A 55188-nucleotide genomic window follows, 5' to 3' on the forward strand; every position below is an offset into this window, starting at 1 on the left:
TCGGCAATCGCTGGGCCAACCGCCACACCGGTTCGATCGAGACCTACACCAAGGGGCGCACCTTCGTGCATGTCGATATCGAGCCGACGCAGATCGGGCGGGTCTTCAATCCCGATCTCGGCATCGTGTCGGATGCCAAGGCGGCGCTGGAATTGTTCGTCACCGTCGCGAAGGAATGGCGCAAGGCCGGCAGACTGAAGGAGCGGCAGGCGTGGCCGGCGGCGTGCCAGGACCGCAAACGCACTATGCTGCGCAAGAGCCATTACGATGACATGCCGATCAAGCCGCAGCGCGTCTATGAGGAGATGACCAAGGCGTTCGGTCGTGACACCTGCTATGTCAGCGTGATCGGCCTGTCGCAGATCGCCGGCGCGCAGTTTTTGGGCGTCTACAGCCCGCGCAACTGGATCAATGCAGGGCAGGCGGGTCCGCTGGGCTGGACGCTGCCGGCGGCGCTCGGGGTCCGCGCGGCCGATCCGAACCGCCAGATCGTCGCGCTGTCGGGCGACTACGACTTCCAGTTCCTGATCGAGGAGCTCGCGGTCGGCGCGCAGTTCAAGCTGCCCTACATCCACGTCGTCGTGAACAATTCCTATCTCGGGTTGATCCGCCAGGCGCAGCGCGGCTTCGACATGGACTACCATGTCCAGCTTTCCTTCGAGAACATCAACGCGCCGGAGATCGGGGTCTACGGCGTCGACCATGTCACGGTCGCCGAGGGGCTCGGCTGCAAGGCAATCCGCGTCACCGATCCGAACCTCACGCAGGCGGCGTTCGCCACCGCGCGCGAATGGATGGAAGAGTTCAAGGTGCCCGTCGTTGTCGAGTTCATTCTGGAGCGGGTCACCAACATCTCGATGGGGACCGAGATCGACAACATCATCGAATTCGAGGAGGTGCTCGATCTGCCGCTCGACGATACGCCGGTGCGGCCGAGCGTGCCGCAACACGGCAAGCTGCTGCCGGCCTGACGCTTAAGGAGAGTAATCGTGCCGAAATTTGCCGCCAATCTCACCATGCTGTTCGGCGAGGTGCCGTTCCTCGATCGCTTCGCCGCTGCCAAGGCCGCCGGATTCAACGGGGTCGAATATCTATTCCCCTATGATTTCGACAAGGCCGAGCTGCGCGAGCAGTTGCACCAGCATGGCCTGACCCAGGTATTGCACAATCTTCCCGCCGGGAATTGGGGCGCCGGCGATCGCGGCATCGCCATCCTGCCCGACCGGGTGGCGGAGTTTCGCGACGGCGTCGCGCGCGCGATCGATTACGCCAGGGCACTCGATTGCCGGCAGCTCAACTGCCTGGTCGGGATCGCCCCTGACGGCGCCGATCCGGCCGATCTCAATGAGACCCTGATCGGCAATCTGCGTTTCGCGACGGATGCGCTCGGCAAGGAGGGGATCAAGCTGCTGATCGAGCCGATCAACACGATCGACATTCCCGGCTTCTTCCTGAACAAGACCGCGCAGGCGCTGCAGCTGATCGCGGATGTGCGCTCGAGCAATCTGTTTGTGCAGTACGATATCTACCATATGCAGATCATGGAGGGCGACCTCGCGCGGACGCTGCAAAAACAGCTCTCCCGCATCGCCCATGTCCAGCTCGCCGACAACCCCGGCCGCAACGAGCCCGGCACCGGCGAGATCAACTATCCCTTCCTGTTCAGGCATCTCGACGCTATTGGTTATCGTGGCTGGATCGGGTGCGAGTACAAACCGCGGACGACGACGGTCGACGGTCTCGGCTGGCACGCCGCGCTGACGCTCGATACCTGACCAACAACCAAGAAACGAAAAGGGAGTCTGACAATGATCGATATCGGCTTTATCGGCTTGGGTACCATGGGACGCCCGATGGCGGGCCATCTGCAGGCCGCCGGCCACCGCCTGCTCCTGAACGATGTCGTGCCTATCGCACCGGAACTGGTCTCGGCCGGCGGGGTGGTCTGCAAGTCGGGCAAGGAGGTCGCTGAACAGGCCGATGTCGTCATCATCATGGTGCCGGATACGCCGCATGTCGAAGCTGTCCTGTTCGGGCCTGATGGCGTCGCGGAGGGGATATCGAAGGGCAAGATCGTCGTAGACATGAGCTCGATCTCGCCGCTCGCTACCAAGGAATTCGCCAGGAAGATCGAGGCCCGCGGCGCCGACTATCTCGATGCGCCGGTCTCCGGCGGTGAGGTCGGCGCCAAGGCGGCGAGCCTGACCATCATGGTCGGCGGGCCGGAGCGCGCCTTCAACACCATGAAGCCGGTGTTCGACAGGATGGGCAAGAACGTCACGCTCGTCGGCAACAATGGCGACGGGCAGACCACGAAGGTCGCCAACCAGATCATCGTGGCGCTGACGATCGAGGCGGTCGGCGAGGCGCTGCTTTTTGCCTCAAAGGCCGGCGCGGATCCGGCGCTGGTGCGCAAGGCGCTGATGGGCGGCTTTGCGTCGTCGCGCATTCTCGAGGTGCACGGCGAGCGCATGGTGAAGCGCAATTTCGAGCCGGGCTTCCGCATCGAGCTGCATCAGAAGGATCTCAATCTGGCGCTGGAGGGCGCGCGTGCGCTCGGCCTGTCGCTGCCGAGCACGGCACTTGCCCAGCAGTTGTTCTCATCCTGCGCCGCCCATGGCGGCAGGGCATGGGACCATTCGGGCATGGTGCGCGCGCTTGAAATGATGGCGAACCACGAGGTCGCAAAAGCCTAGCAACGATTTTGACTGCAACTCCCCGTGACTGGAACCCGCGTCGCAACACCGACGCGGGCTTTTTCCGTGGCAAGGCAACCGGAACCTCCCGCGCCTCCCGAAGTTGAGATGCATCATCAATTTACTGGAGGATGCAATGAACAAACGTTTGGCCGTTTCCGTGATTGCCGGCTCGCTGCTGATGTCGGGCGCGGCATTTGCGCAATCGACCACTGCTCAGGGGGCGGCGGAAGGCGCTGCGAGGGGCGGTGAGGCTGCGGGTCCGGTCGGCGCGATCGTCGGTGGCACGGTGGGTGCCGCGGTGGGCGCAGCCGTGGAAATTCCGAACGCGGTCATCAATGCGGTCCCGCGCGAACGTTCCGTTGTGGTTCGTGAGCGGATCGTCGTCGGCGAACCGTTGCCGCCGGCTGTCGAATTGCGCACCGTGCCCCGGCACACGGAATACCGCTACGCGGTCGTCAATGATCGTCGCGTGATCGTGGAGCCCAGCACGCGCAGGGTCATCCGGATTCTCGACTGACGCGATTTGGAGGTGGACTGATATTTCCTCGCGGGCGATCCCCGCGAGGATTTTTTTATTACGACGGCGATCGCTGCGCCCGCCTGACCATCCAGTCGAGCGCGGCGGCGGCTACAAGGCCGAGCGATGCCGCCAGCGCGTCGACCACGAAATCCGACAGCCGCGCGTGCCGGCCCGGCGCCGCGAACTGCAGGACTTCGATCAGGCCGGTGAAGGCGATGACGAGGGCGGCCGCAAGCGAACGGCCGCGCGTGTAGGCCAGCCCGAAGGCGAGCCCCAGCAGGACGAAGGCCAGCGCGTGCTCGCCGTTCTGTCCGATGTTTATGTGGGGCCGCCGTTGCGCGGGGCCGAGGGTTGCGAAGGCAATGGCCGCGGCAAGACCCCAGGCGACAATTCGAAGGAAGATCGTCATCGGAACGGCATAGCACACATTCCGTGCAACAAGTCCATGCGCGCGAACGACGCAATGTCTGTGGTTAAAATCGCCGTGGTTAATTGGAGCCCGCCATATCGGAGGCCCGGCGAGCGAGCCCGGTTGCCCGCTGTCAGAGCAGCTCCCTTACCCCCATACCGTGCATGAAGCGCTCCCGGATCTGCACGGGATCGCGGCGCGTGGTGCCGGTACCCGGCTTGTCATCGATGCGCACGCCGATCAGCGTTGGCCCCGCCGCCGACAGGGACTGCTCGATCAGGCGCTCAAAGTCCTCTTCGTCCGCCGCCCAGCTGCTGTTGGTCAGTCCGCTCGCGACAGAAATGGCGACGATGTCGGCCACGAACGCTGCCGGCGTCGGCTGCGCGCCGGTGATCTGGTAGATGCCATTGTCCATCACCACCATGGTGAGGTTCTTGGGCGCCAGCGTCGCGATCGTCGCGAGCGAGCCCAGTTGCATCAGCAGCGAGCCGTCACCCTCGAGCGCAAACACCCGCCGGTCGGGTTGCGCCAGCGCCACGCCGAGTGCGATCGGGAAGGCGAGGCCCATGCTGCCGAGCATGTAGAAATTCTGCGGCCGGTGGCCGGCGGCCCACAGGTCGAAATTGGTGTTGCCGATGCCGCCGATCACGGCTTCCTCGTTCTTCAACTTCGCGACCAGCCGCGAGGTGAGATCGAAACGATTCATGACCTTGGTGTTGCGGGCCGTATTGTCGTTGCTCATGAGATCGCTCACTTGTCGAAGGTCTTGCCGCCGGTCAAAAGCGGCGAGAGGATCAGTGCCACCGGCGCCTGCGTGGTGACGGCCTGCTTGATCGAGCGGTCGGCGATGAATTCGAGTTCGTCGAACCGGGTGATGGTGTGATGCTCCATCGCGAGCGAATCCAGCACCGGGCGCATGGTGCGGCAGACCAGCGACTGGCCGTAGTTGAATTCGCCGAGCGTGCCGCGCTCGGAGACGAACATGATGAGCGGGATCTGATAAGGGATCGCCAGCGACGCCAGCACGTTCGCGAGCGTGGCAAATCCCGATGTCTGCATCAGCACTGCGCTCCGCATGCCGCCCATCCAGGCGCCGGAGACGATGCCGACCGCTTCCTCCTCGCGCGCCGTGGCGAAGGTAGTGAAAAACGGGTCGGCGTGCAGATTCTTGATCAGCGGCGTCAGGACGCGGTCGGGCACATAGGGGACCAGGCGAATGTCGTTACGCTTGAGTGTCTGCAGCACCACGCCGTGCCAGCTCTTTTCGGAAACCCCTGGCGAGGTTTTCTCTTCTGCAACCGCCATTTCGGTCCCCTTTAACCCGCGACGATCTTTCGTTCGCGTTCATCGCTGGAGCGGCGAAACTTGACGTCATCGGTGGGATTGTCAACATGTCCCGACCGTATCCGGCTCTGCGTCTCGCGGCGCTACAATCGGCATGCGACGATGTGAGATAACAACAAAAACATCGGGAGGGGATGCCATGGGCAGGTGGTTCCGGATCGCTGCTGCAACTGTGTCCACGCTTGCGATGTGTGGCAGCGCCTTCGCCCAGGCGAATTTCCCGTCCAGGCCCGTGCATATTCTCGTACCCTATCCCGCCGGTGGTGGCGTCGATGTCCTGACGCGGACGCTCGGCGATGTCGTTTCCAGGAAATGGGGACAGTCGGTCGTGGTGGAGAACCGGCCGGGCGCCGGTGGCGTCATCGCCTCGCAGGCGGTCGCGACCGCTGCGCCAGACGGCTACACGCTGATCATGGTGGCGAGCGGCCATGCCACCAATCCGTTCCTGTATTCCAAGATCCCCTATGACACGTTCAAGGATTTCACGCCGGTGTCGCTGCTGGCGTCGTCACCCAACATCCTGCTGGTGCGAGCCGATTCTCCGTTCAGGACGGTGGCCGAGGTAATATCGGCGGCAAAGGCGAAGCCGGGAGGCCTGTCCTTTGCCCATGCCGGCAACGGAACGTCGACGCATCTTGCCGGCGAGTTGTTGAAGAACCTTGCGAAGATCGATCTCATCGCCATCCCATACAAAGGCGGCGCGCCCGCGATCAACGATCTGCTCGGCGGACAGGTGCCGATGTCGTTCAACAACGGCCCGGAATCGGTCGGGCAGTTGCAGGCCGGCACGCTTCGCGCGCTTGCGGTCACCACGGCCGAGCGCGCGCCATTCCTGCCCGATGTACCGAGCCTGTCGGAGACGGTGCCGGGCTATGACACCGGCGTCTGGTGGGGCCTGCTCGGACCGGCCGGCTTGCCATCCGATGTGCTGGCCAGGCTCTCGCAGGATTTTGTCGCGGCTTTGAATACAGACTCCGTCAAGGAGCGGCTGGCCAGGCTCGGCGCCAAGCCGATCGGCAGCACGCCGCAGCAGTTCGACGCCCAAATTCGTGCCGACTACGAGAAATGGGGGCCGATCATCAAGGCCGCCGGAATGAAAGCGGAATAACCGGGGTGACGTCTCCCATGATTCCTGCCTGCCTGCCGCCCCGCGAGGTCAGCCGCCCGCGCGTGCCGTTGCCATCCGGCGCCTGCGATACCCATGCGCATGTGTTCGGACCGGCGGATCGTTTTCCCTATGCCGACGATCGCAGCTATACGCCGCCGGATGGGCCGCTGGAAAAATATCTCGGCATGCTCGATGCGATCGGCTTTGCGCGCGGCGTGCTGGTGCAGGGCAGCGCGCATGGCCGCGACAACTCGGCGATGCTCGATGCATTGAGGCGCCAGCCGGACGTCGCGGTGGCTGATGCCAATGTGTCGCCACGCGACCTGCGGGCGTGGCATGCGCTCGGCGTCCGCGGCTTGCGCTTCAACCACTTCTTTCGCGGCGGACAGTTGCATTATCGCGGCGGCGTTCCGCTGAGCGAGGCCGAGAGACTAGCGCCTCTGATGGCCGAACTCGGCTGGCATCTGCAATTGTGGATCGACGTCAAGGATCTGCCGCAGACGATCCCGCAATTGAAATCGCTGCGGCTGCCGATCGTGATCGACCATATGGGCCGCACCGATGCCCGTGCCGGCACCGGCACCGAAGGCTTCCAGAGTCTGCTGCGCTGTGTCGGCGAAGGCTGGTGCTGGGCCAAGCTGTCGGGCGCGCATCGCCTTAGTCAGGCCGCGCCTGATTATCCCGACGCGCAGCCGTTTCACGAGGCGCTGGTGAAGGCCAATCCGGAGCGGCTGGTTTGGGGCGGTGACTGGCCGCATCCCCGCGTCGAGGGCGAAATGCCCGACGCCGGGCATCTGCTCGAGTTGTTTCAGGCGTGGACGCCTGATAAGGCGACGCAGCAGCGCATCCTCGTCGCCAACCCCGCCAGGCTTTACGATTTCCCGAACTGAGAGTTGCCAGGAAAAATGACCGTCAACAACAAGCGCGTGTTCTACGTCAAATATCTCGCCCACGATATCTATCTCGATATCATCAGGAAGCGCGCCGACGTGCGGCTCGACCGGCTTGAGAACGATAGCCCTGACGCCGTCGCGGCACCGATCCTGTCGGCGGCGCACGCCTACCAGGTAGGTGCTGCGCGCGACGAGATCGCGTCGCACTTCCATGTCCATCAGGACCTGTTGCGGCGGGCGCCGAACCTCCTGATCGTCTCCTCGAACGGCGCGGGCTTTGACCCCGTCGACGTCGATGCCTGCACGGCGGCCGGCGTGCTCGTCGTCAACCAGACCGGCGGCAACGCCAACTCCGTGGCCGAGCATGCGCTCGGGATGATGCTGACGCTGTCGAAGCGCATCCTCGAAGCCGACCGTGCGCTGCGGCGCGAGGCCAATGTCAACCGCAATGCGCTGATCGGCAACGAGCTCCAGGGCAAGACCGTCGGCATCGTCGGGATCGGCAATGTCGGCCGCCGCATCGCCGAGCTCTGCAAGGGGCTGTTGCGCATGAACGTCATTGCCTACGATCCCTATCTGACCGCGGAAGAAATCGCCGCCCGCGGTGGTGAGAAAGTAGAGCTGCACGATCTGATGCGCCGTGCGGACTTCGTCTCGATTTCCTGTCCGCTGACCAAGGACAATCGCCGCATGATCGGCGCGCGCGAATTCGCGCTGATGCCGCCGCATGCCTTCTTTGTCACTACCGCGCGCGGCTTCATTCACGACGAGGAGGCGCTGTATGAGGTGCTGCGCGACAAGCGCATTGCCGGCGCCGGGCTCGACGTCTGGGACAAGGAGCCGCCGCCGCCTGAGCATCCGCTGCTGCAGTTCGACAGCGTGCTGGCAAGCCCGCATACGGCCGGCGTCACCAAGGAAGCGCGGATCAACATGGGCAGGATCGCCGCCGAGCAGATTCTCGATGCGCTCGACGGCAAGCGCCCGCCGCGCATCGTCAATCCCGAGGTGTGGCCGGAATATGTGAAGCGTTTCGAACGCACCTTCGGTTTCGCGCCGAAATAGGCCGTCGGCAGCCGCGAGAGACGAATGGCGATGGCAGAGCCGGCAGACCGCTTTTACGAGTCGCAGGGGCTGCGGCTGCACTATGTCGACTGGGGCAATGTATCGGCGCCGCCCTTATCCTGGTGCACGGCGGGCTCGACCATTGCCGCAACTGGGATGCGATTGCGCGCGAGTTGCAGCCGCATTTCCACGTCATCGCGCCGGATCTGCGCGGCCATGGCGATTCCGAATGGGCGAAGGGCAGCAGCTACAGCCTGACCGACAATGTCTACGATCTCATCCGCCTGATGCGCCTTGCCGAGTTGCCGGACGTAGCGATAGTCGGCCACTCCATGGGCGGCATGGTCGCATTGGCTTGTGCGGGCACCTATCCGGAAAAAGCGTCGCGCCTTGTCGTGCTGGATGGCGCGTTTCTCTCCAGCTCGGAGCCCGCGCCGATCGCCGAGCAGATGACGCGCTGGATCGACCAGCTCGACCGCATCTCGGAACATCGGGAGAGCACGTTCGGGACGATCGAGGAGGCGGCAAAGCGGCTCGCCACGCGCAACAAGCGCCTGACCGAGGCGCAGGCGCTTCATCTTGCCAGCCATGGCATCCGCAAAGGCGACGACGGCCTCTATCGCTGGAAGTTCGACCATTACCAGCGGGCGAGGGCGCCATACCGGCTGTCGCCGCAGGATTATGCCGGCCTGTGGTCGCGCATCACTTGTCCAACGCTGCTGATGTGGGGCGACGAAAGCTTTCTGCCCGATCCGGAGGCCGCCGGCCTGCTCGCGTATTTCAAGGGAGCGCAGATCGAGAAGATCGCAGGCGCCGGCCACTGGCTGCATCATGACCGGCTCGACCTGGTACTGGCGTCGCTGCGACGGTTTCTCGATGTGACGCCATCAGCTCAAAACGCGGTGAGGTGAAAATGTCCGACAAGATACAATATGTCCGCCAGCTCAGCCCGGAGTCCGCCGGCGAAGCGCCGGGGCGCGGCCGCCTGCAGGGCCGCAGGATACTGGTGGTCGGCGGCGGGCAGCAGACGTTCGATGCCGCCACCGATCCGGTCGGCAACGGCCGCGCCATGTCGCTGCTGTTCGCGCGGGAAGGCGCCCATGTCGCGGTTGCCGACAGGAACCTGATGAGCGCCGATGACACCATGCAGCGCATCGTCGGCGAGGGCGGCAAGGCGTTTTCGATCCAGGCCGACATCGCGCGTGAGCAAGACGTACGCCGCATGGTCGGCGAGGCGGTCGAGGGCCTTGGCGGCATCGACGGCATGGTGCTCAATGTCGGCATCGGGCTTGGCAAGCTCGGCCTCGGCAGCGTCGACCTGAAGGAATGGAACGACACGTTCGCGGTCAACCTGACCGGACCGATGCTGTGCTGCCGCGAGGCGCTCAAGCACATAGCCGACGGCGGCTCGGTCGTGTTCATCTCGTCGATCGCAGCGCTCCGCACCGGTTCGCGGCTGATCGCCTATGATGCCTCGAAGGCCGCGCTATCGGGCCTGATGCGCAATGTCGCCAAGGAAGGCGCAAGGCGCGGCATCCGCGCCAACACCATCTGTCCGGGCCTGGTCGATACGCCGCTCGGCCGCCATGCCAGCGCCGGCCGCCCGTCACGTACCGCCTCCGGCATCCCGTTCGGGCGGATGGCGACAGGCTGGGAAGTCGCCTACGCGGCGCTGTTTTTCATTTCCGACGAGAGCGTCTACGTTAACGCCCAGACGCTCGCGGTCGACAGCGGGATTACCGGGCTTTGAGGACAGGAACCGGCGGAGAAAATCTCATTCGCGGCCGACCTGACCGAGGCAATAAATCCACTGCCGGTTGGCCTCAGGACGAAGCGCGCATTGCTATTTTTGCTGATATCTCGACTAGTTAGCGGCTAGGGACCATTTTCCCTGTGCGCCCTTGCCCCCGGCGCACATGGAAGACGAAGAAATGCGACAGGTTCGTTCCTTGCTGAGCAACGCGTCCTCCCGGATCGGACGCCGGCTGTCCCAAATCGTGGCCATCGCGGCCGCCAGCCTGCCGTCCGCCGGGGCGTAGTTAATCCTTCCCGACTGAGGTGTGAATGTCGTCGCGCCGCGCGATTGATCGGCGTTCGTCAGGCATCTTGTGACAGGTTGCGTTTGAACAGGCGGACGAGTTCCGTCGCCATCGCGTCGTCGTCGCCCGGTGGGTATCGGCCGGTCGGCTGCGGGTGAAACACCATTCGTTGCTGAAGTAGCGCATAGGCTGCCCGCGTACCCAGATCGATCCGTTTGTCGAGGTCGGCAGGTCCGCCCTTCGTCTTCTGGCGAACGATCGCGGCGATACGATCCGACGCATGGCGGATCGTTGCTGCACCCCGCTCGTAGATTTCGTTGTCGCCGAGCAGGTAGGCCGGACGTATCAGGTTCCGATAACGCGTGTAGTACCTCGCCAGGTTGCGAAAGATCATGAAGATCGAGTCGTCGAGCGACAGATCCGCATGACGCTCGACGCGCATGGTCTCGTCGATCTGCGCCAACTGCCGATTATGAATTGATTCATGCAGGGCGACCAGAATGCTGGTCTTGTCCTTGAAGCGCGCATAGATCGAGGCGGGGACACAACCGGCCCGCGCGGCGATGTCGGGGATCGTAATCTCCTCATATGCGCGTCCGTCGAGCAGCGTTTCAAGCGCCTGGATGATGTCCTGCAGCCGCTTTTCGCTCCGCGCCTGCTTCGGCGCATTGACGCGCTCCAGCTTCACGATTCCCACGAGATCATGCGCTTTGGGTGACGCCTTCGCTTTGCCGGCGCGTGGTGGGGGCACGAATCGATCCTCTGTATCCCGCTGAAGCGACATCCATATCCCATCCGCACGATACAGGGAATCAACAGCCTTGACAAAAAGTAGAATATGATTCTAATTCATAAATAACAAGATCAATCAGGGAGGAGACGAGCGATGGCGCGTGGAGGCGCAGAGGTACAGCCTGTCGTAATCGTGGGCGCAGGGCCGGTCGGCCTGGGTGCCGCGCTTGAACTCGCTCGCTGCGGGCTGCGATCGATCCTGATCGAGCGAAACGAGCGGACGAGCTGGCACCCGAAGACGCGAAACTTCAACACCCGCACGATGGAGATCGCGCGCGGGTGGGGGCGCGAGATTTACGACGAACTGCGCCAGCTTGATTTGCCGCCGAACTGGAAGACTCCGATCCGTTTCATGGAGTCGGTGGTCGGCAAGCAGACCGGCCACATCGACTCGCGGGGCTTCGCCGGGGCGGGGCCTGATCTCAGCCCGGTAAGCTCGGTGCTGTCATCGCAGGATATGATCGAGCCGGTGATGCTGCGGGAGATCAAGCGCACCGGCATGGTCGATTTGCGCTTCGGTCACGAACTTGTCGAGATTATCAGCGGTCACGAAGACGATGCCCGTTCGGTCGAGATCAAGGCCCGCAACAAGGCCAGTGGCGAACTATACGATCTCGTTACGCCCGCGCTGGTCGCTGCCGATGGCGCGGCGAGCTTCGTACGCGACTTCCTGCAGGTGCCGCTCGACGGTCCGAAGAAGGTCGCCCATTTCATCAACTGCTACTTTCGCGCAGATATCGAGAAGCATGTCGGCGATCACACGGGCATCCTGCTGTTCTTCTCGAACAAGAATGCCACCGGCGTGTTTCAGCCGCTGGATGCCAAGGGACGCTGGCTCACCCAGCTTCAGGTGCCGGAAGAGGAGTGGTCGACCGAGATCTACACGGCGGAGCGCTGCGCCGAGCGGATCAGGGCCGGCGCGGGTGTACCGGACCTGAAGGTCGAAGTGCTCTCGATCGGGAAGTGGCAGATGAACGCGGTCGTCGGCCGTAGCCTGATCGCCGGACGCATTCTGCTGACGGGCGACGCCGCGCATATGTTTCCGCCGACCGGAGGGCTTGGGGCCAATACCGGCGTGCAAGGCATGCACAACGCCATCTGGAAGCTCGCACTGTTCTTGAAAGGCAAGGCCGGGCGCAGATTGCTGCAGACCTACGAGACCGAGCGGCGACCGGTCGCGCGCTGGGTCGCCGATCAGTCCTATCACAACCGGCAACAGGTCAATAAGCTCGGCGTTATTTCCCGCGGCGAAGCGCCGGCGGATGGAATGGGATCAAAGGAGATTCTGCAGGCAACCCGGCGCTACGGCAATCACATCGGCCTGGAGCTCGGAACCATCTACGCCTCCGAGGCGGTGATCCCGGACGGCAGCGCGCCACCGGAAGTCGAAGACGCCTACACGGATTATGTTCCATCAGGTCATCCCGGCGCGCGCGCCCCGCACGTCTGGCTCGATCGAGACGGAGAACGGCTGTCAACCATCGACCTCGTCGGCCCCGAATTCTCGCTGATCGTGGGATCGAAGGGCCGCGATTGGCAACGGATCGTCTCTGATGTCGGCGAGACGACGGGGCTTGCCCTGCAATGCCATGTCATCGGCGAGAAGCTGGTCGACGTCGAGGGGACATTCAGCAGCCGGTTTGGTGTCGGCGACACCGGCGCCGTTCTGGTGCGGCCCGACGGCTTCATTGCTTGGCGTGCGCAGCAGCTTGCGCCGGGCGCGGCGACCGATCTCCGGAATGCGCTCGCCAGCATTCTTTCGTGAAGCATCGAATAGGGGCTGTCCGTGGTTCGCACACTTGTTACCGCTCTGATCATGCTTTTCGGAATTTTGCCGTTTCAAACCGGCAATGCCGCCTATCCCGAACGATCGATCCGGCTGGTCGTGGCGTTTCCGCCCGGTGGCTCGATCGACGTGGTTGCGCGGATTCTTGCAGAAAAATTGCGCGCCAGCATGGGGCAGCCGATCGTGGTCGAGAACCGTGCAGGGGCTGCAGGCAATATCGGCGCGCAATCGGTCGCAACCGCCGCGCCTGACGGATACACGGTGCTGATGACGACGTCGGCGATGGCGATCAATCCGTGGATGTCGCCGACCAGCCTTGATCCGGCCAAGGATCTCCTTAGCGTCACGCGGGTCGCGCTTTCGCCTTACGTACTGGTGGTGCGGTCCACATTGCCGGTCAAGTCGCTCGAAGAATTCGTCGCCCTTGCGAAAGCTGAACCAGGCAAACTCACCTGTTCGACCTACGGCGTCGGATCACCGCCGCATCTGGCGATTGAACTGTTCAAGCGGGCGGCGGGGATCGACTTCGTCCATGCGCCATATCGCGGCTTCGGCCAGGCGCTTCCCGACCTGATGGCGGGGCTTCTATCCTGCGCGATGGAGACGCCGGCGAACATCGAGCAACATGTCCGGGCGGGCACGGTGAGGCCGATTGCGGTCACGAGCCCTGCCGCGCTTGACATGTTTCCAGGCGCGAAGCCCTTGGCCTCCATCTATCCCGACGTGGCGGTCGAGGGCTGGCAGGGCGTCTTCGTGCCGGCCGGAACGCCTCAGCCGATTGTCGACCGCATCAATGCGGATTTCGTCAAGGCCATCAGGGATCCCGAGGTTGTCAAGCGGCTGCGCGAAATCGGCTTCGACCCGGTGGGCGATAGCAGCGAGCAGGCGACAAGCGTCTTCCGGCGTGACTACGAGCGTTTCGGGACGATCATTCGCGAACTGAAATTGAAGGCCGAGTAGACAATACGCTTGCCATTGTTGGCGTTTCCGAGCATGCCAATGGTCAGGATTGCTCGTTCCAGCGCCGGGTGCCCGCGTGAAGGCCGTCTACACCGAACTGCATCGCAGCCACGATCCGCAATTCTTCCTGGTGCGCGGCGTGATCAAGCGCACCACCGAGCAGCCCGAACGCGCTGACCGCTTGCTGGCGGGACTGAAGGCCGGCCATCACGGGCTTATCGAGCCCACCATGTTCGGCCAGGGTCCGCGGGCGCGCGTCCACAGCGCCGAGTATCTGCGTTTCATGGAGGAAGCCTGGGTCGCCTGGATCGCGCTCGGCGATTCCGGTGCGGAGATGATCGCCAACATCCATCCCGTTCGCTACGGCGCGACCTATCCAACCCATATTGTCGGCCGCCTCGGCTGGCACACGGCGGATACCGCGGCGCCGATCAGTGAGGGCACTTACGCGGCCGCCTGTGCCGCCACCGATGTCGCGACGACGGCGGCGCAACTCGTCATGGACGGCGAAGACGCGGCCTATGCGCTGTGCCGGCCGCCCGGCCATCATGCTTTTGCCGACATGTCGGGCGGCTTTTGCTTCTTCAACAACAGCGCGGTCGCAGCCGCGCACCTGCGGCTGAGGCATGAGCGCGTGGCCATTCTCGATGTCGACGTGCATCACGGCAACGGCACGCAGGGCATCTTCTACGAACGGCCGGACGTTCTCACGGTGTCGATCCACGCCGATCCGGTCTTCTTCTATCCCTACGTCTGGGGATATGCGCATGAACGCGGCGCGGGCCCAGGCCTCGGCGCCAACCTCAACATCCCGCTGCCGAAGGGCACCGGAGACAACGACTACATCAAGGCGATGGCGGACGCCGAGAAAACAATCCGCGCCTTTGCGCCCGGCGCGCTGGTGGTGGCGCTCGGTCTCGATGCCTCCGGGCACGACCCGCTCGCCGGCCTTGCCGTGACCACGGCCGGCTTCCGGCGCATCGGCGCGGCGATCGCGCGGCTCGGCCTTCCGACCGTCTTCGTGCAGGAGGGGGGATATCTCTCCGATATACTCGGCGCCAATCTCACCGCTGTGCTCGGCGGCTTCGAGGAGGCGCGCTGATTGGCGCGCGTGCCGTGCCTGCTTTCAGGTGTGGCACGATGTCCTCTCGGTCCGATCCTGGGTTTGATGTACGCTGGCGCAACACGATGCAGAGGAGAGATCGCAATGCTCCATGCTTTGCTGGCTCTCATATCGCCGCTCTGGAATCACACCGCTGCGCAAGACGGAGCCGCAGATACATCCGTCGCGCGGCTTCTCGTGGTCCTCGCCGCAACCCTGTGCGCCGTACTGGCAATCCTCCTCGTCGATCTGCACCAGGATGAATTGCGAGCGCTCGGCCTTGTCGGCGGCACCGAGCCGATCAACCCTAACTTGATGAGCCCTTGAGCAGGGCTTTGCTTTACTCGATAACGATGCGCGGCGGCGGCCGATGCACAGCGCCGGTGATGATCGAAGTCCAGATTTCACGGGCGATGTGGAGATATCGCTTTGCGTGGATGCCATCTGGCTCGACCGCGACGATCGGACGGCCATCATCGGAGGCTTTCCGGATCTGCAGATCGAGCGGGATTTCGCCGAGATAGGGAATGCTGCGGCGTTCGGCCTCGGTCCGCGCGCCGCCATGGCCGAAGATCGGGGTGATGTGGTTGCAGGTCGGGCAGCAGAAGCTCGACATGTTTTCGATCAGGCCAAGTATCGGAATGCTCACCTTCTGGAACATCGCGATGCCGCGCCGCGCGTCGATCAGCGCGATATCCTGCGGCGTCGAGACGATGATCGCGCCGGCCAACGGCACCTGTTGCGCCATGGTGAGCTGCGCATCGCCGGTGCCGGGCGGCAGGTCGACGACGAGGATATCGAGATCGCCCCAGGCGACTTCGCGCAGCATCTGCGTGATTGCCGAGATCACCATCGCGCCGCGCCAGATCATGGCGCTGTCCTCCTCGACCAGAAAGCCGATCGACATCACCTTGACGCCGAAACGCTCCATCGGCTCCAGCATGCGCGGCCCGACCTGCCGCGGCTTGCCGCGCAGCCCGAACAACCTTGGTTGCGAGGGGCCGTAGATGTCGGCATCGAGAAGGCCGGTCTTCAGCCCGAGCGCGGCGAAGCCGAGCGCGAGGTTGCAGGACGTGGTGGATTTGCCGACGCCGCCTTTGCCGGAGGCTATCGCGATGATGTGCTTGACGCCGGGAATGCCAACGGCTCTCGACGTCGCACGGGCCTGGAGATCGGGAGGGGTGGTGGACACGGAGGATTTACGATCCCAGCGGATCGTCCTTTTTCACATTGCGCGCGCGTAAGTAATCTTCCGTCGACATCACGGGCGGGCGTTGCGGCGCCGCGTGCGGATCGAAACTCTCGTTGACCACGGCCTCGACGCGGCAATCCGCGCACATCTTGATGACATCGAGCCGCCGGGCGTTTGCGCCCTGGAACATCCAGTGCTTCTCGCCGAGTTTTGCCAGCACGCGATCGATCGAACTTTTGGTGCCGAACGGCTTGCCGCAGGCGATGCAGTTGAACGGCTCTTCTTCCTTCAAGACGCGCTGTGGCGAATTCCAGGCCTGGAAGTCGAGGCGAGGCTCCGTCGTGATGACCTTCTCGGGACAGGTCGCTTCGCAAAGCCCGCACTGCACGCAGAGACTTTCGGTGAAGCGCAGCATGGCGCGATCAGGGTTGTCGGATAGCGCGCCGGTCGGGCAGGCGGTGACGCAGGCATGGCACAGCGTGCATCCCTCGACATCCAGCTTCACGGTACCGAAGGGCGCGCCCGGCGCCAGCGGTATCACATCAACGGGCGCGGGGGCGGCGATGTGGAGTTCGCGAAACGTCGTCTCCAGCACGCCGCGCTTTGCACCGCGCGGTGCGAAGCCGGCCGGCTTCTGCGTTGCAACGCCGCGCGGGGCGGTGTCCAGCAGGGCGCGCAACTGGTCGGGATCGTCGGTCTCGACGATCCGGATCAGGCTTCCACCGAAGCCGAGCGCCGAGACGACCTGATCCGAGGTTTCGACCGCGCGGCGAAGCGCTGCGATATCGTGACGCGGCCTGGCGCGGGTCAGCACTGCGACGCCGCTGCCGCCATAGGCGAAGACGGATGCAATGATCTCCGGCCCGAGCTGCGTCACTTCGTTGACGCGGAGCGGCAGCACGTTCGCCGGCAGGCCGTCGCCGAACCGCGCCAGAGCGTCGATGATTTCCTCGCCGTGCTCGCCGTCGTGAAACAGCACCACGGCGTCGCTTCCGCCGGCCTTGCGGTAGGTCTGCAGCAGCGTCCGCAAGCGCCGCATCAGCGCGTCCACGCTCGGCAGCGCATAGGACGCCGCGCCGGTCGGGCAGACCGACGCACAGGAGCCGCAGCCGGCACAGACATTGGCATCGATCGTAACAGCATCGCCGTCGGGCGTGATCGCGCCGGTCGGGCACAGATCGAGACAGCGCGTGCAGCCGGTGATGGCAGAGCGCGAATGCGCGCAGAGCGACGGTTCGAAATTGACGAAACGCGGCTTGTCGAAGGTGCCTACCAGCGCGCCGGCATCGGCAATCGCGCGTTCGACAGCGGCCCTGTCCCGCGGATCGGCGCGCAGATAGCCGGGCCGCAATTCATGTGCGGGAAATAGCGGCATGCCGCCCGAAAGATCGAGGATCAGATCGCAGGTGGACCTTGCGCCATTTTTCGACGGCCCGAACGCGAGCTTCGCGCGCGAGGAGGGCGAGGGCAGCGCATAGTCGTCAATCGCAAGCTCGAACGCTCCGAGATGTCCGCGGGCGTTGCGGATAGTGCCCTTGAGAACGGGGAATTCGTTGGCGCGGCGCGGCGTGACGTCGCCGGGTCTGCTCAGCAGCACGGTGATATCGAGACGATCGGAGAGTCGCTGGGCCGCTTCGATTGCGATTTCGTCGCGGCCGTAGATCAGCGCGACGCCGGAACTCTCCAGCGTCACCAGCGAGATCGGGGGCATCTCTTCGCCGGCCGCGGCAATCAGCGCGGCGGCTTTTGGACCCGCTGCCGCGGCATCCTTCGACCAGCCGCCGGTCTCGCGGATGTTGACAAAGGTAAGCTGCACCTCCTGGGAATTTTCGGCAACTTCCCGAAACAGCGGCGCTTCCTGGGTGCAGGCGACCGTGATCGGATCGCCGGCGGCAAGCGCCTCCTTGAAGCGATCGAGGTCGAGGCCGCAAAGCTGGTTGGCCTGCGTGACCTTGGCCGTGCAGCCACGGCCGATCGCGTCCGCATCGAGCGGCATGGTCTTCTCGCAACTGCAAATCAGAAGGCGAGACGTCGCCGCACTCATTTCAAAATACCTTGAACCCGATGCACCCAGCGGGGTGGTTGCTTCATCCTATGGTTCTGCGGTAACCGCTCCGGCGGCTATCCGCAAGATCATTAAGACTGCTCGCGCCGCCAGCCTGTGCGGGATAGCATACACAAGCGGCCTTTGAAGCAATGAGGAAATAGCTCTTCGTGATCGCTCGCCTCGGGGATACGGAACAGACGCTCGACCTGCCGCCCGGCTATACCTTGGTCGCGCTGCGCGAGCTCGGCGACGCGTTCGCCCATGCCTGCGAGATCGCGGCGGAGGCGGGCGCGGGCACGCTGGTCTGGGTGCGGCGTTACGACCTCGTCGAGTTCGCGGTGGTGCTGGAACCGGACGAGCCGCTGAAATCAGCGCGCCGGGCGTTGTTTGCCGGAATGAACGCGCTGGCGGATGCGATTGCCGCCCATTGTCCCCCGGAGCGGGAGGTGACTTTCGACTGGCCTGATGCTGTCAGGTTCGACGCCGGCTTGCTCGGCGGCGGACGGCTCGCCTGGCCCAGGGATTGCGCCGAAGACGAAGTGCCGGCATGGCTCGTTTTCGGCGTGATCCTGCGCGCCGCCGCCATGGCGCATGTCCCGGAAGTGCAGGCGGCCGCCGGCGTGTCGTTGCTCAGCGAAGGTTTCGAGATGGTCGAGACCGATGCGATCATCGAGAGCTTCAGCCGCCATCTGATGACCGCGTTCGATCGCTGGAAAGAGCGCGGTTTTGAGGCGATCGCGCGGGATTATCTGGAGCGGCTTCCCAAGAACAAGGCCGGCGAGCGCCGCGGCATCGACCTCAACGGCGATCTTCTGGTCAGCCTGCCAGCCGATCGAGGAACGCCTGATAGGGCCAGCCTCGTGGATGCGCTTGGGCGCGCCAGTTGGTATGATCCGCAGGCGCGCGGTCCGAAACTCGGATGAGGCGGACATGCTGAAGTTTCCGCGAACCATCAGGCTGGACCCTTCGGATACGTTCGTGTTCGAACGGGCGGCGGAAGCGGGCGAATGGGCGGTTTCCGGCGCGTTCATGTTCTGGAACCGGGATTTGACGGCGCTCGGGCCGAAGCAGCGCGTCGCGCTGCGATCGGGCTTTCTCGGCATCGACAGCTTTGGATGGTCGACGCTTGCCATCGTCACCGAAGCAACGGAAGCGGAGCGGCAGACGATGATCGAGCGGCTTGCCGGCCAGTTGCTGGAGAAATTCGGCGCGCCCGATGCGAATGCCGCGCGACATGCCGCAGAGGAGGAGGTCGCGTTCGCCGCCTCGCTCTGCGATCATCCGACGCAGACGCTACTTGCCGTGCAGCGCAGCGTCGAAGACGGCGAAATCCGCGAGCGGTTTCGGACCCTGAAACCGCGCCCGGTTGCCGCAGACGCCGACCGGTTGCACGGTCATGCCAGCGCCTTTACCTTTCACGAGATAGAAGGCGATGTTGAACCTGCCGAAGAGGTCGATCTTCTCGGGTTGATCAGGACTGACGCCAGGACGAATCGTAGAGACGGATCGTAGATGAGAGAATTCTGGGTCGCCTCGGGCCATCACCTCACGCGCCGCGCCGACCATGGCGGTCTCGTGGCGACGCCCGAACTCATCATGGCGTATCTGGCGCGGCCAGAACTGATGCCGCCGGCGGATGCCTGCGACGCCGAGCGTCAATTGCATGCAAGCCTGATGGCCGATCCGCTGCGCCGGGTCACGGGCGCCGAGATCGCTGGTCTCGCCGACCCGGACGCGCGGGAAAACTGGTCGTTCATGATGAACTTCCGCGACCGGCTGATGGCGGCGCCGTCGCTGGAAGCGGTCTATGTCGCGCTTGCCCGCAAGGGGGCCGGCGACCTGCCGCCGATCTTCCTGTCGCAGCTCGCTCATTTGATCCTGCGCAATGCGCTCGAAGGCTGCGACGACCCCTATATATTGCGTGCGGCGGAGCTGTTCTATCGCAGTCAGCTCGCCGCGCGTCACGAGGGTACGCTGCTGCTGGCCGACGCCGAGGTGATCGAGGCCGAGCAGCACGCCCGGCATGACGTCCATTTGTCGCCGCTGACGGCCATGCTGCAGCAGCCGAAGTCGTTCGGCGAGATGGATGTCATGGACGACGACAATGCCTGGACCTACTGGTCGCGGTCGGACGCGCATGCGATGGTCATGAACATCGGCGGCAACGCCAAGGCGCGCACCGGATTGTGCCTGGCGATCGAGCGGTGGATCGCGCATCTGCTCGGGATCGCCGTCAGCGTCGAAAGCATCGCCACGATCGAGGATCGTGACTGGCGCTGGTTCGTCGGCCTCGACAGCGAGGCGACGCGGATCGGCAATGCGCTGTGGCGCGGCGAGCGGATGGACAATGGCGTTGCTGAGCGCATCGTCGCCCTGATGCGCCTGACTTTCGAGGATGCGCGGCTGGTGGACGAGCGGGTTGGCGACAAGCCGGTCTATCTCATCCTTGCCATGGGCGCCGACAAGGTGGTGAGATTGAAGCCGCAAAATCTGGTGGCCGGCCTGCCGCTTGCGGCGGCCGCGAGCGTCACATGATCCGCCGAAGGGAGGAAAAGCGATGACGGAAGCATCCCGCGAAGTCGGCGTGGTGGTGCGGCGCCGTTCGATCGACAATCCCTGGATCGAGGAGCTGTGGTCGCCGGCGCTGATCCTGGAACAGGTGCCGGCAACCGCGCCGTGGACGGTGCTATCAAGCGAAGCCGACGCGACGACCTATTACGCGGGCGCGGCGAGCATCGAACTCTTCAGCTCGGAGACCGCAAATTATCGCGACAATCTTGCCGACGGCACCCCGCGGATCTGGGTCGCGTTACGGCGCCAGGACGGCGGTGCTGAACTCGAATTGACCAGAGTCACCGCCGATCCGACCGAAGGGGAGGCGTTGTTCGAAAGCGGCTGCGAGGTGATCGGAACGGTGCCGATGCCGGCCGAGATCGCCGGATGGATCGCGGCCTTTGTCGATCGTTTCCATGTCGAGCGCGTGTTCCACAAGCGCAAGCGGGATCGCGCGCGGGGCGATCGGCCGCGCGTTCCAGGTGGTGAATCGGATGAGGGAGCAGGGCGCCCATGAGCGGTCCGGACGAAGCCGAAGGCGACAAGGGCTTTCTGGCGCGATGGTCGCAGCGCAAGCGCGAGGCGAAGCAGCCGGAGGCGAAGCCTGCCGCGCCCTCCGAAACTGAAACTGTCGAACCTTCCGGTTTCGAAGCGCCGCCAGGCGAAGACCCCGCACCCGAGTTCGATCTTTCGGCCCTGCCGAAGCTCGAAGAATTGACCGCCAGCACAGACATCACCGCCTTTCTTCGCAAGGGCGTGCCCGAACATCTGCGCAATGCGGCTTTGCGAAAATCCTGGGCGCTGGATCCCGCCATTCGCAATTACGTCAATCCCGCGCTCGAATATGCCTATGACTGGAACGCACCTGGCGGGGTGCCCGGTGGCGGCGAACTCGATGCCGGCCTCGATGTGGCGCGCATGGTGTCGCAGATCATGGGAGAGCCCGCGGCCGAATGTATAAAATCCGATGTAAATGCCGGTGATGTAAATGCCGGTAATGAGGCGGCTGGTTCCTTGCCGCATAGGCGCGACCCCTTGCCAACGCCAGAGCCGGAACTCCCTGTAGAGTCCGTAAGACTTGCCGAAGATGCGGCGGCGAAAACGGAAGATGCTTCAGAGGTCGAAAACGCGGCCAATGGAACCGCGTCGGTGGACGGATCTAAGTTCGCAAACAGTGTTGCGCCGCAGCAACCGGTGCGACGTCATGGCACTGCGAAACCGATTGTTTAGCCGAAAGTTTTTGCGGACATAGGCACGTCCTATGTTAGAAATTCCCTGCTTGGAATAATTCCAGTTCTAAGTTTGTTTGCCCGGGGACAACGGGTGGGCGGCGCGAGTCTGGGCAGGAGAATCGGTAGCACCATGCGTGATGCCGGACTGGAACTAGCTATCAAGGCGGCGGGTGGCGTCGGATCGCTGGCGCGGGGACTGGGTATTGCGCAGCCATCGGTTTCGGCATGGTCGCGCATTCCTGCGGAACGCGTGCTCGCCGTCGAGGCGCTGACACAGGTGGGCCGCTTTGTGCTGCGCCCCGATCTCTATGGATCGTCGGAAGATCAGGCTTCAGCGAAAGTGGAAATCGACGAGATCGACCGGCTGCGTGCCGCGGAATATGGACTGTTGTCGCTATTGCTCGGCAAGGCGCCCGACGCCGACACGCTCAAGCGCGTTGCGACGCTGAAGGGCGATTCGTCCGAACTCGGCATGGCCCATGTCGAGCTGGCGTCCGCGGCCGCAGCGACCAACGATCGCGCCGCGAGCAAGGAATTCTTCGATCTCTTCATCGGGCTCGGCCGCGGCGAAGTGCTGCCCTATGCCTCCTATTACCTGACCGGTTTTCTGCACGAGCGCCCGCTGGCGCGGGTGCGCGAGGACCTTCTCGCGCTCGGGATCGAGCGCGCCGGCAGTTCGCGCGAGCCGGAAGATCACATCGCGATTCTGCTCGAAGTCATGGCCGGCCTTGCGCGAGGCGACTTCGAGGCCGAGTTCGCCGAACAGGCGCGCTTCTTCGAACGTCATCTCAAGCCCTGGGCGGCGCGGATGTTCGCCGATCTCGAGATGCTGCCATCGGCGCGCTTCTACCGTGCGGTGGGGCGCGCCGGCCGTGTCTTCATGGAGTTGGAATCCGAGGCCTTCACGCTGTCCTGATAATGGCGTGAGGCAACGTGAACAGGAGAGACCGCAATGAGCAAGCCATCCGACAACAAAGGCAAGTCACGGGCCGCGGGCGTGGATCGGCGCAGCCTGTTTCTGATGGGCGGTTCGGCGGTCGCGGCAGCAGCCGTGGTGCCGCTGGCTGGCAGCGAGGCGGTCGCGGACGAGTCGCAGGCCGAGCGCGTCAAGGCGCGCTACAAGGAAACCGATCACGTCAAGAACTACTATCGCGTCAACCGCTATTGATGGGACCACGCACATGTTGATGAAGCGAAGAGACGGATCCGCGGGCAAGGCGCGTTTGCAGGGAATCGCCGCCAGCCTCGCGTCTGGGGTTCTCGACCGCCGTACGTTCCTGCGGCGGTCCGGTCTGGCGGCCGGCGCGGGCGCCGCGATCGGCCTGATGCCGCTAGGCTCGGTGCGCAAGGCGGAGGCAGGTCCCAAGAAGGTCGGCGCGCCGACCGACATCAGGAAGAACATCTGCACGCATTGCTCGGTCGGCTGCACCGTGATCGCCGAAGTGCAGAACGGCGTCTGGGTCGGCCAGGAGCCGGCGTGGGACAGCCCGATCAATCGCGGCTCGCATTGCGCCAAGGGCGCGTCGGTGCGCGAACTCGTGCATGGCGACCGCCGCCTGAAATACCCGATGAAGCTCGTCAACGGCGAGTGGCAGAAGATCTCGTGGGACCAGGCCATCAACGAGATCGGCGACAAGATGATGGAGATCCGCCAGAAGTCTGGCGCCGATTCCGTCTATCTGCTCGGCTCGGCCAAATTCTCCAACGAAGGCGGCTATCTGTTCCGCAAGTTCGCGGCGTTCTGGGGCACCAACTCGATCGACCACCAGGCCCGCATCTGTCATTCGACCACCGTCGCCGGCGTCGCCAATACCTGGGGCTACGGCGCGATGACGAATTCCTACAACGACATGCGCAATTCGAAGACGATGATCTTCATGGGCTCGAACGCCGCCGAAGCGCATCCGGTTTCGCTGCAGCACATCCTGACCGGCAAGGAACTCAACCGCGCCAACGTATTCGTGCTCGACCCGCGCTTCACCCGCACGGCGGCGCATGCGACCGAGTACGTCCGCTTCCGCGGCGGCACCGACATCGCCGTGATCTGGGGCATGCTGCATCACATCTTCGCCAATGGCTGGGAAGACAAGCAGTTCATCCAGCAACGCGTCTACGGCATGGACCAGATCCGCGCCGAAGTCGCGAAGTGGACGCCGGAAGAGACCGAGCGCGTCACCGGCATTCCCGGCGAGCAATTGAAGAAGGTTGCCGAGACCTTTGCCAAGCAGAAGCCGTCGGCCTTTGTCTGGTGCATGGGTGGCACCCAGCACTCGGTCGGCACCGCCAACGTCCGAGCCTATTGCGACCTGCTGCTGGCCACCGGCAACGTCGGCTCCTTCGGCACGGGCGCCAACATCTTCCGCGGTCACTGCAACGTCCAGGGCGCCACCGATATCGGCCTCGATATCGTGACGCTGCCGCTTTATTACGGCCTCGTTGAAGGCGCCTGGAAGCACTGGGCTCGCGTCTGGGAAGTCGATTACGATTACCTGCAATCGCGCTTCGACGAAGTGCCGGCGAAGGCGGGCCGTCCGGCCCGCACCCGCAAGCAGAACATGGAACTGCCGGGCATTCCGTGGACGCGCTGGTTCGATGCGACGCTCGCCAAGCCCGATGACGTCGATCAACGCGACGTCGTGAAGGGCGTGGTCATCATGGGCCATGGCGGCAACACCGTGCCGCGCATGACCGAGATGGTGAAGGGACTCGAAAAGCTCGAACTGCTCGTGGTTGCCGATCCGCATCCGACGACTTTTGCGGCGATCTCCGAGCGCAAGGACGGCACCTACCTGTTGCCGGCCTGCACCCAGTTCGAAACCTCGGGCTCGCGCACGGCCTCCAACCGCTCGCTGCAGTGGGGCGAGCAGATCGTCAAGCCGATCTTCGAATCGAAGGACGATTACGAGATCATCTACCGGCTGTCGGAAAAGCTCGGCTTCGCCGACAAGATGTTCAAGAACATCAAGGTCGAGAACAAGCGGCCGTCGCCTGAGGATCTGTTGCGGGAAATCAATCTAGGCGGCCTGTCGACCGGATATTCCGGCCAGTCGCCGGAGCGGTTGAAGGCGCACATGAAGAACCAGGGCAAGTTCGACCTGGTGACGTTGCGCGCCAAGCCGGACGAGCCGGAGATCGGCGGCGACTACTACGGCCTGCCGTGGCCGTGCTGGGGCACCCCGAAGATCCGGCATCCCGGCACGCATACGCTCTACAACACCAACCTCCACGCCAAGGACGGCGGCGGCACGTTCCGCGCCCGTTTCGGCGTGGTCTATGAGGAGAAGCAGCCGGACGGTTCGGTGAAGAACGTGAACATGCTGGCCGAAGGCTCCTACAGCAAGGGTTCGGAACTCACCGACGGCTATCCCGAGTTCACCTATGGCGTGCTGAAGAAACTCGGCTGGGACAAGGATCTCACCGCGGACGAACTCGCGACCATCCAGAAGATCGGCGGCAACAACCCCGATAGCGTCGGCTGGGCGATCGATCTCTCCGGCGGCATCATTCGCGTCACGCTGGAGCATGGCGTGATGGCCTACGGCAACGGCAAGGCCCGCGCGGTGGCGTGGAATCTGCCCGATCCCGTACCTGTTCATCGCGAGCCGATCTACACGCCGCGGACCGATCTCGTCGCGAAATATCCGACGCGTCCGGACGGTCGTCAATTCCGCATGGTCAATCTCGGTTTCTCGATCCAGAAGGCCGCGGTCGAGAAGGGACTGGCCAAGCAATTCCCGATCATCCTGACCTCGGGACGTCTCGTCGAATATGAAGGCGGCGGCGAGGAGACGCGATCGAACAGATGGCTGGCGGAATTGCAGCAGGACATGTTCGTCGAGGTCAACACGGCGGATGCCGCCGAACGCGGCATCAAGGACGGCGGCTGGGTCTGGGTCTACGGTCCGGAGAACGGCTCGAAGGCCCGCGTCAAGGCGCTGGTCACCGACCGTGTCGGCAAGGGCGTGGCATTCATGCCGTTCCACTTCTCGGGCTGGTTCCAGGGCGTCGACCAGCGCGGCAAATATCCGAAGGGTGCGGACCCGATCGTGCTCGGCGAGAGCGCCAACACGATCACGTCCTACGGCTACGACCCCGTCACCGGCATGCACGAGGGCAAGGTCACCCTCTGCCAGATTCAAGCGGCGTGAGAGGAGAATAGATCATGGCTCGCGTCAAATTTCTTTGTGATGCCGATCGTTGCATCGAGTGCAATGCCTGCGTGACGGCGTGCAAGAACGAACATGAAGTGCCGTGGGGCATCAACCGCCGCCGCGTCGTGACCATCAATGATGGCAAGCCCGGCGAGCGCTCGGTCTCGATGGCCTGCATGCACTGCACGGATGCGCCGTGCGCCGCGGTCTGCCCGGTGTCGTGCTTCTACACCACCGCCGACGGCGTCGTGCTGCACTCCAAGGACCTGTGCATCGGCTGCGGCTACTGCTTCTACGCCTGTCCGTTCGGCGCACCGCAATATCCGAAGGTCGGCAATTTCGGCTCGCGCGGCAAGATGGACAAGTGCACCTATTGCGCGGGCGGACCGGAAGCCGACTCCACGCCAGCCGAATACGCCAAATACGGCGCCAATCGCCTCGCCGAAGGCAAGCTGCCGATCTGCGCCGAGATGTGCTCGACCAAGTCGCTGCTCGCCGGCGACGGCGCGATCATCGCCGAGATCTACAAGGAGCGGGTGATGAAGCGCGGTTACGGCTCCGGCATGTGGGGCTGGAAGACGGCCTATAGCGACTCACCGACCGGCTGACGCAACAGCCGCCTTGCGGCGCGGCGCGGCGGCATCAAGGTAATTCCGATACGGAAAGGCGTTGTGCAAATGCCAGGCTCATTCTCAATTCTCAGGTTCTCGGTTCCCTTGTTCGCGGCGCTGGCGCTGCTGTTCGTTATAGGCAGCCCCGCGGCTGCGCAGCTTTCCTTCAAGCCGACGGCCGAGGCCGTTCACGAAGACAAGCTCCTGAACGCGCTCAAGGAGGGCGACAAGATCTCCGGGCGCGTATCGATCCCTGACGCGAATGCGGCCAATCTGATCCAGCCTGCGGGGCGCGACTGGCGCGATTTCCACCGCAGCAAGCTGCCCTGGATCGGCGGCATCGCCATTCTCGGCATGCTGGCCGTGCTGGCGATCTTCCTGATGGTGCGCGGCCGGATTCGGCTGCAGCAGGGATTTTCGGGAAGGACGATCCTGCGCTTCGCCAGTTTCGAGCGGTTCACGCACTGGCTCACGGCAAGCTGCTTCATCGTGCTGGCGCTCTCGGGGCTCAATGTCAGCTTTGGCCGCACCCTGATCCTGCCGGTGTTCGGTCCGGATGCGTTTGCGGCGATGTCGCACTGGGCCAAGCTTGCGCACAACTACCTGGCATTCCCGTTCATGTTTGGCGTTGCGATCATGTTCCTGATCTGGATCAAGGATAACATTCCCGGCAAACTCGATATCGAGTGGATCAAGGCAGGTGGCGGTCTCCTGCCCAATGGCAAACATCCACCGGCCAAGCGCTTCAACGCCGGTCAGAAGGGCATCTTCTGGATCGTCGTCATCGGCGGCGCGCTGATGTCGGTGTCCGGCTGGTTCCTGCTGTTCCCGTATCTGCCCGGCAATGTCACGGCGCTGCAGTTCTGGACGGTGATCCACGCCGTGATCGCGATGCTCTTCATCGCGGCGATGCTGGCGCACATCTATATCGGTTCGATCGGCATGGAGGGAGCGTTCGAAGCGATGGGCACCGGCGAGGTCGATCTCAACTGGGCCAGGGAACATCACGCGCTCTGGGTCGAGGAACAACAGGCCAAGGGTCGCGCGCCGGCCGATACGCCGCAGCGCGCGGTGCCGGCGGAATAATCCGGTTTGGCGCAAGTCCAAGGTGAGGAAGTGACATGAAATCCTTTGTTGCGGCTCTGGCGTTCGCCGTCGTTGCCGCCGTCGGCGTTGCGATGGTGCTCAACACTTTCCAGGAATCGAGCGCCGTCGCCTTCACGACCACGGGTGCCAGGGTCGGCGATCCCGGCAATAATTTGATCGGCCCGGGCTGACGCCGGCGGTGGGGGCGCCTGGCGTCACGGCGGCATGGCCGGTGGAAATCCGCCTGCCCAAAGATCGGCGGACGTTGCGCGTTGCCTTTGACGACGACCGCACCTTTGAACTCTCCGCCGAGTTGCTCCGGGTGACGAGCCCGTCTGCCGAGGTGCAGGGGCATTCCGAGGCCGAGCGCAAGACGGTCGGCGGCAAGCGCAATGTCGCCATTCTTTCGGTCGACCCTGTCGGCAACTATGCCGTCAGGATCGGGTTCGACGACATGCACACGACCGGCATCTATTCCTGGACATTCTTGCGCGACCTCGGCGAGAACGCCGAGCGGCGCCTTCAGAACTATCTCGACGATCTCCGGGCCAAGGGGCTCGATCGCGACCGGCCAGGCATCCGCTGAGGCCGACGGCAATGTCAGAAGCGGTGCCGGCGAAAGCTCCCCGTTGCAAGAGCGGCCGATCATCGCTTCTGGCGCTCGCGGCCACGCTGCTCGCGCTGCCGATTGCGATCACGGACGCGTGTGCGCAATTGCGCGGACATGGCGGGCCGGTGCGGTCGCTCGCGATATCGTCGGACGGGCAAAGCGCGATCTCCGGCAGCTTCGATTCCACCGCGATCCGCTGGTCGCTGACGCGCAATGCGGCCGAGCAGGTGCTGCGCTTTCATGCCGACGCGGTCAACGCGGTTGCGCTGCTCGGCGAGCGACGCGCAGCGACCGCCGGTGCCGATGGCCGGATCGCGATCTGGACGTTCGGCAACACCGAGCCCGACGCGGTGCTCGAAGGCCATACGGCGCCGATCGTTGCGCTCGCGGTGTCGCCCGACGGCGCAACGCTCGCATCGGCTTCCTGGGATCACACGGTGCAGCTCTGGCCGCTCGCGGGCGGTGCGCCGCGCGTGCTCGACGGGCATACCCAGAACGTCAATGGCGTGGCGTTTACGGCCGATGGCAAGGCGCTGGTCAGTGTCAGCTACGACCTCAGCGTTCGCATCTGGCCGCTATCGGGCGCGCAAGCACCGACCGTCATTTCGATGCCAACGCCGCTTAACGCCGTGGCCGCCGACGCCGATGGCGAGATCGCGGTCGGCGGCGCCGACGGCAAGGTCTACTTCCTGACGTCGGGCGGTGCGCGCGCCGGCGAGGTGGCGGCAGGACCGAGGCCGGTGATCTCGATTGCGATGTCGCCGGATGGTGCTCTGGTCGCCGCGGCTGGTATCGGCGGCACCGTTGCGGTGATCGATCGCAAGGCGCGTACGCTCGCACGTACCTTGGTCGGCCCCGGCCTGCCGGTCTGGTCGGTGGCGTTCCTGCCGGACAGCCGGACGCTGCTGACCGGGGGTGCAGACAACATTATCCGGCGCTGGAACACATCGACAGGCGAATCGGTCGATCCGCTGCTCGTGGAGGCGGCGGGCGATCCGCTCGCCGCCTATGCCGGGGATCGCGGCGCCGAGATATTTCGCGCCTGTATCGCCTGCCACACGCTTGCCGCGGACCAGGGCAACCGGGCCGGTCCGACGCTCGCCGGCATCTTTGGCCGTCGCATCGCGACCGCACCGGGCTATAATTTTTCCGAAGCGCTGAAGCATCTCGACATCGTCTGGACGCCGGAGACGGTTGCCAGACTGTTCGAGATCGGCCCGCAGGCCTACACGCCCGGCACCAAGATGCCGGAGCAACGCATCGGCTCGGAGCAGGATCGCGCCGCGCTGGTGCAGTTCCTCGAGCGGACGACCGGGAAATAGCTTCCGGGCAGCGTCAGTGCTTCACGGGCGTCGCGAACACGAACGACATGTCCTCGTACTCCTCGATCGGGAGTCGCGTCACGCCCGCGGAGGCCGGTGATTTCTTCGACAATGCCGCGCCGGTGGTTACGGTAGAACGCTCCTGGGAAATTGAATACGAGCGCATCGTGGTAGCGACGGCGAGCAGGGCGACTGCAATGAATCCGGAAATAAACAGATGCTTCATCGAAAACCCCGTTGGCTCGAAATCCAGTGTGGCTTGCACCACCCGCATTACAGCCAACGGTCACGCGCGAATGTGGCCGAGATCACCTATCACGATCTTGTTGTTCATAGGCGCGCAGGTTCCTGCCGGCAACAAAGCGCTGATCCCAAGTTGAATAAAGCCGCTCCTGCGCGGTGTATTGCCGATTGCAGCATCGATGCGCAGCAGACGTCGGGAGGTGACGAGGCCGCGATGCCGCTCGCGCGTCGCCTTACCTTTCGGAGCTATCAAGTTCGACGAGGTAGGCGAGCAGCAGGTCGTCCTGCGGCTGCGTAGCATCGCGAGCAGCTTCGCGGTACGCAGCAATTTCGTCCTCGGTCGAGCGTCGCGCGCGCAGCCGCGCCTTGCCGTCCCACAGCGGTGCGCCGTTCGAGGTCAGGTCGGCGATATCCCGGCGCAGCCAGTATTCGTGACAAAGCTGCTGGGATTCCCGCAGATTCTTGGCCTCGAAAGCGAGCGTGGGTCTTCCGCCGATATCCAGCGTAAAAATTGCAGGCGCCAGCATCATCCCATCCAGGCAATGTGTCTGATGACAATGAAAACGCCGAGGGCGCCGACAGCGGCAATCGCGCAGGGCATTCCGATGCGCATCGTTATCCGAATGAGGGTGAGGCTCATGCCGGCAGCCTGATGTAACGCGGACATTCGATCGGCGAGAGGGGCGGTTAGCTTCCCCATGCAAATCATTAGCCGGTTGCCGGCCTTTCGTCTGCCCGATCCCGGACACATGCCGGCCAAGGTGCTCGAAGACGTGCCGATGAGGGAATTTTGTGTCTGTGAGGGCGGTCAAGCCCCGCTGGGAGGCCAGCGTCGGGCAGGCAACCTATGCAGCCCCTCGCGCGTTGGCCCACATGGAGCACAACAATGACCGCTGGACCAAAACCCGCAATATCCCACAACACGCTCGTTCTCATCGGCGACGGACAAAAGGCGCTGTTCCTGCGCAACAAGGGCACGCCGCAGCAGCTCAACCTGCAGGTGGAGCAGGTTCTCGAACAGGACAATCCGGCAACGCGCGAGCAGGGGACGGATCGTCCCGGGCGGGCCAGCGGGAGCGTCGGCGCGGCCCGGAGCGCGTTGGAGCAGGCGGACTGGCACTACATTGCCGAAGAGCGGTTCGCCGGCGCCATTGCCGATGCGCTCTATCGCCTTGCCCAAGGCAACGGCTTCGACAAGCTCGTGGTGGTGGCGCCGGCGAAAGTGCTCGGCAATCTACGCCAGGCCTTTCATGCCGAAGTCAAGGAACGGATCATCGGCGAAATTCCGAAGGAACTGACGTCCCATCCCATCCCCGATATCGAACGGCTGATGGCGGCCTAGCTAGCGACTTTGCCGCCTCGCTTCGGTCAGGTCACCGGGCCGGGATTGAACAGCGCAAGCGCGTTGGTCAGCTTCCAGTGCTCGGCCCAGGTTTCACGGCCGCTGGCCACATCGAGGATAAGACGGAATATCTCCCAGCCGACATCCTCGATCGAGGCGTCGCCGCTGGCGATGCTGCCGGCGTCGACGTCGATCAGATCGTGCCAGCGCTGCTTCAGTTCACTCCGGGTGGAGACCTTGATGACGGGCACGGCGGCCAGGCCATAGGGCGTGCCGCGGCCGGTGGTGAAGACGTGCAGCGTCATGCCGGAAGCAAGCTGCAGCGTGCCGCAGACGAAATCGCTGGCCGGCGTCGCCGCAAAGATCAGGCCCTTTTGGCCGGCGCGCTCGCCCGGCGCGAGCACGCCCGCGATCGGACCTGTGCCTGACTTGATGACCGAACCCATCGCCTTCTCGACGATGTTGGAGAGGCCGCCCTTCTTGTTGCCGGGCGTGGTGTTGGCGCTGCGATCGGCCTCGCCTCCGGCGAGATAGCGGTCGTACCAGGCCATCTCGCGCACCAGCGCGTCGGCCACCTCCTGGCTCGCCGCGCGCGGCGTCAGCAGGTGGATCGCGTCGCGCACCTCGGTGACTTCGGAAAACATCACGGTGGCGCCGGCGCGCACCAGAAGATCGGCGGCAAAACCCAGTGCCGGATTGGCCGTCACCCCCGAGAAGGCATCGCTGCCGCCGCATTGCATGCCGACCACGAGTGCGGACGCCGGGCAGGTTTCGCGGCGGCGCCGGTTCAGGACCTTCAGGCGCGCATCGGCCATCTGCACGATGTCCTCGACGATCTCGCCGAAGCCGGTGAGGCCCTCGTCCTGCATGCGCATGATCTCGTCATCGGCGTTCATGCCCTCGGGCAGCAGCAATTCGGGCTGCAGCTTCTCGCAGCCGAGGCCGACGATCATGACCTCGCCGCCGAAATTGGGATTGCGGGCGATGTTCTGCAGCGTGCGGATCGGCACGGCCGCGCCCGGGGCGTTGATGGCGACGCCGCAGCCATAGGCGTGGGTCACCGCCACGACGTCGTCGACGTCGGGATATTTCGGCAGCAGCTCCTTGCGGATGCGGTCGAGCGCAAACTCCACCGTGCCGGCGACGCATTGCACGCTGGTCGAAATCGCGAGGATGTTGCGGGTGCCGACCGAACCGTCGGGATTGCGATAGCCTTCGAAGGTGTAGCCTTCCAGCGGCGGCAGCTTGATCGCGCCGCCGTTCGGCTTCGGCAGATTGTCGAACGACGGCGCATCCGGCATCCGCACCAGCGATTCCCTGACCCAGCTGCCGCGCGCGATCGACGCCGCGGCATGGCCGATGATCTCGCCGTAGCGTCTGATGATTTCGCCTTCGCCGATGTCGGCAAGCGCGACCTTGTGTCCTTGCGGAATCTGCTCGATCAGCCGCAGCCCGCAGTCAAATTCGGCGCCGGGATGCAGGCCGCCGCGGTTCGCGACGATCGCGACGTTGTCGTCCGCGTGCATGCGGATGTAGAGCGGTTTCGCGATGGCGGGCTGCATGTCGAATCCTCGTTCACTGGTGCCGTCGAGCAAGGCGTAGCTGCCAAGTATGATCGGGGCAATCACGTCAAAGCCGGCGCCGGGACCAAGCGGTCCAGACCGGGCAGAACTCCCGGTCTGGATATGACGCATGGGCGAAGCGAGAGATGAATAGTCAAATAATATTACTAGTCAGGCCGCTACTTCCGTGAAATATTGCCCGCGCTGCCGCCAATGGACAGCAATTTGGGGTTCCATCATACCGATTTCGGGATGTTGCACCTCAGAATAACGATTTGGGAGTGCGCGCCTCATGAGTTCCAGAGCCCTTCTTGCGGCCGCAACCTTGGCTGAGCATCGGTCGCCATATCGGCCCCGGTAAGGCAGGTCGCGGTATCATGACATCCCGGCTTGTCGTAATTCCGACGCGGCGCGCTCATTCCAACCACGCCGAGGTTGCCCGCAGCATCGGCGTCGACATCATCGCCGGCCGCTATGCCGAGGGAGGCCGCCTGCCTGGAGATGCCGAACTCACGGCTATGTTCGGCGTGTCGCGGCCGGTCTTGCGGGAGAGCGTCAAGACGCTGGTCGCCAAGGGGCTGCTCACCACCAAGGCGCGGGTCGGCACCGTCGTGCGCGAGCGCGGCGCCTGGAACATGTTCGACGCCGACGTGCTGGCCTGGCACCTCGACGCCGGCATCGATCGCCGCTTCCTGAACGATCTCGCTGAAATTCGCCTCGCGGTCGAACCGCGCGCGGCGGCGCTTGCCGCCAGCCACCGCTCGGAAGCCGACATCGCCGAGCTCAAGCGCAGCATGGTGCGAATGCGCAGCGAGGCCTCGGACTCCGTCGGCTTTGCCGACGGCGATCTCGCGCTGCATCTGGCGGTCGCCAACGCGTCCGGCAATCTGTTCATGCGCTCGATCGGCAGCGTCGTCGAGGCGGCGCTGCGCGCCTCGTTCCTGCTCAGCGCGCCGGTCGAAACCCAGGACCGCGAAACGGTGCTGTCGTGGCACCAGCGCATCGTCGACGCGATTGCCGATGGCGATGCCGAGGCGGCTGCCGCGGCCATGACCGAGGTGATCCACAATGGATTGCGCCGTCATGAAGGGACGCCGGCATCATCAGGCGCGGCGCCGGCAGCGGTCGGATCTGGAGAGCAATCATGAACCCGCTTCGCGTCGCTATCGTCGGCTTCGGCAAGATCGCCCGCGACCAGCACGTGCCGGCGATATCAGCGACCGACGGCGTGGAACTGGTAGCCGTCGCCAGCCGCAATGCCTCGCTTCCGGGTATCCCGCATGCGCCGACGCTCGACGAACTCTTGCGTAGCGGTCCGCCTGTTGATGCGGTCGCACTGTGCACGCCGCCGCAGGTCCGCCAGGCGCAGGCAGCGACTGCGCTCGCCGCCGGCAAGCATGTGATGCTGGAAAAGCCGCCGGGCGCCACGGTGGCCGAGATCACGCCGCTCGCGACCGCCGCGCAGGTTGCGCGACGCACGCTGTTCGCGACATGGCATTCGCGCTTTGCGCCTGCCGTCGAGCCGGCGCGAAAACTACTTGCCGGACGGAAGATCAGCTCTGTCAGGATCACCTGGAAGGAAGACGTGCGGGTCTGGCATCCGGGGCAGGCCTGGATCTTTGAGGCGGGCGGGCTCGGCGTGTTCGACCCCGGCATCAACGCGCTCTCCATCCTGACCCGGATTCTGCCGCAGCCGCTATTCGTGACCTCGGCCGAGCTCGCTTTTCCCGCCAACCGCGACGCGCCGATCGCTGCGAAGCTTGCGCTCAGCGATGCACAGGGACTGAGCATCGCGGCGGAATTCGACTTCCGCCAGACCGGCCCGCAGAGCTGGGACATTGAAATCGAGACCGACGGCGGCCCGGTGACACTTTCGTTCGGCGGCGCAAAATTGAGGGCCGGGGACCGGCAACTCGTCGATGCCCCCGATGCCGAATATGCCGGTCTCTATCGCCGCTTCCGCGACCTGGCCGCGGCTGGCGAGAGCGACGTCGATCTCGCGCCGCTCCAGCTCGTTGCCGACGCATTCCTGCTGGGCCGGCGCCGCACGGTCGAACCGTTCGAGGACAAGGCATGAACGATCCGTCCTTTCCCCGCGTGGCGCGCTCCCGTTTTGGTGTCCTGCCTGACGGCGGTGAGGTCGAGCGCGTCATCCTGCAGTCCGAAGATGGACTTGAAGCGTGCATCATCACCTATGGCGCGAGCTTGCAGGCATTGCTGGTGCCGGATGCCGCCGGACGTCGCGACGACATCGTGCTCGGCCACGACGCGTTCGAGGGCTATCTCGCCCGCCGGCAGTTCTTCGGCGCGACGGTCGGGCGTTACGCCAACCGCATCGCCGGCGCGCGCTTCACGCTCGACGGCGCCGAGGTGAAGCTTGCGGCCAATAACGGCGCCAATGCATTGCATGGCGGGCTGGAGGGTTTTGATCGCCGCAACTGGCGGATCGTGCGGGTCGAGGAGGGCGACCAGCCGGCCGTGACGCTGGCCTATACCAGCGCCGATGGCGAGGAGGGATATCCCGGCACGCTGGACGTGGAGGTAACCTGGCGTCTTGTCGGACCGATGGAATTGACACTCGAGATGACCGCGCGGACCGATCGTACCACCGTGGTCAATCTCACCAATCACAGCTTCTTCAACCTCTCAGGAGCGCGCTCCGGCCGGAGCATCCTCGATCATCGGCTTACCGTGGCGGCGGACCATTTCCTGGCCATTGACGTCGGCGCCATCCCGCTGCCGCAGCCGCTGAGCGAGGTCGCGGGCACGCCGTTCGACTTTCGCGACGGCATCGAGGTTGGCGCGCGGATCCGGAACGATCACCCGCAGCTACGTGTGGGCCGCGGCTACGATCACAATTTCTGCCTTGCGCCGGCAGGTGGCGCGCCTCGTTTCGCCGCAAGGCTCGACGAGCCAACATCCGGCCGGGTGCTTGAACTCTTCACCAACCAGCCCGGCCTGCAGGTCTATTCCGGCAATTTCCTCGACGGCAGCACGGCCGGCAAGGGCGGCCGTCTCTATCGTCAGTCCGACGCCATCTGTCTCGAGCCGCACGCCTGGCCCGACACGCCGAACCGGCCGGACTTTCCGACCGCACGGCTGGCGCCCGGCGAGCTCTATCGGCACAACACGTCGTATCGCTTTACGCACAAGGTTCAGGGAGCAATCGGGACACAATCCGAGGTAGAGTCGCCGCCGAAAGGAACTGCGCGATGATCGGTGGTCCCAGGATGGAAACGGTGCCGACGACCGTGCTTTGCGGCGAGCGCTGTCAACTCGGCGAGGGACCGACCTACGACGCCACGACCGACACGGCCTGGTGGTTCGACATCGTCGGGCGGCGCCTGTATGAGGCGCGGCTCGTTAGCGCAGAGATCACGATCCATTCTCTCGACGTGATGGGCAGCGCGCTCGGCCGGATCGACGCGCATCGCCAGCTCCTCGTCGCCGACGACGGACTCTATGTCCGAAACATCGCGGATGGCCGGATGGCGCTCTACCGTCCGCTCGAAGCCGACAATGCCGCGACGCGCTCGAACGATGCCCGGGTTCATCCGTCCGGCACGTTCTGGATCGGCACCATGGGCCGCAAGGCGGAGCTGGGGCTCGGCGCTATCTATGCGCTGCATCGCGGCGAGCTGACGCGGCTCTATGAGCACGTCACCATCCCGAATGCGATCTGCTTCTCGCCTGACGGGACCATCGGCTATTTCGCCGACACCGGAAAGAACGTGCTCTACCGCGTCGATCTCGACGCGGCCACCGGGCTGCCGCGTGGCGCGCCTGCCGCGCTGGTCACCCGACGGAGCGGCGGCGGGATCGACGGTGCGGTGGTCGATGCCGACGGGCTGATATGGAACGCGCGCTGGGGCGGCGGCTGCATCGATGTCTATAGCCCGCAGGGCGAGCATCTGCGCTGCCTCCGCGTCCCGGCGCGGCAATCGAGTTGTCCTGCCTTCATAGGGCGCGATTTCTCGCGTCTGCTTGTCACCTCGGCCTGGCAGGGGATGGCCGAGGATGCGAAGCGCGCCGACGCCGATCACGGCCGGACTTTCGTGCTCGATATCGCCGCGCGCGGCCGCGCAGAACCCGACGTGAAACTGGCAACCGCTTGACGGAGGACGACAAGGCGCGGCCACCAAGCGCGCGAGATGACCTGAGTTCAAGAACCGCCTTGAGCGGGCCGGCGATCCAAAATCAGAGATCCTCGATGAGGAAGGGAGAGAAGCATGACTAGTCTGAAGACGACATTGTCGGCCCTGGCGCTGGCAACAGCGATGGCCGCCACGGCGGTCACAGGGGCGTTCGCCCAGGGCAAGGGGACCGTCGGCATCGCGATGCCGACCAAATCCTCGGCGCGCTGGATCGACGACGGCAACAACATCGTCAAGACGCTGAAGGAGCGCGGCTACGGCACCGACCTGCAATATGCCGAGGACGATATTCCAAACCAGCTCTCGCAGGTCGAGAACATGGTGACCAAGGGCGCCAAGGTGCTGGTGATCGCGGCGATCGATGGCACCACGTTGTCCGACGTGCTGAAGCAGGCCAAAGCCAAGGGGATCATCGTTATCGCTTATGACCGTCTGATCCGCGACACGCCCAACGTCGACTACTACGCCACCTTCGACAATTTCCAGGTCGGTGTGCTGCAGGCGCAATCGATCGAGAACGCGCTGGGTCTGAAGGATGGCAAGGGGCCCTTCAACATCGAACTGTTCGGCGGCTCGCCTGACGACAACAATGCCTACTTCTTCTACAACGGCGCGATGTCGGTGCTGCAGCCCTATATCGACAAGGGCAAGCTGGTGGTAGGCAGCGGCCAGACGGGCATGGACAAGGTCTCGACCTTGCGCTGGGACGGCGCCACCGCGCAGGCCCGCATGGACAACCTCCTGAGCGCATTCTACGGCCGCAAGCGGGTCGACGCGGTGCTCTCGCCCTATGACGGTCTCTCGATCGGCATCCTCTCGTCGCTGAAGGGCGTCGGCTACGGCAGCGGCAACATGGCGATGCCTGTTGTCAGCGGCCAGGATGCCGAAGTGCCCTCGATCAAGTCGATGCTGCGCGGCGAGCAGTATTCGACCATCTTCAAGGACACCCGCGATCTCGCCCGCGTCACCGCCGACATGGTGGACGCTGCTCTCAGCGGCAAGGAGGTCACCGTCAACGACACCAAGACCTACAACAACGGCGTCAAGGTGGTACCGTCCTATCTCCTGAAGCCGGTCGTGGTCGACAAGGGCAATTGGGAAAAGGTGCTGGTCGAAGGCGGCTACTACAAGAAGTCGCAGATCGAGTGAATGGTGGCGGCGGCGCCGGCGATCACCGGCGCCGCCACCTGCCTGTCCGCGCGGACGGCAAACAGACAAGGACGTGATGGCGCGATGACTGCAATTCTGGAAATGCGCGGCGTGAGCAAGAGCTTTGCCGGCGTGCAGGCGCTGCGCGACGTCAACTTCACGGTGGAGGCGGGGCAGATCCATGCGCTGGTCGGCGAAAACGGCGCCGGCAAGTCGACCCTGATGAAGGTGCTCAGCGGCGTCTACCCCTACGGTGACTATGAAGGCAGCATCATCTTCGACGGCGAGGAGCGACGCTTCCGCGACATCAATGATTCCGAGGCGCTCGGCATCATCATCATTCACCAGGAACTGGCGCTGATTCCGCTGATGTCGATCGCGGAGAACATCTTCCTGTCGCATCCGCCTTCGCGTTTCGGCGTGATCGACCGCGACACGGTCTATCGCCGCGCCCAGGAATTGCTTGATCAGGTCGGTCTCACAGAGACGCCGGATACGCTGGTGACCGACCTGGGCGTCGGCAAGCAGCAATTGGTAGAAATCGCAAAAGCCCTGTCCAAGCAGGTGCGGCTGTTGATCCTCGATGAGCCGACCGCCAGCCTGAACGAGAACGACAGCGCCGCACTATTGGATCGGCTGCTGGCGTTCCGCGCCCAGGGCATTGCCTCGATCCTGATCTCGCACAAGCTGTCGGAGGTTGCCCGCGTCGCCGACCGGATCACGGTGCTGCGCGACGGCCGCACGGTCGACAGCATCGATTGCCGGGCCGAGACGGTGGAAGAGGACCGCATCATCCGCAGCATGGTCGATCGCGACCTGGCCCACCGCTTCCCCGAGCGAACCCCCGCCATCGGCGAGCCGGTGTTCACCGTCAAGGACTGGACGGTGCATCACCCGCAGCACCGGGAACGTCAGGTGATCAAGGGCGTAAACTTCGAGGTCCGGCGCGGCGAGGTGGTCGGCATTGCCGGGCTGATGGGCGCCGGCCGCACCGAATTCGCGATGAGCCTGTTCGGCCACGCCTGGGGCGAGCGGATCAGCGGCCGTGTCTGGCTCGATGGCAAGGAAGTGAACCTGACCAGCGTGGCGGCGGCGATCGATGCCGGTCTTGCCTACGTCACCGAGGATCGCAAGCAGCTAGGCCTGATCCTGGACAGCGACGTGCGCAAGAACATCACGCTGGCCAGCCTCGGCCGCGTGGCGCGGCAGGGCGTCATCGACGACATTTCCGAACTGCGCGTTGCCAGCGACTACCGTAACCGGATGCGGATTCGCTGCTCCGACGTCTATCAGGAGACCGGCCAACTCTCCGGCGGCAACCAGCAGAAAGTGGTGCTGTCGAAATGGCTGATGACCGATCCGAAGGTATTGATCCTCGACGAGCCGACCCGCGGCATTGACGTCGGGGCAAAGTACGAAATCTATTGTATCATCAATGAGCTTGCCGAGGCGGGCAGGGGGGTGGTGATGATCTCGTCGGAAATGCCGGAACTGCTCGGCGTCTGCGACCGCATCTGCGTGATGAATGACGGCGCCTTTGTCGGCGAATTCGCCGCCGCCGATGCCACGCAGGAAAAGATCATGCGCGCCATCATGCGCAACAAGCGTGCGGCCGGGCAGGAACGCGAGAGAGAATTGCAACCATGACCGACAAGACGGTAACGCTTCCAAAACTTTCGCACGCCGGCTTCATCAAGAACAATCTGCGCAATTACGGCATGCTGCTGTCGCTGTTTGCGATCATGCTGTTCTTCCAGATCATGACCGACGGCACGCTGCTGCAGCCGTTGAACCTGACCAACCTGGTGCTGCAGAACAGCTACATCGTGATCATGGCGCTCGGCATGCTCCTGATCATCGTGACCGGCCATATCGACCTGTCGGTCGGCTCGGTCGCAGGCTTTGTCGGCGCGGTCGCGGCCGTATTGATGGTGCGCTACCATGTTGCCTATCCGATCGCCTTCATCGTCTGCCTGCTGGTCGGAGCGTTGATCGGTGCGGCGCAGGGCTACTGGGTCGCTTATTTCAAGATCCCGTCCTTCATCGTGACGCTGGCGGGCATGCTGGTGTTCAAGGGGCTGGCGCTCGCGATTCTGGCGGGCCAGTCGGTCGGGCCGTTTCCGCCGACCTTCCAGAAATTGTCTTCGGGCTTCATTCCCGAACTGTTTCCGGGCGCCGGCACGCTCTATCCGACCTCGCTGCTGATCGGCGCCGTCCTGGCGGTGGCGCTGGTCTATACCAGTGCCAAGGGACGGGCGCGGCAGGCCTCGCACGGCATCGAGGTCGAGCCCTTTGCGCTCTTCGTCGCCAAGAGCGCGGTGCTGTTCGCCGTGATCGTGTCCTTTGCCGGGCTGATCGCCTCGCATCGCGGCCTGCCCAATGTGCTCGTCATCATGACGGTGCTGATCGCGCTCTATGGCTTCGTCACTACCCGCACCGTGATCGGCCGCCATATCTACGCCATCGGCGGCAACGCACGCGCGGCGAGCCTGTCCGGCATCAAGACCGAACGGTTGACGTTCCTGACCTTCGTCAACATGGGCGTGCTGGCGGCGCTGGCCGGGCTCGTGTTCGCCGCGCGGCTCAATACCGCGACGCCGAAGGCCGGCGCCGGCTTCGAACTCGACGTCATCGCCGCCTGCTTCATCGGCGGCGCGTCCGCCTATGGCGGCGTCGGCAAGGTCGGCGGCGCCGTGATCGGCGCCATGATCATGGGCGTCATGAACAACGGCATGTCGATTCTCGGCATCGGCATCGACTATCAGCAGGTGATCAAGGGCCTGGTGCTGCTCGGTGCGGTCTGCCTCGACGTCTATAATCAGCGGCGGTAAGGCGGCTGCGGTTCAGCTCGACGGAGAATGCAGGCAGTCGCCTGGCCGCGGCTTGCTGCCGCGCTTGTCGGTGGGCACGTTGCAATTGTCGATTCGCTGTTCGTCCATCCATTTCCTGCCCATCCGTTCCTTTCCGGTCAGTGTGGACCCTGTGGCAGTGGGCGCAGCCATGCTCGGCGCGGTTTGGTCAGGCTTTCTGTCCTGCGCAAAGGCTGAAGACGCGATGCACAGCGCTAGAAAGCTGATCAACCTCAGGTAAATTGGTTTCATCGCGGACCTCGCGAACAATCCTCGCGCGACAGATTTAACCTTTCGAGATTCGCGCTGCCACCCGGAATCTGATAGCAATGGGCTGGCACGGGATTGGAGACGCGAAGCGCCGAAGCAGTGCCGCATGGTGGATCGATATCGTCTGCGTCGATCCGTCGCTTTGTTCATTTTGCCCACGAGCGAAGTTGCCTTGTCCAAGAGGGAACTGTCCGGCGTCAAGCGCGTGCAGAATCGGCTCGCAACAATGTTCCGAGCTTGCGCTATGCCCGAGGCCAACCTAGTTTCGATGCTGGCACGAGCATCGTGCCAGCACACTGCTTGGGAGAAGCTTCATGAGTTGGAAAACTCCGAAGATTGTGGAAGTGCCGGTGGGCATGGAAATCAACATGTACGCCTGCGCGGCGCGTAAATAACGCGTCGAAACGGTCTTGTCCGGCTCCGGCAACGGCCTGTTGCCGCGGGCCGGACAAACTGCATCTCCTTCAAAAGTCTCCACTGTTTGCTGCGTACACGGAGCAGGCCCCGCCGGATCGGCCTGAATTTCACCCGTTTGCATGGCTCGTCGATGGCCCCTGCAACATGCTAGGGTGTGTTGTCGGCTGACTTACCTTTATCCCCAGGACCCGCTGAATACGAATGGCGACGCGCGCAAAGACCTTCCAGATGGCGGTTGTGTCTCTTGTCACGCTGCTGCCGGCATGTGCCGGCGCCGATGGTTTCGACACCGAGCATATCTTCGGCTTCATGATCGGCGCCGATGTTGGCTCGCTCGGTGAGCGGGAGTTTCAAACCGACACGACCGGGCGCTTCGGCAGGAACGGTGGCACGTATCGGGCGATCGGTCAGGAGTTCGAGCTGGAATTCGTGCCGGTTCAGAATTTTCGAATTGAGCTGGGCACCACGTTCGCGTCGCATCTGATCAGCGGCGTACCGGGTCTCGACGATCAGCGCCGTTTGTCATGGCAGGGAGCCTCGGTCGATTTTCGCTACCGCTTTCTCGACCGGGAAAACGCGCCGTTCGGGTTGACCTTCGCGACGGAATTACACGGGCACCGCGTCGACGAGACCACGGCCGAGGCTGTCAGGAGTTTCGGGACTGAATTCAGGCTGGCGTTCGACCGGGAATTGGTGCCGGACCGGATCATCGCGGCATTCAACCTGCTTTACGAGCCGGAGTGGACCCGCGTTGTCAGCAGTGGCGTGACGGAGAAGGATGCCACCGCGGGCGCTGCACTTGGCGTGCTGGCGCAGGTGCGGCCGGGCTTCCTCCTGGGCGGAGAGGCGCGGTACCTGCGGAAGTACGAAGGGATCGGCCTCGAGGAGCTGTCGGGGCAGGCGCTCTTCGTTGGCCCGACGGCGTATTTTCAGCTATCAAAACGCTCGCGCCTCACCGCCAGCTATTCTATTCAGGCGTGGGGACGCCCGGCGGGGACGACCGCCGGGCTCGATCTGGTCAATTTCGACCGCCACCAGGCCCGGCTGATATTTGGCGTGAATTTTTAAGGCGGGCCTGGGCGGCGCAGAGGTTCAGCGGCTCACGGCGTAGTGAAACTTGAATTCGCCGGCGTTCGTATCTTCCCGTGTTATCCTTCGGGAACAATTCAAGGGATATATCAGCATGAATGCGATAGATCTGGTTGTGACCGTCTGTGCGGTGCTCTCGCCGACCACGTGCGAGGAAACCCATCTGGTCTTTTCTTCGAGCGTTTCGCTGCGCCAGTGCGCCATGGCCGCGCCGCCCTACATTGCGCAATGGGTCGGCGAGCACCCAAAATGGACCGCGGTCAAGTGGCGCTGCGAATACCCGCGCAACAACCAGAAGGCCTCCAGTGAGCCGATGTGGTCGGCGATCTGAGTGCGGCTATTTGTTGCATTCCTTCAGGTCCTTGTCGGCGATCGAAAACACCGCGTCAGCCTTGATCTCGACGTCGCGAACCAAGCAGCGCTTCCCGCCGGCATAGCCCACCCTGGCATCGTAGCGTCCCGGCTCGACGCCGGTGATGCGCAGGCGTTCGTCGTGGTCGACTTCCTTGTCCTTGTCGTTCAGGGTCTGGTTAGGGCCCCAATCGTTCCTGCCGGCCGGGGAGAGCTGGAATTCCGAGATCGTCGCCGTGGTCAGGTTCCAGAGGCGGACGCCTTTGCCCTTTCCCTGCGCGGCCAGTTCACTGGCGCCCGCCGACAACAATATCACCAAAGCCAGAATCGATCGCATCGGGCCGTCCTTTCATCAGGGGTCACGTAGAGCCGTCATTGCGTTACCAGACGGTCTCGATTTCTTGCCTTGTCGAAATTCTTGGCTTTGTCGAGTCCGATCGGCGCGATCAGCCTTGCCGAGGCGAGATCGGCGCCGTCGAAATCCGTATCGATGACGGTGACGCCGGTGAGATCGGCGCCGCCGAGTTGGGCGCCCTTGAGCGAAGCACCGGTGAGGTCGCCGCCTTTCAGCACGGCAAACTCGAGATCGACGCGCGACAGGTCGGCGTTGCGCGCTCGTAACCGCTCGAGATTGGCCGACCGCAGCACGGCGCGCATCAGGCCCATCGACTGGTTGCGCATGTCGGCGCCCAGATTGGCACCGGCGATCGATGCGTCGACCAGGCTGGCGCCGGTGAGATCGGCGGCAACGCGTGCTCCTGACAGGTCGGCGCGGTCGAGGCGGGCGCGCAGCATTTGCGTGGCAAACAGGTTTGCGCCCTTCAGGCTTGCGCCGGTGAGGTCGGCGTCGAGCAGCCATGCCTGATCGAGGATGGCGCGATCAAGCCTGGCGCCGACGAGCTTCGTCTTGTTGAGCTTGGCGGCGCGGAAAATCGCGTTCGACAGATCCAGCGCCGAGAGATCGAGGCCGGACAACCGCTTGCCGGTGAAATCGGCGGGGGCAGTGGCGGTTGCGGTGCGCAATGCGACCTCGACCTCGCCGCGCGTCATTTCGGCCGAGACCATGTCCGGCGAGGAGAGGTCAACGTGGCGCATCATGTCCTGCGCCGCCGCTGTGGCGGCCGCAAGCGCAAGACCGAGTGCTGCTGTGACGACCGAACGCTTCATCGTCAATCCCCACCGATGGCGCATCCTAGCACCAGCCTCTCGCACTGCCTATGAGGCGTCCTGCCTGGCGGGATCGCCATTGATCCGTCGCATGATGTCCGCCTTGATTGCGGCGACCTCGGCATCTCCGCGTTCGCGTCGCGGCGTGCGGATGGGCACCTCGCCGAGCAGCTTCGCCGGCCGCGGCGACAGCAGGAACAAGCGATCGCCGAGACGGACCGCATCGTCCACGTCGTGGGTAACCAGCAGGGTGATCATGGAGCGGCCATCCACCAGGATGGCAATCTGGTCGCGCAGGCGGGCGGCGAGGGCGGCATCGAGCGAGGCGAACGGTTCGTCGAGAACGAGCAATTCCGGCTCGACGGCAAAGGCGCGGGCGAGCGCAACGCGCCGGGCGAGGCCGAGCGACAGCTCGCCGGGAAAGTGGTTGCGGTGTGCCTTCAGTTCCAGAATCTCGAAGAGTGCCGAGAGCCTCGCTTCATCGGCCAGAGGCGCGGCAATCCGCACATTGTCCTCGACCGACCGCCAGGGCAGCAGTCGCGGCTCCTGGAATACGAAGCCGATCCGCGCTCCGGCGGGACGCGAGACGCGTCCCAGAAAGTCAGGGTCGAGGCCGGCGAGAATCCGCAGCATCGTGCTCTTGCCGCAGCCGGATGGGCCGACCAGCACGCCAACCTCTCCGGCATCAAGCGCAAACGCCACGCCCGCGATCACGTCGTGCCGCTCGCCCGCCGCGTTCTCGAACGTCTTGCCGGTGATATCGACTTCAAGCCGCACGGGGCCGCCACCGGGATACCCGGGCCTCGAATGGCTGCACCAGCAGGGTTTCGATCAGAAGCACAATTGCCGCGAAACTCAGCGCGTAGGCCAGCAGGCGCGGAATGTCGAATAGCTGGAATGCCACGCCGATCTCGAAGCCGACACCGTTCGGACGTCCGAGCAATTCCGCGACAAGAACGATCTTCCAGACCAGCGAGAGTCCGGAGCGCGCGGCGGCGGCGACATAGGGCGACAGTTGCGGCAACACAACGTGCCGGAATTTGCTCCAGCGCGGCAACGCAAACACGGTCGCCATCTCGTCGAGCGATGCGTCGAGGGCGCGCGTTCCTTCCCGCAGCGTCACGACAGCGTTGGGAAGCTTGTTGATGGCGATCGCCGCGATGGCGGCGACTTCGGTCAATCCGGCCCAGATGTAGGCGAGAACGATGACCACGAGCGCCGGCAGATTGAGCAGCAGGATCAGCCAGGGGTCGCCGAGGCGATCGGCAAGCCGTACCCGGCCCATCGCGTATCCAATGGCGGTGCCCAGCGCCATCGCCAGCGTGAAGGCGAGGGCAACGCGCGCCAATGTCGCGCCGAGATGAAGGAACAGGTCGCCCGATCTGGCTTCAGCGATCATGACCCGAAGCACGGCCGGGGGAGGTGGCAGTTTCGCATCGCCGGCAAAGAGGGCTGCGATCCACCAGATCGCGATCAGCACGGCGAATGACAGGAGGCGCGGCACCTCAGCCTCCCGGTATCGCGTGATAGAAGGTGCCGGAAGCGAGTTCGGGCGCGGGCCCTACCAGTTCGGCGCCGCCGATCCGGGCCAGCACGCGGTAGAGAATGCGCGCGTCGGCTTCCTCATCGGCGACCGGGCGGCGCGGAATTCCCTCCCGATAGCGATCGCGATAGGCGCGTAACGTCGCGGCGTCGGCGGCGCCGGTCAATGGTGCGATCTTCTCCCACTCGGCGTCGGAGGTCGACAGGATCTCCTTTGCCTTGCGCGTCATGGCCATGAAGCGGGCGACCTTGTCCTGGTTTGTGTTCGCCCATTTTTCGTCGAAGACATAGCCGAGCATCGCGGTACGGCCCTTGGCGCCGAATTTCGGCAGCAGGTCCTCGATGCCTGCGATGCGGCGGAAGCCTTTCGCCTCCAGGCCGGCGCAGAAATTCCAGTAGTTCACGGTCGCATCCATTTCGCCGCTGAGCATCTTCGCGGCCAGTAGCGGCGGTGCACCGTAGGCGATCGTCGCGTCCGATTTCAGGTCGATGCCATCCTGCTTCAGCCAAGCCAGCAGAAGCAGCCAGTTCTTGTCGATCGGGCCGCCCGCGACGGCGAGCTTGCGACCCCTGAGATCGGCCAGCGTCCGGACCGGCGAGGACGAAGGCACCATCACGGCGCCGAGCGCGCTCGAGTAGGGATAGAATGTCAGCCTGGCGCCAAGGCTGCGTTCGCGCGAGACCCACAGCCAGTCGGTGACGATCATGTCGGCACTGCCGGCGCGAAGCGCGATCTTGCCCGCCTCGGGGCTGGCGAGTTCGACAACCTCGACCGTAAGGTTGGCCTCCCGGTCAAGGCCGTGCGCGCGGATAACAGCCAGTTCCCAGGCGAACGTTCCGGTCTTCTGCACCGCAACGCGCAACGCCTCCGCGCTGCAGCACGTGCCGAGCGCAACCGAAACGGCGATAGCAAGCAGCATGCGAGCAAAATGCGTCATGGTACCCTGGAGCGTTCCCCGTCGATCTGCTTTTCAACGGACCAGTCATAGCATAGCTTGCGCGGTTAGCAGCCGGAGGAAGATGATGACGCTTGTCGGGTCGGTACGACGTATTGTCGCCGCATTGACGGTATTGCCGGCGATGGCGGTGACCGTCCACGCTTCCGACTTCAATGATTATCCGACCTCGGCGCGTGTCGAATATGTGTTCGGCTGTCTGAAGGCGAACGGCGAGACCCGGCAGGCGATCGAGCAATGCTCCTGTTCGATCGACGTCGTGGCGTCGCTGCTGCCGTATGACCGCTATATCACGGCAGAAACCGTGCTCAGCATGGCGCAGGTCCGGGGTGACATGGGTAGCCCGTTCCGCACGTCGGAGCAGGCGACCGGTGCAATCAACGACCTCAGGCGGGCGCAGGCGGAAGCTGAAGTGCGCTGCTTCTGAACGGCAGCTGCCGCCGCATCACATTCCCGAACCTTCGATGTTCCAGTCGCGCTGGAAGACATGTCCCTCGGTGTCCCTGGCCTCGGCGCGGAAACGCTTCGCGCCGTTCGACACGTAGGTGAATCGGATATTGGGATCTTCCGAGATCGAGATGCCGCCTTCCATCGACAGGACGAGGCTGTCGTCCTGCCAGAGCCGCAGTTCATTGACGAAGAACGCCGGGACATAAAGCTGCGTGACCTGGTCCATCTGCAGGCCGGAATTGTTGGGGTGGCCGACCATGATCTGGGCCTCGCGCACGCCGCTGGCGGGGCCTTCGCCGGCGCTTGCGAACTGCCGGTAGCGCATCTGGCCGATCCTGGCCTTGGCCTCGTCGACGTTCTTGGCGGCCGGCGCCGAACAGCCGCCCGACGCCTTCACATAGGTTTTCGCCATGTAGAGCTTGCCGTCGCTGAGTTCGGCCACCGCATGCACGTCGGTATAGTTGTTGACGCGGACCCGGGTGGAGATCTCGGACACTTTGGCGTCCGGCCCGATCTGGAATTTGGCGGCCATCGGGGCGGGGTTCTGGTCGATCACGAGCGTAATGCTGCGCACCTGCCGGCTGTCGCCCGGCGACAGCCTGGTGCGCAAGGTCACCGGCACGATGGCGGCATCCTCGGCACGCGCGGGCATCTCGATGCCGATCACGTCGCTGCCGTCATTCATCTGGCGGTTGTTGAAGATGTCCTGGACCAGCCCGGGCCAGGGGTCATTGGTCTCTGCCGCAGTCGCAAGCATTGGCGGCGTGCCGAGCAGCAGAATGCTGGCGACGCCGAACGAACGGAAGAGGTATCGAAGCATGGTCGCGACCTTCATGGAGACCGAAGCAACGAACGCAGTATAGGGTAAGGTATCCGCTATTCCCATTCAATTTCCGAGAAGGCCGCGGTGGCGTTGCGGGCGTTGAAATCGTCGAACAACTCCCAGCGTGATCGCTCGGAGGCTGCGGCCTTTCCCGACGCCGCCGCAATCGGTTCGCCGCGGGCGACGAGCCCGCGCACGTCTGAAACCAGCGTTTCAAGATAGCGGCGCTCGTCGGCAAGGGCGGCCGGCCATTCGCTCACGGGGCCGTGACCGGGAACCACGCGCCGGGCGGGCAGGGCGGCGAGTTCGCCGAGGACACCGAGCCAGCCGCGGATACTGCCGTCCAGCACCGGCGTGTGCGTCAGAAACACCAGATCGCCCGCAAACAGGGTTTTGGACTTCTCATCGAACACGGTGAGATCGCAATCGCTATGCGCGGCGGGCCACGCCCGCACGGTAATGCTTCTTGCGCCGAGATCGAGATTGAGCGTGCCGCTGGTCAGCAGCGTTGGCGGCACGATGCTGACTTCGTCGATCAGCTCGTCGCCCATCGTTCGCCGGAACGCGTCGAGATAGAATTTCCCGCGCGAGGCCAGCATGCGCGGGAGATTGGCGTGGCCGACGAAGGTGGTTCCGTCCTGCGCAAAGGCGCCATTGCCGAAAACGTGATCTGGATGGCCGTGCGTGTTGATGACGTAGCGAATGGGCTTGTCGGTCTTGGCGCGAATGGCTGCCATCAATTGCCGTCCCTCGCGGAGACTGCCGCCCGTGTCGATCACGGCGACCGCGTCGTCGCCGATGATGAAACCGACATTGGCGATGGCGCCGGCGTTCTCGCGCGTCATCTGCGCGGTCTGGCCCTCATGCACGAACACGCCATCGGCAATGGAGGCGATGGGCAGCGTCCCCTGCTGCGCGAACGAGGCTGTTACTGTCGCGATCGTCGCGAGCGCGGCCAGGATCAATGTGGGGTGAGCCATATTTCGGCCTTGGTCTCCTCACGAAGCGTTGCAGCGGTTCGTCATTGGATCGCAGGCTGCGTTGCGTCGCAACACGGCGGTCAGTTCGCCGGGATTATTCCTGTTGCGCGCCCCAATTGACAAGCATAGCATTTTACTCGTCCGCGGCTCCAACGGAACTTGCTTCGTCGAGGTCGCGGAATTCTTTTGCGAATTGGCAACAACAGCGAGCCGCAAGCGATGCAGCTTTCGATGACATATGCCGGACAGAAGTACTGGCTGGCGATCTCCACCTTGGCGATGCTCGCGACGTTCTTTGGCCACGACACTGCGCGCGCGCAGATCAAGGAAGGTGGCGATCTGTCGATCGAACTCGTCGATCCCAAGGTGCTGCGTGTCTGCGCCGACCCGCATAATTTGCCGTTCTCCAACGAGAAGGGCGAGGGCATCGAGAACAAGATCGCCGAACTGTTCGCGGAGAAACTGGGCAAGAAGCTGGATTACACGTTCTTCCCGCAGGCGACGGGCTTCGTCCGGATGACGCTTGGCTCCCATCGTTGCGACGTGATCATGGGCTTTCCGCAAGGTGACGATTTGGTACAGGGCACCAATCCCTATTACCGGACTTCCTATGCGCTGGTGGCCAAGCAGGGCAGTGGCCTCGAGGACGTCACGACGCTGGAGGACGAGCGCCTGAAAGGCAAGCATATCGGCATCGTGGCCGGCACGCCGCCGGCCACGAACATGGCAATCAACGGCCTGATGGTGAATGCCAAGCCTTATCCCCTGATGGTCGACACCCGGCTGGATTCGTCGGCGGAGGCGATGATCGGCGACCTGATGTCGGGGCAGATCGAGGCCGCCATTCTCTGGGGACCGATGGCAGGCTTCTATGCGAAGAAGGCGAATCCGCCGCTCCATGTCACGCCGCTGGTGCAGGAGAAGAGCGGCCCGCGACTGGCGTTTCGGATCGGCATGGGGGTGCGTGGCGCGGACCAGAACTGGAAGCGGCAGCTCAACCGCCTGATTCAGGAGAACCAGCCTGCGATCAACAAGATACTAGTGGACTACGGCGTCCCCTTGCTGGACGAGAACGACCGCCTGATCGGCGCGGCGACGGCAACGAAGGTGCAATGAGAGCGGCGCTTGCGGGCCTGATCCTTGCGGCGTTTGCCTTCGTCTTCCCGGCCGTTGCGCAGGGAAAACCACCCGAACCGGATGGATATCGTACGGAAGACTACCGCGCACCAGTGCCTGCGACGCTTGCCGGTGTGCGCGTGCTGACGACGGCGGAGGCCGCGGCGGTCTGGCGAGCGAAAGCAGGCGTCTTCGTCGATGTGATGCCCCGCGCGCCGAAACCGTCAAATCTCCCCGCGGGCACCGTCTGGCGCGACAAGCCGCGGCTCAACATTCCCGGTAGCATCTGGCTGCCGGACACGGGTTACGGAAAGATTGCAGACTCTACGGAGGCTTATCTTAAACGCGGGCTCGTTCGAGCGACTGCGGGCAACAGAGCCGCGCTGGTCGTGATCTACTGCATGGCCGACTGCTGGATGTCCTGGAATGCGGCCAAGCGCATCCTGACCTACGGCTATTCCAACGTGGCGTGGTTTCCGGAGGGGACCGACGGCTGGGAGCATGCCGGCCTCGATCTCACGGAGGCGCAACCCGAACCGCGGCCGGTCGAGGAGACGGCCTCGCCGCGTTAGGCTCTATTCGATCTCCTGCTGAATGGTTCGCCCGAGGGCGAACAGCCGCTGGTCGATCGCCGTCGGCACCTCGCAGACGAACTTGATGACGCGCTGCCGGTCTTCGAAAATGCGCGTCTGCCAGACCAGCTGGTTGCTGAGCTCGTCAACCTTCGCCTGGTCCGGGTTTGCTTCGCCCTGCAACGCCTGCAGCGCACGCGTGTCCGAGCGGACCTTGTCCGCGGCCTCGCGCTGCTTGCGGGTAACGCGCTCCAGCCCGTTCATGACCTGGGAGCGCTGCGCATTGAGCGATTCGAACAGCCCGGCAAACAGCAGCTTTCCGCTGGCAGGTTTGTCGGCGGCACGGCTCAGATATTCCGTGATCGCCTTCTGTGCCTCGTCGAGCGGCGTGCGCCTTGCCGCGAGTTTCGTGACCAATGGGCTGACGTCCGGATTGTCCTTCCACTTGCCGGTGACGTCGTCGAGCGGCGGGCCTGCCCACACCGCGGCGAGCGAAATCTCCGGCACCTTGGCCTGGGTACAGGGCCAGTCCGGATAGCGCGGATCGGCGGCGTGGGCGAAGGTGATCGTCGCCACGGTGAAAGAGATGGCGGTCGCGATCCGATATCTCATGTCTCGCCTCCGGCCGGCCCGCGGCGGATCAGGCCGCGCGATGGATCGTATGCGAGGATCGCGCCGACCATGAACGCAATCGTGCAGCCGCCGACCACGGCAAGCGCAATCCAGTTGACCTGTCCGTACAGCGCGAAGCGTATCAGTTCGACGGCGTGCGTGAACGGGTTGAACTGGCAGACATAGTAGAGCATCGGGCTGCTCTCCAGGATGCGCCACAGCGGATAGAGCGCCGACGAGGCAAAGAACATCGGGAAGATCACAAAGTTCATCACGCCCGCGAAATTCTCCAGCTGCTTGATGCCGGACGAGATCAGCATCCCCAGCGCGCCGAGCATCAGGCCCGACAGCACCAGTGCCGGCAGCACCGTGAGATAGCCTGACGGCGGCGGCGCGATATCCCAGAACCAGGCGACCAGCAGGAAGGCGTAGACCTGCATCAGCGAGACCGCGGTTCCCGCCAGCAGCTTGCAGGACAGCAGGAACCATCGCGGCAGCGGGCTTACCAGCAGCGTCCGCATGTTGCCCATCTCGCGATCGTAGACCATCGAGAGCGAGGACTGCATGCCGTTGAAGAGCTGGATCATCGCCATCAGGCCGGGCGCGATATAGACCTCGTACAGAATGTAGGTCTCATAGGGCGGGATGATGGACAGGCCGAGCACCTGGCGGAAGCCGGCGGCGAAGATGAACAGCCACACCAGTGGTCGCACCAGCGCCGAGATGAACCGCTCGCGCTGGTGCAGGAAGCGAAGCGCCTCGCGCCACACGATGCCGTTCAGGCAGATGAGATACTCGCCGAGAGAAAACCCTGTTCTGACCGGCCTGATGGTTACCGAGGTCATGATTGTTGACCTCCGCCCGGCACGGCCGAACCGGTCAGCCGCATGAACGCCGTGTTGATATCGCTGCCGCCGGCATCGGCGATCACCCGCGCAACCTTTCCCTTCGCCAAGACGCGGCCCTGGTGCAGCACGACGAGATCGTCGTTCGCGCCGATCTCGTCGAACAGGTGCGTCGCCCAGAGCACGCCGATCCCCTGTTCGGCGACGAGTCGGCGCACGTGCTCGAGGATGTCGGCGCGTGCCTTGACGTCGAGACCGACGGTTGCCTCGTCGAGCAGCAGCAGGCGAGGGCGGTGCAGCAGTGCACGCGCGATTTCCAGTCGCCGCATCTGGCCGCCGGAGAGGTCGCGCACCTTGCTGCCGGAACGATCGGCGAGCCCGATGCGCGCCAGAACCTCCTGGCTGCGCGCGCGGGCGTCGCGCCGGCCGATGCCGTGCAGGGCAGCGTGATAGAGCAAATTCTGCGTCACCGAGAGATCGAGGTCGAGCGTGCGGGGCTGGAACACCACCCCGAGCAGCCGCAAAGCTTCCCCGGGAGTTCGCGCGATGTCATGACCGAAAATCCCGATACGTCCATGCTGGATTCCGAACAGCCGGGTGATCAGCGAGAACAAGGTGCTCTTGCCGGCGCCGTTCAGGCCAAGCAGCGCGGTGAAGCTTGCCGGCTCGACAGAAAAGCCGATGTCGACCAGCGCGCGCCGCGCGCCGTAGGAGTGGCTGACGCTGTCGATCGACAATGCAGGCATTGCCGCGGCCTCGGACCGCGAGCCAATCTCACCGGCAGAAATTGCGTCAGTGGCCGTCATGGCTGTGCAATCGTGATACCCCAGGGCAGTTCGCCGACCTGGATCGTCTTGATGACCTTTTGCGCGGCGACATCGATCACCGAGACGTCGTTCGACACGCCGTTGGTCACCATCAGATATTTCTCGTCCGGGGTGAACGCCATGTGCCAGACCCGCTGGCCCACCAGGAGATATTTGATGACCTTGTGGGTGGTGGCGTCCACGACCGCGACGCGGTTGGCCGGGCCCAGCGCGACAAAGGCGGTCTTGCCGTCCTTAGTCATGCCGATGCCGACCGGCTGGATCGCTTCGCTTCGCAGGCCGGGAATCTCGAACGTGATCTTCTTCGTCACCTCGCGCTTGGCCGGATCGATCACCGAGATGGTGCCGCCGATCTCCGAGGATATCCACACCTCGGAATTGTCCCGCTTGAACTCGGCAAAGCGCGGGCGCGGATCGACCAGGACGTTGGCGACGATCTGGCGCGTCTTGGTGTCGATGAAGTGCGCCATGTTTGTCGTCTCGGACGTGTTGATCAGGAATTTCCCGTCCGGGCTGAGGGCCATTCCCTCCGGCTCGACGCCGACCTGAATCTCGCCGAGACGGGCGCGCTTGTCGACGTCGATGATGGTCACCGTGTTGTCGTTCTCGTTAGCGACGTAAAGGATCTTGCCTTCGGCATCGAGCGCAAACAGTTCGGGGTCCGGGCCGGAGGGCAGGGTATCGACGACCTCCTGCTTGGCGACGTCGATGACCTGGATGCTGTCGTCGTCGCCGACCGCGACGAAGACGAACTTGCCGTCCCGCGTGAACTCGATGCCACGCGGCCGCTGGCCGACCTTGATGGTCTTGGTGACGGTCCAGCTATTGGTATCGATCACGGATACCGTGTTGCTCTTCTCGTTCGAGACATAGGCGATGAAGGCCGAAGCGGAGGTCGTCGCCGCAAGAAAGGCCGCTCCAGCGAGAACCAGGCAACGTCGCCACATACGAGAATCTCCTCAACGCAACTTGCATTTGGTTTCAGGACGATCGACACCAAGCGTATCGAGTTCCGATACCTGATGCAAAAACCCCTCCTGCGGCGAAACCGACACTACCATGCGTCCATCGACCAGCAGGATCGGCTGCCGAAGCTGCAGATTCCAGTCCCGCAGTGTCAGCCGCCGGCCCTTGAATGCCGCAATCGAAAAGTCCGGTCCCTTCAGGAAATCGGCGATGGCCTTGGGATCGCCGGATTTGGTCCGCGAGGCCGCTTCGCCGATCATGCGCGTGGCCGTCCAGGCCTGCATGTCCAGCGCGGTCATCTGCCGCGAGTTCAACTTCATAAACCGGTTCTGGATCTGGACAGCGCCCCACTGATCCTGCGCCGCATGCCAGCTGGTCGGAACCAGGCCCGCCGAGCCCGCCACCGGGCGCGGGTCCCAGGTGCGGTAGGGCAGGTAGGACGCGAACACTTCGCTTTCATCGGCGGCAACCAGCACGTCATAGGCTGGCGCCTGCTGGGTGAACACCGGCATCTGCCGCTGGATCAGGGTGACGCCGCTGTCGGTGCGGCGGGCGCCGCCGCTGTCTTCGAAGATCCGCTCCTGGACGATCTTGGCGCCGAAGCGCGTCGCCGCACGGCGCAGGGCGTCGGCGAAGAGCTTGTCCTGGTCATGCGAGCCGACGACGAACAGCCAGCGTTTCCATTGCTTCCAGACCAGATATTGCGCCAGCGCATCGGCGAGCATCGAGCGGGTCGGCGCGACATGGATGACGTTGGCGCGACAATCCTGCTCGCGCAGCCGGTCGTCGGTCGCGCCCGCGTTCAACAGCAGGGTGCCGCGCTCGCGCAGCGCATCGGCGACCTTCAGGAGGTCGTCGGGCGGAAGATCGGTGATGATGAAGCCGTTCCGCTCGGCGAGCGCCGCCGCGGCCTTCGCGACGTCTTCACCCTCCTTGAGCCTGATATCCTCCAGCTTGAATTGCTGATTGAGGAACTTGCCGGTGGTGTTGTTGTCTTCGGTAGCAAGGCGTGCGCCGGCGACGCCGTCATTCTCGGCCGAAAGTTCGACCAGCGACAGTTTCGGCTTGATGCCGGCACGGCCGAGATAGCCGATGCCGATCTCGGTCGGGTCGGCCGCGCGCACAGGGGAGGCCGCAATGCTCAAGGCGATCACGGCGACCAACCATCGGATCATGGCTTCTCCCTGGCAGGCCCCCTCGGTTTTGCGGGATGGAAGACCTTGTGGCTTGAACCATGACCAAATTGTCAGGGCATGCAACTCAATTTGTTGCGGCTTGTTGCGGCGCTTCAACCCTTCAGGCGTTCGGCATGCCAGCGCAGATGGTCGGCCATGAAGGTGGAGATGAAGTAATAGCTGTGATCATAGCCGGGCTGCCGGCGCAGGGTT

General features: G+C 64.1%; 63 protein-coding genes (1 of these 63 only partly in view). 40 read left to right on the top strand and 23 right to left on the bottom strand.

Translation table 11 applies throughout. The features are described from left to right. The 4 genes from V7E26_RS10800 to V7E26_RS10815 all read left to right on the top strand — a co-directional run. On the top strand, window positions 1-971 hold a 971-nt coding region (locus V7E26_RS10800; RefSeq protein ID WP_324415576.1), incomplete at its 5' end, for a thiamine pyrophosphate-dependent enzyme. 18 nt (window positions 972-989) lie between these two features. After that, window positions 990-1775: a hydroxypyruvate isomerase gene (hyi, locus tag V7E26_RS10805; RefSeq protein WP_324415578.1), complete on the top strand. Its 786-nt coding sequence runs from the start codon at window positions 990-992 to the stop codon at window positions 1773-1775. Window positions 1776-1808: 33 nt separating this feature from the next. After that, window positions 1809-2696 (top strand): 2-hydroxy-3-oxopropionate reductase, encoded by an 888-nt coding sequence (locus V7E26_RS10810; RefSeq protein ID WP_324415580.1) that lies wholly within the window; start codon window positions 1809-1811, stop codon window positions 2694-2696. A gap of 136 nt (window positions 2697-2832) precedes the next feature. Continuing rightward, entirely contained in the window at window positions 2833-3216 is a 384-nt protein-coding gene (locus tag V7E26_RS10815; protein ID WP_324415583.1) for a DUF1236 domain-containing protein, read from the top strand. Window positions 3217-3274: 58 nt separating this feature from the next. Here the strand turns inward: V7E26_RS10815 and V7E26_RS10820 are convergent, their stop codons facing one another. The 3 genes from V7E26_RS10820 to V7E26_RS10830 form a co-directional block, all read right to left on the bottom strand. Continuing rightward, window positions 3275-3628 (bottom strand): VanZ family protein, encoded by a 354-nt coding sequence (locus tag V7E26_RS10820; RefSeq protein ID WP_324415585.1) that lies wholly within the window; start codon window positions 3626-3628, stop codon window positions 3275-3277. 133 nt (window positions 3629-3761) lie between these two features. Then, the gene (locus V7E26_RS10825; protein WP_324415587.1) at window positions 3762-4370 is read right to left on the bottom strand and encodes a thiamine pyrophosphate-dependent enzyme; all 609 of its coding nucleotides are present in this window, start codon (window positions 4368-4370) and stop codon (window positions 3762-3764) included. Between the two features lie 8 nt (window positions 4371-4378). Beyond that, on the bottom strand, window positions 4379-4933 hold the full coding sequence (locus tag V7E26_RS10830; protein ID WP_324415589.1) for a decarboxylase: 555 nt from the start codon (window positions 4931-4933) through the stop codon (window positions 4379-4381). A 178-nt stretch (window positions 4934-5111) separates the two neighbouring features. Between V7E26_RS10830 and V7E26_RS10835 the strand changes: the two genes are divergently transcribed. The 5 genes from V7E26_RS10835 (at window position 5112) to V7E26_RS10855 (ending at window position 9785) form a co-directional block, all read left to right on the top strand. Beyond that, window positions 5112-6080: a Bug family tripartite tricarboxylate transporter substrate binding protein gene (locus V7E26_RS10835; RefSeq protein WP_324415591.1), complete on the top strand. Its 969-nt coding sequence runs from the start codon at window positions 5112-5114 to the stop codon at window positions 6078-6080. 17 nt (window positions 6081-6097) lie between these two features. Next, window positions 6098-6970 carry an amidohydrolase family protein gene (locus tag V7E26_RS10840; protein ID WP_324415593.1) on the top strand — a complete coding sequence of 291 codons (873 nt, stop codon included), beginning with the start codon at window positions 6098-6100 and terminating at the stop codon, window positions 6968-6970. Window positions 6971-6985: 15 nt separating this feature from the next. Beyond that, on the top strand, window positions 6986-8035 hold the full coding sequence (locus V7E26_RS10845) for a hydroxyacid dehydrogenase (protein ID WP_324415595.1): 1050 nt from the start codon (window positions 6986-6988) through the stop codon (window positions 8033-8035). Between the two features lie 122 nt (window positions 8036-8157). Next, complete coding sequence (locus V7E26_RS10850) at window positions 8158-8946, top strand: alpha/beta fold hydrolase (RefSeq protein ID WP_324415597.1); 789 nt, start codon at window positions 8158-8160, stop codon at window positions 8944-8946. A gap of 2 nt (window positions 8947-8948) precedes the next feature. Next, window positions 8949-9785, top strand: a complete 837-nt coding sequence (locus tag V7E26_RS10855) for an SDR family NAD(P)-dependent oxidoreductase (RefSeq protein WP_324415599.1) — start codon at window positions 8949-8951, stop codon at window positions 9783-9785. A gap of 347 nt (window positions 9786-10132) precedes the next feature. Here the strand turns inward: V7E26_RS10855 and V7E26_RS10860 are convergent, their stop codons facing one another. Further along, window positions 10133-10858 (bottom strand): TetR/AcrR family transcriptional regulator, encoded by a 726-nt coding sequence (locus tag V7E26_RS10860; RefSeq protein WP_324415601.1) that lies wholly within the window; start codon window positions 10856-10858, stop codon window positions 10133-10135. 102 nt (window positions 10859-10960) lie between these two features. Between V7E26_RS10860 and V7E26_RS10865 the strand changes: the two genes are divergently transcribed. From V7E26_RS10865 to V7E26_RS10880, 4 genes are all read left to right on the top strand, one after another. Next, window positions 10961-12631, top strand: coding sequence for an FAD-dependent monooxygenase (locus tag V7E26_RS10865; RefSeq protein WP_324415603.1), 1671 nt, complete (start codon window positions 10961-10963; stop codon window positions 12629-12631). A 51-nt stretch (window positions 12632-12682) separates the two neighbouring features. Further along, the gene (locus tag V7E26_RS10870; protein WP_324415605.1) at window positions 12683-13612 is read left to right on the top strand and encodes a Bug family tripartite tricarboxylate transporter substrate binding protein; all 930 of its coding nucleotides are present in this window, start codon (window positions 12683-12685) and stop codon (window positions 13610-13612) included. A gap of 76 nt (window positions 13613-13688) precedes the next feature. Further along, window positions 13689-14714 (top strand): histone deacetylase family protein, encoded by a 1026-nt coding sequence (locus tag V7E26_RS10875; protein WP_324415607.1) that lies wholly within the window; start codon window positions 13689-13691, stop codon window positions 14712-14714. A gap of 105 nt (window positions 14715-14819) precedes the next feature. Next, a complete protein-coding gene (locus V7E26_RS10880; RefSeq protein WP_324415609.1) occupies window positions 14820-15041 on the top strand; it encodes a hypothetical protein in 222 nt (73 codons plus the stop codon). Between the two features lie 13 nt (window positions 15042-15054). On the opposite strand, the gene V7E26_RS10885 is transcribed toward V7E26_RS10880, so the two are convergent. After that, a complete protein-coding gene (locus tag V7E26_RS10885) occupies window positions 15055-15906 on the bottom strand; it encodes an Mrp/NBP35 family ATP-binding protein (protein WP_442893386.1) in 852 nt (283 codons plus the stop codon). A 7-nt stretch (window positions 15907-15913) separates the two neighbouring features. Beyond that, window positions 15914-17950 (bottom strand): 4Fe-4S binding protein, encoded by a 2037-nt coding sequence (locus V7E26_RS10890; protein WP_324415610.1) that lies wholly within the window; start codon window positions 17948-17950, stop codon window positions 15914-15916. 170 nt (window positions 17951-18120) lie between these two features. Here V7E26_RS10890 and V7E26_RS10895 point away from each other — a divergent pair, with 170 nt between their 5' ends. The 13 genes from V7E26_RS10895 to V7E26_RS10955 all read left to right on the top strand — a co-directional run bounded on the left by V7E26_RS10895 (window position 18121) and on the right by V7E26_RS10955 (window position 29518). Continuing rightward, on the top strand, window positions 18121-18876 hold the full coding sequence (locus V7E26_RS10895) for a biotin/lipoate--protein ligase family protein (protein WP_324415612.1): 756 nt from the start codon (window positions 18121-18123) through the stop codon (window positions 18874-18876). A gap of 7 nt (window positions 18877-18883) precedes the next feature. Then, complete coding sequence (locus V7E26_RS10900; protein WP_324415614.1) at window positions 18884-19465, top strand: DUF6505 family protein; 582 nt, start codon at window positions 18884-18886, stop codon at window positions 19463-19465. After that, window positions 19466-20488 (top strand): DUF6352 family protein, encoded by a 1023-nt coding sequence (locus V7E26_RS10905; RefSeq protein WP_324415616.1) that lies wholly within the window; start codon window positions 19466-19468, stop codon window positions 20486-20488. 22 nt (window positions 20489-20510) lie between these two features. Beyond that, complete coding sequence (locus tag V7E26_RS10910) at window positions 20511-21023, top strand: DUF3305 domain-containing protein (RefSeq protein WP_324415618.1); 513 nt, start codon at window positions 20511-20513, stop codon at window positions 21021-21023. Then, window positions 21020-21736 carry a DUF3306 domain-containing protein gene (locus tag V7E26_RS10915; RefSeq protein ID WP_324415620.1) on the top strand — a complete coding sequence of 239 codons (717 nt, stop codon included), beginning with the start codon at window positions 21020-21022 and terminating at the stop codon, window positions 21734-21736. Before V7E26_RS10910 ends, V7E26_RS10915 begins: the two co-directional genes overlap by 4 nt. A 132-nt stretch (window positions 21737-21868) precedes the next feature. Further along, entirely contained in the window at window positions 21869-22654 is a 786-nt protein-coding gene (locus V7E26_RS10920; protein WP_324415622.1) for a molecular chaperone TorD family protein, read from the top strand. Between the two features lie 36 nt (window positions 22655-22690). Then, complete coding sequence (locus V7E26_RS10925; protein WP_324415624.1) at window positions 22691-22906, top strand: hypothetical protein; 216 nt, start codon at window positions 22691-22693, stop codon at window positions 22904-22906. Window positions 22907-22919: 13 nt separating this feature from the next. Further along, window positions 22920-25886, top strand: coding sequence for a formate dehydrogenase subunit alpha (locus tag V7E26_RS10930; RefSeq protein WP_324415626.1), 2967 nt, complete (start codon window positions 22920-22922; stop codon window positions 25884-25886). Window positions 25887-25900: 14 nt separating this feature from the next. Beyond that, window positions 25901-26497 (top strand): formate dehydrogenase FDH3 subunit beta, encoded by a 597-nt coding sequence (fdh3B, locus tag V7E26_RS10935; protein ID WP_028348819.1) that lies wholly within the window; start codon window positions 25901-25903, stop codon window positions 26495-26497. A 69-nt stretch (window positions 26498-26566) separates the two neighbouring features. After that, window positions 26567-27586, top strand: coding sequence for a formate dehydrogenase subunit gamma (locus V7E26_RS10940; RefSeq protein WP_324415636.1), 1020 nt, complete (start codon window positions 26567-26569; stop codon window positions 27584-27586). 35 nt (window positions 27587-27621) lie between these two features. Further along, window positions 27622-27777 carry a hypothetical protein gene (locus V7E26_RS10945; protein ID WP_324415638.1) on the top strand — a complete coding sequence of 52 codons (156 nt, stop codon included), beginning with the start codon at window positions 27622-27624 and terminating at the stop codon, window positions 27775-27777. An 8-nt stretch (window positions 27778-27785) separates the two neighbouring features. After that, on the top strand, window positions 27786-28172 hold the full coding sequence (locus V7E26_RS10950) for a DUF971 domain-containing protein (protein ID WP_324415640.1): 387 nt from the start codon (window positions 27786-27788) through the stop codon (window positions 28170-28172). An 11-nt stretch (window positions 28173-28183) separates the two neighbouring features. After that, complete coding sequence (locus V7E26_RS10955; RefSeq protein WP_324415642.1) at window positions 28184-29518, top strand: c-type cytochrome; 1335 nt, start codon at window positions 28184-28186, stop codon at window positions 29516-29518. A gap of 13 nt (window positions 29519-29531) precedes the next feature. On the opposite strand, the gene V7E26_RS10960 is transcribed toward V7E26_RS10955, so the two are convergent. Both V7E26_RS10960 and V7E26_RS10965 read right to left on the bottom strand, forming a co-directional pair. Beyond that, the gene (locus V7E26_RS10960; RefSeq protein ID WP_324415644.1) at window positions 29532-29744 is read right to left on the bottom strand and encodes a hypothetical protein; all 213 of its coding nucleotides are present in this window, start codon (window positions 29742-29744) and stop codon (window positions 29532-29534) included. 250 nt (window positions 29745-29994) lie between these two features. Continuing rightward, a complete protein-coding gene (locus V7E26_RS10965) occupies window positions 29995-30288 on the bottom strand; it encodes a hypothetical protein (protein WP_324415646.1) in 294 nt (97 codons plus the stop codon). 359 nt (window positions 30289-30647) lie between these two features. Between V7E26_RS10965 and V7E26_RS10970 the strand changes: the two genes are divergently transcribed. Next, complete coding sequence (locus V7E26_RS10970; protein ID WP_324415648.1) at window positions 30648-31103, top strand: host attachment family protein; 456 nt, start codon at window positions 30648-30650, stop codon at window positions 31101-31103. A 26-nt stretch (window positions 31104-31129) separates the two neighbouring features. On the opposite strand, the gene garD is transcribed toward V7E26_RS10970, so the two are convergent. Further along, window positions 31130-32665, bottom strand: a complete 1536-nt coding sequence (gene garD, locus V7E26_RS10975) for a galactarate dehydratase (RefSeq protein WP_324415650.1) — start codon at window positions 32663-32665, stop codon at window positions 31130-31132. 377 nt (window positions 32666-33042) lie between these two features. Here garD and V7E26_RS10980 point away from each other — a divergent pair, with 377 nt between their 5' ends. The 7 genes from V7E26_RS10980 to mmsB all read left to right on the top strand — a co-directional run bounded on the left by V7E26_RS10980 (window position 33043) and on the right by mmsB (window position 40799). Continuing rightward, a complete protein-coding gene (locus V7E26_RS10980; protein WP_324415652.1) occupies window positions 33043-33813 on the top strand; it encodes a FadR/GntR family transcriptional regulator in 771 nt (256 codons plus the stop codon). Then, window positions 33810-34742, top strand: a complete 933-nt coding sequence (locus tag V7E26_RS10985; RefSeq protein ID WP_324415654.1) for a Gfo/Idh/MocA family protein — start codon at window positions 33810-33812, stop codon at window positions 34740-34742. Before V7E26_RS10980 ends, V7E26_RS10985 begins: the two co-directional genes overlap by 4 nt. Next, on the top strand, window positions 34739-35881 hold the full coding sequence (locus V7E26_RS10990) for an aldose epimerase family protein (protein ID WP_324415656.1): 1143 nt from the start codon (window positions 34739-34741) through the stop codon (window positions 35879-35881). Before V7E26_RS10985 ends, V7E26_RS10990 begins: the two co-directional genes overlap by 4 nt. Window positions 35882-35895: 14 nt before the next feature. Then, window positions 35896-36780 carry an SMP-30/gluconolactonase/LRE family protein gene (locus V7E26_RS10995; RefSeq protein WP_324415712.1) on the top strand — a complete coding sequence of 295 codons (885 nt, stop codon included), beginning with the start codon at window positions 35896-35898 and terminating at the stop codon, window positions 36778-36780. A 114-nt stretch (window positions 36781-36894) separates the two neighbouring features. Beyond that, complete coding sequence (gene chvE, locus V7E26_RS11000; RefSeq protein ID WP_324415658.1) at window positions 36895-37968, top strand: multiple monosaccharide ABC transporter substrate-binding protein; 1074 nt, start codon at window positions 36895-36897, stop codon at window positions 37966-37968. A gap of 84 nt (window positions 37969-38052) precedes the next feature. Further along, window positions 38053-39615 (top strand): multiple monosaccharide ABC transporter ATP-binding protein, encoded by a 1563-nt coding sequence (gene mmsA, locus V7E26_RS11005; protein ID WP_324415660.1) that lies wholly within the window; start codon window positions 38053-38055, stop codon window positions 39613-39615. After that, entirely contained in the window at window positions 39612-40799 is a 1188-nt protein-coding gene (gene mmsB / locus V7E26_RS11010) for a multiple monosaccharide ABC transporter permease (protein WP_324415662.1), read from the top strand. The genes mmsA and mmsB overlap by 4 nt, the downstream gene beginning before the upstream one ends. A gap of 12 nt (window positions 40800-40811) precedes the next feature. Here mmsB and V7E26_RS11015 read toward each other — a convergent pair whose 3' ends face one another. Next, window positions 40812-41069, bottom strand: coding sequence for a hypothetical protein (locus tag V7E26_RS11015; protein ID WP_324415664.1), 258 nt, complete (start codon window positions 41067-41069; stop codon window positions 40812-40814). 332 nt (window positions 41070-41401) lie between these two features. Between V7E26_RS11015 and pqqA the strand changes: the two genes are divergently transcribed. The 3 genes from pqqA (at window position 41402) to V7E26_RS11030 (ending at window position 42924) form a co-directional block, all read left to right on the top strand. Next, entirely contained in the window at window positions 41402-41482 is an 81-nt protein-coding gene (gene pqqA / locus V7E26_RS11020; RefSeq protein ID WP_072824652.1) for a pyrroloquinoline quinone precursor peptide PqqA, read from the top strand. 223 nt (window positions 41483-41705) lie between these two features. Continuing rightward, window positions 41706-42572: a hypothetical protein gene (locus V7E26_RS11025; protein ID WP_324415666.1), complete on the top strand. Its 867-nt coding sequence runs from the start codon at window positions 41706-41708 to the stop codon at window positions 42570-42572. Between the two features lie 115 nt (window positions 42573-42687). After that, window positions 42688-42924 carry a hypothetical protein gene (locus V7E26_RS11030; protein ID WP_324415668.1) on the top strand — a complete coding sequence of 79 codons (237 nt, stop codon included), beginning with the start codon at window positions 42688-42690 and terminating at the stop codon, window positions 42922-42924. Between the two features lie 6 nt (window positions 42925-42930). Here the strand turns inward: V7E26_RS11030 and V7E26_RS11035 are convergent, their stop codons facing one another. From V7E26_RS11035 to V7E26_RS11055, 5 genes are read right to left on the bottom strand one after another with little or no spacing between them, the layout of a single operon-like run. Next, window positions 42931-43281, bottom strand: coding sequence for a hypothetical protein (locus V7E26_RS11035; RefSeq protein WP_324415670.1), 351 nt, complete (start codon window positions 43279-43281; stop codon window positions 42931-42933). 35 nt (window positions 43282-43316) lie between these two features. After that, entirely contained in the window at window positions 43317-44111 is a 795-nt protein-coding gene (locus V7E26_RS11040; RefSeq protein WP_324415672.1) for a pentapeptide repeat-containing protein, read from the bottom strand. A 48-nt stretch (window positions 44112-44159) separates the two neighbouring features. Further along, a complete protein-coding gene (locus V7E26_RS11045; RefSeq protein WP_324415674.1) occupies window positions 44160-44888 on the bottom strand; it encodes an ABC transporter ATP-binding protein in 729 nt (242 codons plus the stop codon). Beyond that, window positions 44878-45615: an ABC transporter permease gene (locus V7E26_RS11050; RefSeq protein WP_324415676.1), complete on the bottom strand. Its 738-nt coding sequence runs from the start codon at window positions 45613-45615 to the stop codon at window positions 44878-44880. Before V7E26_RS11050 ends, V7E26_RS11045 begins: the two co-directional genes overlap by 11 nt. A gap of 1 nt (window position 45616) precedes the next feature. Continuing rightward, window positions 45617-46591, bottom strand: a complete 975-nt coding sequence (locus tag V7E26_RS11055) for an ABC transporter substrate-binding protein (protein WP_324415678.1) — start codon at window positions 46589-46591, stop codon at window positions 45617-45619. An 85-nt stretch (window positions 46592-46676) separates the two neighbouring features. On the opposite strand from V7E26_RS11055, the gene V7E26_RS11060 reads away from it, so the two are divergent. Then, the gene (locus V7E26_RS11060) at window positions 46677-47036 is read left to right on the top strand and encodes a hypothetical protein (protein ID WP_324415680.1); all 360 of its coding nucleotides are present in this window, start codon (window positions 46677-46679) and stop codon (window positions 47034-47036) included. A gap of 18 nt (window positions 47037-47054) precedes the next feature. Here the strand turns inward: V7E26_RS11060 and V7E26_RS11065 are convergent, their stop codons facing one another. Beyond that, on the bottom strand, window positions 47055-47816 hold the full coding sequence (locus tag V7E26_RS11065; RefSeq protein WP_324415717.1) for a quinoprotein dehydrogenase-associated SoxYZ-like carrier: 762 nt from the start codon (window positions 47814-47816) through the stop codon (window positions 47055-47057). A gap of 119 nt (window positions 47817-47935) precedes the next feature. Continuing rightward, window positions 47936-48862: a quinoprotein relay system zinc metallohydrolase 2 gene (locus tag V7E26_RS11070; protein WP_324415682.1), complete on the bottom strand. Its 927-nt coding sequence runs from the start codon at window positions 48860-48862 to the stop codon at window positions 47936-47938. 231 nt (window positions 48863-49093) lie between these two features. Between V7E26_RS11070 and V7E26_RS11075 the strand changes: the two genes are divergently transcribed. Both V7E26_RS11075 and V7E26_RS11080 read left to right on the top strand, forming a co-directional pair. Further along, window positions 49094-49978: a substrate-binding domain-containing protein gene (locus V7E26_RS11075; protein WP_324415719.1), complete on the top strand. Its 885-nt coding sequence runs from the start codon at window positions 49094-49096 to the stop codon at window positions 49976-49978. Beyond that, the gene (locus V7E26_RS11080) at window positions 49975-50550 is read left to right on the top strand and encodes a PQQ-dependent catabolism-associated CXXCW motif protein (RefSeq protein ID WP_324415684.1); all 576 of its coding nucleotides are present in this window, start codon (window positions 49975-49977) and stop codon (window positions 50548-50550) included. The genes V7E26_RS11075 and V7E26_RS11080 overlap by 4 nt, the downstream gene beginning before the upstream one ends. A gap of 3 nt (window positions 50551-50553) precedes the next feature. Here V7E26_RS11080 and V7E26_RS11085 read toward each other — a convergent pair whose 3' ends face one another. The 6 genes from V7E26_RS11085 to fghA all read right to left on the bottom strand — a co-directional run. After that, window positions 50554-51162 carry a hypothetical protein gene (locus tag V7E26_RS11085; protein ID WP_324415686.1) on the bottom strand — a complete coding sequence of 203 codons (609 nt, stop codon included), beginning with the start codon at window positions 51160-51162 and terminating at the stop codon, window positions 50554-50556. Next, window positions 51159-52007 carry an ABC transporter permease gene (locus tag V7E26_RS11090; RefSeq protein ID WP_324415687.1) on the bottom strand — a complete coding sequence of 283 codons (849 nt, stop codon included), beginning with the start codon at window positions 52005-52007 and terminating at the stop codon, window positions 51159-51161. Before V7E26_RS11090 ends, V7E26_RS11085 begins: the two co-directional genes overlap by 4 nt. Then, the gene (locus tag V7E26_RS11095) at window positions 52004-52753 is read right to left on the bottom strand and encodes an ABC transporter ATP-binding protein (protein WP_324415689.1); all 750 of its coding nucleotides are present in this window, start codon (window positions 52751-52753) and stop codon (window positions 52004-52006) included. The genes V7E26_RS11090 and V7E26_RS11095 overlap by 4 nt, the downstream gene beginning before the upstream one ends. Window positions 52754-52809: 56 nt before the next feature. Continuing rightward, a complete protein-coding gene (locus tag V7E26_RS11100) occupies window positions 52810-53781 on the bottom strand; it encodes a YVTN family beta-propeller repeat protein (RefSeq protein ID WP_324415691.1) in 972 nt (323 codons plus the stop codon). Between the two features lie 12 nt (window positions 53782-53793). Continuing rightward, the gene (locus tag V7E26_RS11105; protein WP_324415693.1) at window positions 53794-54975 is read right to left on the bottom strand and encodes an ABC transporter substrate-binding protein; all 1182 of its coding nucleotides are present in this window, start codon (window positions 54973-54975) and stop codon (window positions 53794-53796) included. A gap of 113 nt (window positions 54976-55088) precedes the next feature. Further along, window positions 55089-55188, bottom strand: the 3' portion of a protein-coding gene (gene fghA, locus V7E26_RS11110) for an S-formylglutathione hydrolase (protein WP_324415695.1). The gene runs 746 nt beyond the window's last position; only the last 100 of its 846 coding nucleotides appear in the window; the start codon falls outside the window, past its right edge — the gene reads right to left on this strand; it ends in the stop codon at window positions 55089-55091.

Source organism: Bradyrhizobium sp. (assembly GCF_036735945.1).
Classification (GTDB): domain Bacteria; phylum Pseudomonadota; class Alphaproteobacteria; order Rhizobiales; family Xanthobacteraceae; genus Bradyrhizobium.

Coding starts and splice junctions, on each gene's coding strand:
- V7E26_RS10945 (WP_324415638.1), top strand. CDS start 27,622: ATGAAATCCTTTGTTGCGGCTCTGGCGTTCGCCGTCGTTGCCGCCGTC.
- V7E26_RS10930 (WP_324415626.1), top strand. CDS start 22,920: ATGTTGATGAAGCGAAGAGACGGATCCGCGGGCAAGGCGCGTTTGCAG.
- V7E26_RS10900 (WP_324415614.1), top strand. CDS start 18,884: ATGCTGAAGTTTCCGCGAACCATCAGGCTGGACCCTTCGGATACGTTC.
- V7E26_RS11015 (WP_324415664.1), bottom strand. CDS start 41,069: ATGAAACCAATTTACCTGAGGTTGATCAGCTTTCTAGCGCTGTGCATC.
- V7E26_RS11105 (WP_324415693.1), bottom strand. CDS start 54,975: ATGATCCGATGGTTGGTCGCCGTGATCGCCTTGAGCATTGCGGCCTCC.
- V7E26_RS10970 (WP_324415648.1), top strand. CDS start 30,648: ATGACCGCTGGACCAAAACCCGCAATATCCCACAACACGCTCGTTCTC.
- V7E26_RS11075 (WP_324415719.1), top strand. CDS start 49,094: ATGACATATGCCGGACAGAAGTACTGGCTGGCGATCTCCACCTTGGCG.
- V7E26_RS10820 (WP_324415585.1), bottom strand. CDS start 3,628: ATGACGATCTTCCTTCGAATTGTCGCCTGGGGTCTTGCCGCGGCCATT.
- V7E26_RS10985 (WP_324415654.1), top strand. CDS start 33,810: ATGAACCCGCTTCGCGTCGCTATCGTCGGCTTCGGCAAGATCGCCCGC.
- V7E26_RS10870 (WP_324415605.1), top strand. CDS start 12,683: ATGCTTTTCGGAATTTTGCCGTTTCAAACCGGCAATGCCGCCTATCCC.
- V7E26_RS10925 (WP_324415624.1), top strand. CDS start 22,691: ATGAGCAAGCCATCCGACAACAAAGGCAAGTCACGGGCCGCGGGCGTG.
- V7E26_RS11040 (WP_324415672.1), bottom strand. CDS start 44,111: ATGAAGCGTTCGGTCGTCACAGCAGCACTCGGTCTTGCGCTTGCGGCC.
- V7E26_RS10915 (WP_324415620.1), top strand. CDS start 21,020: ATGAGCGGTCCGGACGAAGCCGAAGGCGACAAGGGCTTTCTGGCGCGA.
- V7E26_RS11030 (WP_324415668.1), top strand. CDS start 42,688: ATGAATGCGATAGATCTGGTTGTGACCGTCTGTGCGGTGCTCTCGCCG.
- V7E26_RS11085 (WP_324415686.1), bottom strand. CDS start 51,162: ATGAGATATCGGATCGCGACCGCCATCTCTTTCACCGTGGCGACGATC.
- V7E26_RS10960 (WP_324415644.1), bottom strand. CDS start 29,744: ATGAAGCATCTGTTTATTTCCGGATTCATTGCAGTCGCCCTGCTCGCC.
- V7E26_RS10830 (WP_324415589.1), bottom strand. CDS start 4,933: ATGGCGGTTGCAGAAGAGAAAACCTCGCCAGGGGTTTCCGAAAAGAGC.
- V7E26_RS11080 (WP_324415684.1), top strand. CDS start 49,975: ATGAGAGCGGCGCTTGCGGGCCTGATCCTTGCGGCGTTTGCCTTCGTC.
- chvE (WP_324415658.1), top strand. CDS start 36,895: ATGACTAGTCTGAAGACGACATTGTCGGCCCTGGCGCTGGCAACAGCG.
- V7E26_RS10980 (WP_324415652.1), top strand. CDS start 33,043: ATGACATCCCGGCTTGTCGTAATTCCGACGCGGCGCGCTCATTCCAAC.
- V7E26_RS10840 (WP_324415593.1), top strand. CDS start 6,098: ATGATTCCTGCCTGCCTGCCGCCCCGCGAGGTCAGCCGCCCGCGCGTG.
- V7E26_RS10865 (WP_324415603.1), top strand. CDS start 10,961: ATGGCGCGTGGAGGCGCAGAGGTACAGCCTGTCGTAATCGTGGGCGCA.
- V7E26_RS11095 (WP_324415689.1), bottom strand. CDS start 52,753: ATGCCTGCATTGTCGATCGACAGCGTCAGCCACTCCTACGGCGCGCGG.
- V7E26_RS11060 (WP_324415680.1), top strand. CDS start 46,677: ATGACGCTTGTCGGGTCGGTACGACGTATTGTCGCCGCATTGACGGTA.
- V7E26_RS10860 (WP_324415601.1), bottom strand. CDS start 10,858: ATGTCGCTTCAGCGGGATACAGAGGATCGATTCGTGCCCCCACCACGC.
- V7E26_RS10825 (WP_324415587.1), bottom strand. CDS start 4,370: ATGAGCAACGACAATACGGCCCGCAACACCAAGGTCATGAATCGTTTC.
- V7E26_RS10910 (WP_324415618.1), top strand. CDS start 20,511: ATGACGGAAGCATCCCGCGAAGTCGGCGTGGTGGTGCGGCGCCGTTCG.
- V7E26_RS10990 (WP_324415656.1), top strand. CDS start 34,739: ATGAACGATCCGTCCTTTCCCCGCGTGGCGCGCTCCCGTTTTGGTGTC.
- V7E26_RS10845 (WP_324415595.1), top strand. CDS start 6,986: ATGACCGTCAACAACAAGCGCGTGTTCTACGTCAAATATCTCGCCCAC.
- V7E26_RS10880 (WP_324415609.1), top strand. CDS start 14,820: ATGCTCCATGCTTTGCTGGCTCTCATATCGCCGCTCTGGAATCACACC.
- V7E26_RS11100 (WP_324415691.1), bottom strand. CDS start 53,781: ATGTGGCGACGTTGCCTGGTTCTCGCTGGAGCGGCCTTTCTTGCGGCG.
- V7E26_RS11090 (WP_324415687.1), bottom strand. CDS start 52,007: ATGACCTCGGTAACCATCAGGCCGGTCAGAACAGGGTTTTCTCTCGGC.
- V7E26_RS10920 (WP_324415622.1), top strand. CDS start 21,869: ATGCGTGATGCCGGACTGGAACTAGCTATCAAGGCGGCGGGTGGCGTC.
- garD (WP_324415650.1), bottom strand. CDS start 32,665: ATGCAGCCCGCCATCGCGAAACCGCTCTACATCCGCATGCACGCGGAC.
- mmsA (WP_324415660.1), top strand. CDS start 38,053: ATGACTGCAATTCTGGAAATGCGCGGCGTGAGCAAGAGCTTTGCCGGC.
- V7E26_RS10810 (WP_324415580.1), top strand. CDS start 1,809: ATGATCGATATCGGCTTTATCGGCTTGGGTACCATGGGACGCCCGATG.
- V7E26_RS10940 (WP_324415636.1), top strand. CDS start 26,567: ATGCCAGGCTCATTCTCAATTCTCAGGTTCTCGGTTCCCTTGTTCGCG.
- fdh3B (WP_028348819.1), top strand. CDS start 25,901: ATGGCTCGCGTCAAATTTCTTTGTGATGCCGATCGTTGCATCGAGTGC.
- V7E26_RS10995 (WP_324415712.1), top strand. CDS start 35,896: ATGGAAACGGTGCCGACGACCGTGCTTTGCGGCGAGCGCTGTCAACTC.
- V7E26_RS11070 (WP_324415682.1), bottom strand. CDS start 48,862: ATGGCTCACCCCACATTGATCCTGGCCGCGCTCGCGACGATCGCGACA.
- V7E26_RS10835 (WP_324415591.1), top strand. CDS start 5,112: ATGGGCAGGTGGTTCCGGATCGCTGCTGCAACTGTGTCCACGCTTGCG.
- V7E26_RS10905 (WP_324415616.1), top strand. CDS start 19,466: ATGAGAGAATTCTGGGTCGCCTCGGGCCATCACCTCACGCGCCGCGCC.
- V7E26_RS11065 (WP_324415717.1), bottom strand. CDS start 47,816: ATGCTTGCGACTGCGGCAGAGACCAATGACCCCTGGCCCGGGCTGGTC.
- V7E26_RS10815 (WP_324415583.1), top strand. CDS start 2,833: ATGAACAAACGTTTGGCCGTTTCCGTGATTGCCGGCTCGCTGCTGATG.
- V7E26_RS10890 (WP_324415610.1), bottom strand. CDS start 17,950: ATGAGTGCGGCGACGTCTCGCCTTCTGATTTGCAGTTGCGAGAAGACC.
- V7E26_RS10965 (WP_324415646.1), bottom strand. CDS start 30,288: ATGCTGGCGCCTGCAATTTTTACGCTGGATATCGGCGGAAGACCCACG.
- V7E26_RS11055 (WP_324415678.1), bottom strand. CDS start 46,591: ATGACGCATTTTGCTCGCATGCTGCTTGCTATCGCCGTTTCGGTTGCG.
- pqqA (WP_072824652.1), top strand. CDS start 41,402: ATGAGTTGGAAAACTCCGAAGATTGTGGAAGTGCCGGTGGGCATGGAA.
- mmsB (WP_324415662.1), top strand. CDS start 39,612: ATGACCGACAAGACGGTAACGCTTCCAAAACTTTCGCACGCCGGCTTC.
- V7E26_RS10855 (WP_324415599.1), top strand. CDS start 8,949: ATGTCCGACAAGATACAATATGTCCGCCAGCTCAGCCCGGAGTCCGCC.
- V7E26_RS10955 (WP_324415642.1), top strand. CDS start 28,184: ATGTCAGAAGCGGTGCCGGCGAAAGCTCCCCGTTGCAAGAGCGGCCGA.
- V7E26_RS11025 (WP_324415666.1), top strand. CDS start 41,706: ATGGCGACGCGCGCAAAGACCTTCCAGATGGCGGTTGTGTCTCTTGTC.
- V7E26_RS11035 (WP_324415670.1), bottom strand. CDS start 43,281: ATGCGATCGATTCTGGCTTTGGTGATATTGTTGTCGGCGGGCGCCAGT.